This window comes from Bythopirellula superficialaquae (assembly GCF_059632245.1).
Map to the genome: position 1 here is coordinate 2651802 of NZ_CP197426.1, position 57671 is coordinate 2709472.

The 57671-nt window shown below is 55.2% G+C and carries 45 protein-coding genes and 1 tRNA gene (2 of these 46 cut by a window edge); 28 read left to right on the plus strand and 18 right to left on the minus strand.

Annotated features, from left to right (window positions below):
• A protein-coding gene (locus SH678x_RS10860) for a hypothetical protein (RefSeq protein ID WP_496922932.1) crosses the window boundary here: on the plus strand, positions 1-2370 show its 3' portion. The gene continues 1398 nt to the left of window position 1, outside the view; only the last 2370 of its 3768 coding nucleotides appear in the window; its start codon lies beyond the left edge, outside the window; the stop codon is at positions 2368-2370.
• 110 nt (positions 2371-2480) lie between these two features.
• Here SH678x_RS10860 and SH678x_RS10865 read toward each other — a convergent pair whose 3' ends face one another.
• Entirely contained in the window at positions 2481-3560 is a 1080-nt protein-coding gene (locus tag SH678x_RS10865) for a tRNA dihydrouridine synthase (protein ID WP_496922933.1), read from the minus strand.
• A 61-nt stretch (positions 3561-3621) separates the two neighbouring features.
• Positions 3622-4662: a tRNA epoxyqueuosine(34) reductase QueG gene (gene queG / locus SH678x_RS10870; protein ID WP_496922934.1), complete on the minus strand. Its 1041-nt coding sequence runs from the start codon at positions 4660-4662 to the stop codon at positions 3622-3624.
• 119 nt (positions 4663-4781) lie between these two features.
• Here queG and SH678x_RS10875 point away from each other — a divergent pair, with 119 nt between their 5' ends.
• Together SH678x_RS10875 and SH678x_RS10880 are read left to right on the plus strand one after the other, a co-directional pair.
• On the plus strand, positions 4782-6809 hold the full coding sequence (locus SH678x_RS10875) for a M13 family metallopeptidase (RefSeq protein WP_496922935.1): 2028 nt from the start codon (positions 4782-4784) through the stop codon (positions 6807-6809).
• 130 nt (positions 6810-6939) lie between these two features.
• A complete protein-coding gene (locus SH678x_RS10880) occupies positions 6940-7380 on the plus strand; it encodes a hypothetical protein (protein ID WP_496922936.1) in 441 nt (146 codons plus the stop codon).
• A 27-nt stretch (positions 7381-7407) separates the two neighbouring features.
• On the opposite strand, the gene SH678x_RS10885 is transcribed toward SH678x_RS10880, so the two are convergent.
• Entirely contained in the window at positions 7408-8787 is a 1380-nt protein-coding gene (locus SH678x_RS10885; RefSeq protein WP_496922937.1) for an APC family permease, read from the minus strand.
• 250 nt (positions 8788-9037) lie between these two features.
• Between SH678x_RS10885 and SH678x_RS10890 the strand changes: the two genes are divergently transcribed.
• Together SH678x_RS10890 and SH678x_RS10895 are read left to right on the plus strand one after the other, a co-directional pair.
• Complete coding sequence (locus tag SH678x_RS10890) at positions 9038-10000, plus strand: hypothetical protein (RefSeq protein WP_496922938.1); 963 nt, start codon at positions 9038-9040, stop codon at positions 9998-10000.
• Positions 10001-10093: 93 nt separating this feature from the next.
• Positions 10094-12037 carry a preprotein translocase subunit SecA gene (locus SH678x_RS10895; protein WP_496922939.1) on the plus strand — a complete coding sequence of 648 codons (1944 nt, stop codon included), beginning with the start codon at positions 10094-10096 and terminating at the stop codon, positions 12035-12037.
• A 74-nt stretch (positions 12038-12111) separates the two neighbouring features.
• On the opposite strand, the gene SH678x_RS10900 is transcribed toward SH678x_RS10895, so the two are convergent.
• The 4 genes from SH678x_RS10900 to SH678x_RS10915 form a co-directional block, all read right to left on the minus strand.
• Complete coding sequence (locus SH678x_RS10900) at positions 12112-13425, minus strand: hypothetical protein (RefSeq protein ID WP_496922940.1); 1314 nt, start codon at positions 13423-13425, stop codon at positions 12112-12114.
• A 46-nt stretch (positions 13426-13471) separates the two neighbouring features.
• Positions 13472-14074 carry a hypothetical protein gene (locus SH678x_RS10905; RefSeq protein ID WP_496922941.1) on the minus strand — a complete coding sequence of 201 codons (603 nt, stop codon included), beginning with the start codon at positions 14072-14074 and terminating at the stop codon, positions 13472-13474.
• 154 nt (positions 14075-14228) lie between these two features.
• The gene (locus SH678x_RS10910) at positions 14229-15914 is read right to left on the minus strand and encodes a M2 family metallopeptidase (RefSeq protein ID WP_496922942.1); all 1686 of its coding nucleotides are present in this window, start codon (positions 15912-15914) and stop codon (positions 14229-14231) included.
• A gap of 27 nt (positions 15915-15941) precedes the next feature.
• The gene (locus SH678x_RS10915; protein WP_496922943.1) at positions 15942-18185 is read right to left on the minus strand and encodes an FdhF/YdeP family oxidoreductase; all 2244 of its coding nucleotides are present in this window, start codon (positions 18183-18185) and stop codon (positions 15942-15944) included.
• A 164-nt stretch (positions 18186-18349) separates the two neighbouring features.
• Between SH678x_RS10915 and aroA the strand changes: the two genes are divergently transcribed.
• Positions 18350-19639 carry a 3-phosphoshikimate 1-carboxyvinyltransferase gene (gene aroA / locus SH678x_RS10920; RefSeq protein WP_496922944.1) on the plus strand — a complete coding sequence of 430 codons (1290 nt, stop codon included), beginning with the start codon at positions 18350-18352 and terminating at the stop codon, positions 19637-19639.
• A gap of 26 nt (positions 19640-19665) precedes the next feature.
• On the opposite strand, the gene SH678x_RS10925 is transcribed toward aroA, so the two are convergent.
• Entirely contained in the window at positions 19666-19911 is a 246-nt protein-coding gene (locus SH678x_RS10925) for a response regulator (RefSeq protein ID WP_496922945.1), read from the minus strand.
• A 573-nt stretch (positions 19912-20484) separates the two neighbouring features.
• Between SH678x_RS10925 and SH678x_RS10930 the strand changes: the two genes are divergently transcribed.
• From SH678x_RS10930 to SH678x_RS10970, 9 genes are all read left to right on the plus strand, one after another.
• Positions 20485-21474: a hypothetical protein gene (locus SH678x_RS10930; RefSeq protein WP_496922946.1), complete on the plus strand. Its 990-nt coding sequence runs from the start codon at positions 20485-20487 to the stop codon at positions 21472-21474.
• A 53-nt stretch (positions 21475-21527) separates the two neighbouring features.
• Complete coding sequence (locus SH678x_RS10935; RefSeq protein WP_496922947.1) at positions 21528-22250, plus strand: ABC transporter ATP-binding protein; 723 nt, start codon at positions 21528-21530, stop codon at positions 22248-22250.
• An 8-nt stretch (positions 22251-22258) separates the two neighbouring features.
• Positions 22259-24073, plus strand: a complete 1815-nt coding sequence (locus SH678x_RS10940; protein ID WP_496922948.1) for a putative ABC transporter permease subunit — start codon at positions 22259-22261, stop codon at positions 24071-24073.
• 61 nt (positions 24074-24134) lie between these two features.
• Complete coding sequence (locus tag SH678x_RS10945; RefSeq protein ID WP_496922949.1) at positions 24135-24521, plus strand: rhodanese-like domain-containing protein; 387 nt, start codon at positions 24135-24137, stop codon at positions 24519-24521.
• 169 nt (positions 24522-24690) lie between these two features.
• Positions 24691-25500: a menaquinone biosynthetic enzyme MqnA/MqnD family protein gene (locus SH678x_RS10950; protein WP_496922950.1), complete on the plus strand. Its 810-nt coding sequence runs from the start codon at positions 24691-24693 to the stop codon at positions 25498-25500.
• Positions 25497-26636 carry a cyclic dehypoxanthinyl futalosine synthase gene (mqnC, locus tag SH678x_RS10955; RefSeq protein WP_496922951.1) on the plus strand — a complete coding sequence of 380 codons (1140 nt, stop codon included), beginning with the start codon at positions 25497-25499 and terminating at the stop codon, positions 26634-26636. Before SH678x_RS10950 ends, mqnC begins: the two co-directional genes overlap by 4 nt.
• Before the next feature lie 143 nt (positions 26637-26779).
• On the plus strand, positions 26780-27556 hold the full coding sequence (locus SH678x_RS10960) for an ABC transporter ATP-binding protein (protein WP_496922952.1): 777 nt from the start codon (positions 26780-26782) through the stop codon (positions 27554-27556).
• Positions 27557-27562: 6 nt separating this feature from the next.
• Positions 27563-29842, plus strand: coding sequence for an ABC transporter permease subunit/CPBP intramembrane protease (locus SH678x_RS10965; RefSeq protein WP_496922953.1), 2280 nt, complete (start codon positions 27563-27565; stop codon positions 29840-29842).
• Positions 29843-29904: 62 nt separating this feature from the next.
• Positions 29905-31116 carry an amidohydrolase family protein gene (locus SH678x_RS10970; RefSeq protein ID WP_496922954.1) on the plus strand — a complete coding sequence of 404 codons (1212 nt, stop codon included), beginning with the start codon at positions 29905-29907 and terminating at the stop codon, positions 31114-31116.
• On the opposite strand, the gene SH678x_RS10975 is transcribed toward SH678x_RS10970, so the two are convergent.
• From SH678x_RS10975 to tkt, 3 genes are all read right to left on the minus strand, one after another.
• Positions 31110-32843, minus strand: a complete 1734-nt coding sequence (locus tag SH678x_RS10975; protein WP_496922955.1) for a hypothetical protein — start codon at positions 32841-32843, stop codon at positions 31110-31112. The genes SH678x_RS10970 and SH678x_RS10975 overlap by 7 nt on opposite strands.
• Positions 32844-32962: 119 nt before the next feature.
• Positions 32963-33670 carry a PAQR family membrane homeostasis protein TrhA gene (trhA, locus tag SH678x_RS10980; protein WP_496922956.1) on the minus strand — a complete coding sequence of 236 codons (708 nt, stop codon included), beginning with the start codon at positions 33668-33670 and terminating at the stop codon, positions 32963-32965.
• Between the two features lie 31 nt (positions 33671-33701).
• Positions 33702-35759: a transketolase gene (tkt, locus tag SH678x_RS10985; protein WP_496922957.1), complete on the minus strand. Its 2058-nt coding sequence runs from the start codon at positions 35757-35759 to the stop codon at positions 33702-33704.
• Between the two features lie 239 nt (positions 35760-35998).
• Between tkt and SH678x_RS10990 the strand changes: the two genes are divergently transcribed.
• Positions 35999-37024 carry an ankyrin repeat domain-containing protein gene (locus SH678x_RS10990; RefSeq protein ID WP_496922958.1) on the plus strand — a complete coding sequence of 342 codons (1026 nt, stop codon included), beginning with the start codon at positions 35999-36001 and terminating at the stop codon, positions 37022-37024.
• A 14-nt stretch (positions 37025-37038) separates the two neighbouring features.
• On the opposite strand, the gene SH678x_RS10995 is transcribed toward SH678x_RS10990, so the two are convergent.
• Both SH678x_RS10995 and SH678x_RS11000 read right to left on the minus strand, forming a co-directional pair.
• Positions 37039-38028, minus strand: a complete 990-nt coding sequence (locus tag SH678x_RS10995; protein WP_496922959.1) for a Gfo/Idh/MocA family protein — start codon at positions 38026-38028, stop codon at positions 37039-37041.
• 76 nt (positions 38029-38104) lie between these two features.
• Positions 38105-38749 (minus strand): Maf family protein, encoded by a 645-nt coding sequence (locus SH678x_RS11000; protein WP_496922960.1) that lies wholly within the window; start codon positions 38747-38749, stop codon positions 38105-38107.
• 25 nt (positions 38750-38774) lie between these two features.
• Between SH678x_RS11000 and SH678x_RS11005 the strand changes: the two genes are divergently transcribed.
• The 11 genes from SH678x_RS11005 to SH678x_RS11055 all read left to right on the plus strand — a co-directional run bounded on the left by SH678x_RS11005 (position 38775) and on the right by SH678x_RS11055 (position 49079).
• Positions 38775-39473, plus strand: coding sequence for an RluA family pseudouridine synthase (locus tag SH678x_RS11005; protein ID WP_496922961.1), 699 nt, complete (start codon positions 38775-38777; stop codon positions 39471-39473).
• 103 nt (positions 39474-39576) lie between these two features.
• Positions 39577-40953: a serine/threonine-protein kinase gene (locus tag SH678x_RS11010; protein WP_496922962.1), complete on the plus strand. Its 1377-nt coding sequence runs from the start codon at positions 39577-39579 to the stop codon at positions 40951-40953.
• A gap of 114 nt (positions 40954-41067) precedes the next feature.
• Positions 41068-42552 (plus strand): MFS transporter, encoded by a 1485-nt coding sequence (locus tag SH678x_RS11015; protein ID WP_496922963.1) that lies wholly within the window; start codon positions 41068-41070, stop codon positions 42550-42552.
• 145 nt (positions 42553-42697) lie between these two features.
• Positions 42698-42770, plus strand: a tRNA-Phe gene (locus SH678x_RS11020).
• A gap of 1433 nt (positions 42771-44203) precedes the next feature.
• Positions 44204-44641, plus strand: coding sequence for a tetratricopeptide repeat protein (locus SH678x_RS11025; protein WP_496922964.1), 438 nt, complete (start codon positions 44204-44206; stop codon positions 44639-44641).
• 274 nt (positions 44642-44915) lie between these two features.
• On the plus strand, positions 44916-46031 hold the full coding sequence (locus SH678x_RS11030) for a hypothetical protein (RefSeq protein ID WP_496922965.1): 1116 nt from the start codon (positions 44916-44918) through the stop codon (positions 46029-46031).
• 181 nt (positions 46032-46212) lie between these two features.
• Positions 46213-46554 (plus strand): antibiotic biosynthesis monooxygenase family protein, encoded by a 342-nt coding sequence (locus tag SH678x_RS11035; protein WP_496922966.1) that lies wholly within the window; start codon positions 46213-46215, stop codon positions 46552-46554.
• A gap of 145 nt (positions 46555-46699) precedes the next feature.
• Positions 46700-46933: a hypothetical protein gene (locus SH678x_RS11040; protein ID WP_496922967.1), complete on the plus strand. Its 234-nt coding sequence runs from the start codon at positions 46700-46702 to the stop codon at positions 46931-46933.
• Between the two features lie 36 nt (positions 46934-46969).
• Positions 46970-47209, plus strand: a complete 240-nt coding sequence (locus SH678x_RS11045) for a hypothetical protein (protein WP_496922968.1) — start codon at positions 46970-46972, stop codon at positions 47207-47209.
• Positions 47210-47349: 140 nt separating this feature from the next.
• A complete protein-coding gene (locus tag SH678x_RS11050; RefSeq protein WP_496922969.1) occupies positions 47350-47796 on the plus strand; it encodes a hypothetical protein in 447 nt (148 codons plus the stop codon).
• A 77-nt stretch (positions 47797-47873) separates the two neighbouring features.
• A complete protein-coding gene (locus SH678x_RS11055; RefSeq protein WP_496922970.1) occupies positions 47874-49079 on the plus strand; it encodes an NTP/NDP exchange transporter in 1206 nt (401 codons plus the stop codon).
• A 47-nt stretch (positions 49080-49126) separates the two neighbouring features.
• On the opposite strand, the gene SH678x_RS11060 is transcribed toward SH678x_RS11055, so the two are convergent.
• The 5 genes from SH678x_RS11060 to SH678x_RS11080 all read right to left on the minus strand — a co-directional run bounded on the left by SH678x_RS11060 (position 49127) and on the right by SH678x_RS11080 (position 53857).
• Entirely contained in the window at positions 49127-49963 is an 837-nt protein-coding gene (locus SH678x_RS11060; protein ID WP_496922971.1) for an SMP-30/gluconolactonase/LRE family protein, read from the minus strand.
• 230 nt (positions 49964-50193) lie between these two features.
• Positions 50194-50847 (minus strand): heme-binding protein, encoded by a 654-nt coding sequence (locus tag SH678x_RS11065; protein WP_496922972.1) that lies wholly within the window; start codon positions 50845-50847, stop codon positions 50194-50196.
• Positions 50848-50978: 131 nt separating this feature from the next.
• Positions 50979-52442 carry an SDR family oxidoreductase gene (locus SH678x_RS11070; RefSeq protein WP_496922973.1) on the minus strand — a complete coding sequence of 488 codons (1464 nt, stop codon included), beginning with the start codon at positions 52440-52442 and terminating at the stop codon, positions 50979-50981.
• Positions 52443-52513: 71 nt separating this feature from the next.
• Complete coding sequence (locus SH678x_RS11075; RefSeq protein ID WP_496922974.1) at positions 52514-53257, minus strand: SDR family NAD(P)-dependent oxidoreductase; 744 nt, start codon at positions 53255-53257, stop codon at positions 52514-52516.
• 273 nt (positions 53258-53530) lie between these two features.
• A complete protein-coding gene (locus SH678x_RS11080) occupies positions 53531-53857 on the minus strand; it encodes an HU family DNA-binding protein (protein ID WP_496922975.1) in 327 nt (108 codons plus the stop codon).
• 544 nt (positions 53858-54401) lie between these two features.
• On the opposite strand from SH678x_RS11080, the gene SH678x_RS11085 reads away from it, so the two are divergent.
• Positions 54402-57671: the 5' portion of an outer membrane protein assembly factor BamB family protein gene (locus tag SH678x_RS11085; protein WP_496922976.1), read on the plus strand. 1329 nt of this gene lie beyond the right edge of the window; 3270 of the gene's 4599 nt are visible here — the first part of the coding sequence; the start codon lies at positions 54402-54404; the stop codon falls past the right edge of the window.

Here is a 57671-nt window from a genome sequence, read left to right on the forward strand (position 1 = left end):
CCTTCAACCTCCGATGGCCGCATAGTGGCGGGGTATATCGCCAAACCGCTATTTGCACAAAACATGGGTGCAGCGGAAGTTATCGATCCGGCAAGCGGCATTAGCGTGCAAAGTTGGTCGACATTTCTTGACGGTGCCCGGCGTCTCACACAGCATTTGAAATTATCGGGCTACAACAGCCTGATGCTCTCGGTGGCTGCCGACGGCAGCGCGATCTACCCTAGTAGCATGTTGCAGCCCTCTCCGCGTTACGATACGGGCTTGTTGGCGGCGTGTGGGCAAGACCCCGTACGCAAAGACGTATTGGAAATGCTGCTGCGGGTCTGCGATCGCGAAGAAGTACGAGTGCTCCCCACGATTCAGTTGACCGCCCCCTTACCGCGATTGACTACCTCGAACGATGCTGGCGGCAAAGCCAGTTACAATCTGCTCGATGTGCGCGTGCAGCACGAATTGGAAGCCGTGGTGATGGAAGTCACCCGCCGCTACAGCCGGCACGCATCCTTCACAGGAATTGCGTTGCAGCTTGATAGCCGAGGTTACGGCATGCTTGGCCCGCTGGATGTGGCGATGAACGACAAAGTCTTAGCTGCGTTCAGTGCCGACACCGGCATTGAGCTTCCGCAGGAAACGGTTGCTGCCGCACTTGCAGGAGGACACCGACAAGCGTGGATTGAATGGAGAGTTGAGCAAGTCACGCAGTTTTATGCTAAGCTCGTGAAGCAACTCCGTGCTCAACGGCCTGATATGAAACTCGTGCTGACAACCGAGAATCTGTTTGCAGATCAGGCGCTTGCCCAAGTGGCGCGGCGGTATGTGACGAATCCTAGCCGCAACTCAGAAGCCCTTGCCGAACGGGGCATCGATCTGGCCAAACTGGCAGGGATTGAAGGGCTCGAGATTACCAATACAAGCCGCCTCAGCTCGCGAAATCACGTTCAGGAGCAAGTCGCCGACCTCGTGTTGCACGATGTGACTGCCGGCGGAAACTCTTTATCGCATGAGATGGTGTTTCATCCGTCGCGGCAGACTCGACTGGCATCGTTTGACGAGCGGAGTCCTTATACCAAGGATCGCACGTTTTTGATCCTGGCTGAACAATCCATGCCGACAAGCTCGCTGAATCAAAAGCCGATCCTGCGTTCGCTGGTCAACGGCGAGCTAGGTACGGTTGTCGAAGGGGGCGAATACTTGCCGATGGTGATCGATTCCGAGCACCGCGACTATTTGCAGTCGCTCGCTGAACTTCCGTCTCAAGGAACGGAGTCGCGCACTTTGCGCAAGCAGCCGCTTGTGATGCAGCTTCGTCGTACGGAGAACGAAACATTCTTGTTGTGTATGAATGAATCCCCCTGGCCCGTGTCGGGGACGCTCGAATTGGATGCTCCTGCGGAAACGACTTGGCAAGAACTAGGCCGCCGCGATGAAGCAACGACGGAGTTTGCTAAGTTCTCAGGTAAACTGACGACCGGTCGATCAAACTGGCCCTTGGCGTTGGCGCCTTACGGCTTGCACGTGTGGCGGTTTGATAACGCCAGTGTTCGTTCCGGTGAAGCCAAAGTTAGCTCAGATGCCCTGGCACGAGCCTATTTGCAGCGTCGGATTCAAGATATCGAAAACCGCACGGGCAATCTCAACATCGCTCGCGATTATCCGCAGCTGCAGAATCCTGGTTTTGAATTGGACGACACGGCGAGCCGCATTTTCGGCTGGCAACCGCGCAAGGGTGAAAAAGGTTCCGTCGAATTGGAAACAACCGCGATGCGGAGTGGTGCTCGTTCCGTACGACTCAAGAGCGAGGACTCCGTGGGCGTGGCGGTGCAAAGTCATTTATTCCCGCTGCCCGAAACCGGCATGATAGTCGTAAACGCTCAAGTGCGTGCCGAGGAAATTTCCGGAGATGCTCGGCTGGCTATTGCCATCGAGACGGAAGACAACGGCCAAACCTATCGCCGCGTGCAGACCTTTGATGCCCCCGCGCTGGAGAACCAATGGAAACCGCTGGAAATGCTGGTAAGCGATCTACCGGTGGGGGATGCGAATCAAATCCGGGTCCAGTTCCACATCGTGGGACAGGCGAACGTACTGATCGATGACGTAGCATTGTGCGATTTGCGTTTTGACGATTCCCGTCGCAGCGAGCTCGTCAAACGGGTGTTCGCGGCAAAGACGGCTCTCGAAGACGATCAGGTGGTCGATTGCCTGAGGCTGCTGAACGAGTATTGGTCGCGCTATCTTGTCGAATATGTGCCACCCCTGGAACGCGTGCCGTCGGCAATTGCCAAACAGCCGGAAGCACAGGAAACCGACGAATCAAAGACAAAGCCCGGTGGCCGGTTGCGTGGCTGGGTGCCAAAGATTTGGCGGTAAACTTAAACGCAGAGTTCGCCAAGACGCTAAGGTTCGCAAAGATATTTTACTTTGTGGTCCTCTGCCACTCAGCGATCTTTGCGTTTCAACCTCTTTATCTAGCGAGTGATTCAACTTGGTACTGTAGCGCAACTAATCGAGCGCGGATTCGGTTCTTCCACCACAGGATGCAGGCCTGGGCCATCGGTGCTATACCATTTTTCTAATACCGACCGCCAACTTCCTGGTTGTTTCACCTTGCAGAAATCGGCGCGGACGAGCTCGCCCTGCGGATGCAGCCGCGAATACTTGATGCCGAACTTTCGCATGTTTGGCAGACAACGCTCAGGGCCATATAGTTCTTCGGCCAGCCGGTAATGCTCGGCAATCACGTCGCGTTGCTCGAACAGCGTCGGCGGAGCGGGAAGTGGCAAACCCGCCGCAAGAGCCCGAGTTTGTTGAAAGACCCACGGATTGCCAATCGCGCCACGGGCCACGGTCACGCCGTCGACTCCCGTGTAGCGGAGCATATCGATGCAGGCCTGAGCATCAAAGAGATCGCCGCTTCCCAGGATGACGCGGTTGCCGGCGTACTCTTTCAACTCGCGCAAGAATTCCCACCGCGAAGGACCCTCGTACCGCTGCTGGACCGTCCGGCCATGCACTGTTATCGCGGCCACGCCGAGTTCGTAAGCCTTATCGAAGATCGTGTAAAAGTCATCGCGGCTTTCGGCGGTGTCGTCGATGCCGCGACGCATTTTCAGAGTCACGGGAACGTGGGCAGGAACGGCCGCACGAACACGCTCGATGATTTCGATGGCCACAGCGGGTTGGCTCAAATGAAAACCACCTCGGCAACGTCCCAGGACTTTTTTCACCGGACAACCGAAGTTAATGTCGATCACGTCGAAGCCCTGCTCGACGAGACGCTGAGCCGCAGGTCCGAACTGGCTGGGATCAGCCCCCATGAGTTGCCCGGCGACGGGATGCTCTTCGTCGTCGACGTGCATGATGTGGTGGGTCCGTGAGCGCTTGCGAACTTGCAAGATGAATTGATCGAGCAGCACCTCGCACAGCGTGTAAGGCGCGCCCAAACGGCGAGCGATCAACCGCATCGCCGTGTCGCTGTAACCACTGAGCGCCGCTTGCACGACGGGGAAGTCGAGCGTGATCGGGCCAATTGGCAGCGTTTGGGGGATGGGGTGGAGCATGTTGTTTATTGTCGATGAGGAGTAGGAATCGTCAACAGCCCCGGGCCGCATGGCGGTCCGGCTAGCAACAAGCATTAATTCGCGCAATCGCCCACGCAGCAGCTTCGCGAACCACAGGCTCGCGATCATTCATAGCCTTTTCAAGTGCGGGCAGCGCTTGCGGATCGCCGTGATTGCCAATCGCGATGGCGGCGCTGCGCAACAATCCTCGCCGATGGGCACGCCATAGCGGCGTATGACGAAAGCGTGCGCGAAAGCCGGCTTCATCCAGATCGAATAGTTCCACAAGATTGACTGGATTGAGATCAGCTTGCGGCTGGAACGATGGTTCCGTCGATTTCGGCGCGCCGCGATTCCAAGGGCATACTTCCTGACATACATCACATCCGAAAACCCAATCTTGCATGCCTTCGCGAAGTTCTAGTGGCACTGCATCATGCATTTCAATCGTGAGATAACTGATGCACCGCGAAGCATCGAGCACGTACGGTTGCGGAAACGCTTGCGTGGGGCAGGCATCGAGACAAGCCGTGCACGTGCCGCAATGATCGGCAACGAACGGGGTGTCGTACTCCAGTTCCACGTCGGTGAGCAAAGCGGCGAGAAAAAAATAACTGCCGGCATGTTTGGAAAGGAGCAAAGTGTTCTTGCCGACCCAACCGAGACCGGCCAGCTGAGCGAATTCGCGTTCCAAGAAAGGAGCCGTATCCACCACGCCGCGCGTGTTGGCAGCGGGCACGAGCTCGCGTAAAAAATCGGCCAGAGTGTGTAATCGATCACGAATGAGATCGTGATAGTCAGCATTCCCCCAGGCGTAGCGGGCAACACGACCCGAGGTCGAATCCGTGGGTGTGGGGTCACTCGTGGCGTACAGCATTCCCAACATGACAATGCTCCGTACGCCCGGCAAAACGTGCTGCGGATCGTTGTAAGCCTCGCGGCGGTCGGCGATGTACTGCATCTGTCCCGCGTATCCGGCGGCGAGCCATTCATCGAGCCGCGCTGCACCCACGGGCGAGCGGCTCGGGCAAATGCCGCAGAGCGCGAATCCCAAATCCTGGGCCCGTTGTCTCAATAAGGTGGTCACGTCGAGTTGCGGCATGGCACAATTCTAGCAGCCTCCGCCGCCACTCACGAGCCGACCGGTCTCGCCCGTCTGGGTTCAATTGTCTAGACTTACTCATTCCCTTAATTCGCTTGCTGTCCCGGAGAAATTGACCGATGCGGTTTGTTCTGCTTTTGATGTGCGTCCTGCTGTTCCCCTGCCAATTGCTTGCCGCGGAATTACGTTCCGGCATTGATAAGAAATACGTCGATCCGAGCATCCGGGTGCAGGACAATTTGTTTTTGCACGTGAACGGCAATTGGCTCAAGCACACTCCGATTCCTGCGGATAAATCGAATTTCGGCTCGTTTAGCGTTTTGGAGGACGAGGCACAAATCGCGATTCGCGAAATTTGCGACCGCCTGACCGAGGGCGATTATCCCGAGGGGAGCATCGAGCAGCAGATCGGCGATTTCTATTTGAGCTATATGGACGAAGAAGAAATCGAGAATCAGGGAATCTCAGCCCTCAAGGTGCAACTCGATGCGATCGATCAGCTCAAGAGCCACGACGATCTGATCAAGCACTTTGGCTATTTGGCAACAATTGGCGTTGATTCGCCAATTGGGATTTATGTCGATCAGGACGACAAAGATTCGTCGCAATATCTGCTGGCAATCATTCAATCGGGGACCTCGCTTCCCGACCGCGATTACTATCTGGAAGACACAGAAGACTACAAGGCCGCTCGGGAGGCACTCGTCAAATATGTCAACAAAGTCTTCGAGCTGAGCGAACTTCCTCACGACGACAAAATCGGCCAAACGATTTTGGATTTGGAATCGAAGTTGGCCAAGTTGCAATGGACGCGGACCGAGCTTCGCGATGCGCACAAGCGTTACAACAAGCAGTCGATGGAAGACCTGAAGAAACTCTCGCCGAGCATCCCCTGGGATAAATATTTCGATGGGGCCGAGGTCGTTGATCTCGAAGAGTTGAACGTGGTGACCCCCAGTTTCTTTGAAGAACTTGATGGGCTCGTGACGGACACGCCGCTGGAGACTTGGAAGCAATATTTGCGCTATCAATTGATCGACAGTTTCGCCAGCGGCATGCCGGCTGAGTACGTCGATGCCCAATTTGACCTGTATGGCAAGCAGCTCGCGGGCGTGCCCGAACTCCAACCCCGTTGGAAGCGGGCCGTCGAAGCACTGGCCGGTAAGCGGGGCTTTGGTGCGCTGGGTGATGCCGTGGGTCAAATTTATGTCAAAGAACACTTTCCGCACGAAGCCAAGGCGCGGATGGACGAGCTCGTCGGCAATTTAATGCAAGCCTACAAAGAAAGCATCATGGGGCTTGAGTGGATGACCGATGCCACCAAACAGCGGGCCGAGGAAAAGCTTTCGAAGATCACAACCAAGATTGGCTACACCGACAAGTGGCGCGATTATTCGACTTTGGTGGTTGATCCCAATGATCTATTGGGCAATCTGATGCGCTCCGCGCAGGTCGAGTACAAGCGGATGGTCGATAAACTTGGTAAGCCCGTGGATCGTTCTGAGTGGTACATGACGCCACACACGGTGAATGCTTACTACAACCCAGGGCAGAACGAGATCGTCTTTCCCGCGGGGATTTTGCAGCCGCCGTTTTTCGACGTCACTGCGGATGATGCCGTCAACTACGGCAGCATCGGGGCGATCATCGGCCACGAAATCAGCCATGCTTTCGACGATCAGGGAAGCAAGTACGATGGCGATGGGAATCTCAACGATTGGTGGACCGACGAAGACCGTGCGGCGTTTCACAAGCAGACAGCCAAGCTGGTGGATCAATTCAGCAAGTATTCACCGCTGCCTGATAAGACAGTAAACGGCGAGCTCACCCTGGGCGAGAACATCGCGGACTTGTCGGGGATGTCGATTGCCCATAAGGCTTACAACATCGCGCTCGACGGCAAAGAAGCGCCCGTGATCGATGGCTGGACCGGCGATCAGCGATTCTTTCTGGGATGGGGTCAGAGTTGGCAGCGCAAATATCGCGATGCCGAGATGGTCAATCGCTTGCTGACCGATCCCCATTCGCCGTCCATGTATCGTTCGAATGGTCCCGTCTCGAACTTCGACGCGTTCTACGATGCGTTTGACGTGAAGCCTGGGGACGAGCTCTACCGGGCCCCTGCCGAGCGGATCAAGATTTGGTAATTCGCTTGCGGACCTGTTTTGTGCTGAAAATGGCCTGAATTTGCAATACTTTGGCGAGCAATTATTCTGGAGATAGCGGTTGTGATGGCTATTTTCTAGCGTGATTGATTCACCTCTGAGGTTTGCGGCGATGATCAAGAGAAGCGGTTTGTTGACGATGGCCCTGTTGTGCGGCTTGGTGGCCGGTGAAGCAAATGCCCAATGTGGCGGTGCCTGTGGCGGCATGGGTGGTTTTGGTATGGGTGGTTACTGGGACATCGGTCGGTTGTATTCCGTGCTGGCTCAGAAGGTGCCCTATTACGCAGCCTTCCCGCCGGTGTATTACAGTGCTCCGGTTCCACGTAGTTACGGTTACAGCCCGTTTGCTTATCCGCCCGGTACGATGACTCCCGAAGTCGTGGAAACAGTTTCGGCTCAGGAAATCGTGAATCCCTACGTCGAGCAAACGTCCGTCGAAATGCCGGCGGCTGAAGAAGACAAAGTCACGAAGGCCTCAAACGCCCCGGCACCGTTGGTGGTGATGAATCCGTTCGTGGATACGGATGTGATGCACACGGCGTCGTCGAAATAACATGTGCATAAAACGAGAAGCTCGCTCTTATTGTTGGGGGCGAGCTTTTTTTATGCGCCTGGCAAATGCAACACCGAGGGCCATTGTGGCCAAACTTAAGAGCGCGGGCACGCGACGGTCGGGCTGCATCAGAGTGTTGGCGATGGTCCAAGTGACGAGAACTAAATAGAGGATAGGCGGCAGCGGGTAAAGCGGCATCCGGTAAGGTCGATCCAATTCACGGCGCCGAATGGGAAAGATGCTGGCGATCATCAACCCCGACACGGCCGAGAGCCCCACGGCGACATAATCCAAAAGTTGCAAAAAGCTGCCCGACCACACGAGCACGCAGGCCAGCACGCCTTGCAGGAAGATCGCTGCAATGGGCGTTTGCCGCGTCGGGTGCAAATAGCCAGCGAACGGAAGGAAGGCACCGTCATTCGCCATGGCTAGTGCAACACGTGGCCCGATCATCATGTAAGCACTGACCGAAGCGATCAGTCCCAATCCCAACAGCATGGCCCCGACAGTCGCGGCGGTCGTTCCATACAGCTGCTGCATCGCCATTTCGGCAACATTCTCGACCTTATCCACGGGCAACTGCTGCATAGCATGTGGGTCTAAGGCGATGACGTACGTCAGATTCAATGCCAGATAGATGACGATCACCGTCACCGTGCCGCCGATTAAAGAGCGTGGCAACAACTTGGTGGGATTCTTGATTTCACCCGCCAGATAGCCGGCCCCGTTCCAGCCGGAATAGGCATAACAGACGTAGATCAAATCGGTGGCGAGCAGTGACCATTGATCGCTCGGTGGCCAACTACTTTGCTGCAAGTATTCCCATTGAGCGTGGCTGGAAAACAAGCCGGCGAGACACAAAAGTGCGAGTACCAGCAGTTTGCTGATGGTTGATACTGTTTGAAATGTTGCGCTTTGGCGATGACCCAACACGTGGGCGATCGAGCTACTGAGGATGATCAATGCAGCAACGGATTGCGGGCCGTAACCTGCAATGAAGTCGAGCCCCTGCTCTCTGAGGAACGTTTCATACGGGTCAATAAGATACGAGCCAGCTAACCGGGCGATGACTGCCGTGGGCGCGACGAATCCCAAAAAGAAAGTGGCCCAACCGGCGACGAAGCCTGTTGCGGGACCAAAACCTTCGCGGACGAACACATAGTCGCCACCCACGCGCGGAAAAGTTGTGGCCAATTCGGCGACCGTCACAGCGCCGGCCAAGGCCATTGCGCCGCCGACAATCCAAAGTGCCAGAAGGGCCGCGGGATTGCCCGTATCGCGCAAAATATATCCCGACGCGGAGAGAATCCCCGCGCCGATCATGCTGGCCACGACGACAAAATGGGCCGTCCAATAGCCGTAGAGCCGAGGACTTTCAGTTGGTGTGTTACTTTCGCTAACTGCCACACACTCTCCAGTGATGCATCGTAGAGCGGGTTCGTACTCTGCCTATTCTACTTATTTGCCTCAAGGCCTGCGTAGCCCGCAGGTTTCTCGAGGCTCGCGCTGATGATCGTAACAAATTGGGCAAGTTCTTAGCAGGTGCCTCGCGTAGCTGGCAAATCTGTCTGGACACAATCGGCAAGTTGGTTAACATTCGCACTGTAGCCAGACGTGGCTTTGTTTTTCGCTCCAGGCGGTGGAAAGGAATCTACCGATGCGGTGGGTCATCGCAATCATAATGCTTTGCGTGATAGGCGGATGTCGCTCTCAGTCGACGCCGCTCACGAACCCTTTCGCGTCTGCTGATCGCGTTCCACCACCGGCCACGCGCACTCTCGCGCCGGGGACGGCTCAACCTTATTATCCTGGTGATCCCGGTATGGCAACCGCGCCGGCCGCAGTTCCTGGTGCCGCACCAGCGACAACGTTTGCTCCGGCCAGCACCGCGATTCCTTCGGTGACCGCTCCGCCACAAACACAGCCTTTGCAAAGCGCGCCTGTCACGCCGCCCGGCGGTTGGAATCAACCCGCTGCCAATCCGTATGGCGCACCGCCAGCCACGAGTTACACCCCTGCCCCCACGGGTACGGAAAACTCCGTCGTGCGAATCAATCCTGACGATCAGAGCACGCGATTCGCATCAGTGCCCAACAGCAATCCGAATGACATTCTGCAGGTCGCGGCGAATCAGCAGATGGGCACGAGTACGCCGTTTGTTTACTCGCCCCCTGCGATTGAAACTCAAGGCTTCCCAAACTCGGTTCAACCGGCACAATACACGGCTACGCCAACCCCAGCGGCGGCGAGTGATGGTTTCCGTCCGCAAGGGAGTTCTCAACAAGCAGCCGCAACAAGCACGGTCGAACCAATCCCCGCGCAAGCTCCTGGCACACCTCAGGAAGATCCGGCCCGTTTTGGCTTTGACGGTTCCTACGCCACGCTCCGCGGGCAATTGCAATACTATCCACAAACCGGCTACTGGGGCGTCCGCTATATTCCACTGCAAGGGGCACCCGATCACTACGGCGGCGTCGCGGTGATTAGCAATCCGGAAATTCTCGGCGGATTGCAGCCCGGTGAGTTCTTGCTGATCCAAGGATTCATGGAACCTCACGACAACGGCGACGGCACGTTCGTGCCCTCCTACACCGTGCAAGGGATTCAACGTCAACGGTAAGTCATTCTCCAACCGCGCGTGTCCCGGTATGATTGAATCATTCAGAGGGACTTATTCTCTTTCTCTGGTCCAGACATCTCGCGGTAGTCAAGCGTGTCGAAAATTCCCAGTGGTTTGAGTTGCACCATCCGAGCCAAGCTTGGAGATCATCTTGCCCGCTGCGCGAGTTATGTCCCGCTGGTCAACGCCCTTGAACCGCAGATGCAGCAGCTCAGCGACTACGACCTGCGCAAAACGAGCTTGGGATTGCGATATCGTGTCCGGAGCGGCGAATCGCTCGATAAGCTGCTCGTCGAGGCGTTTGCCCTCGTGCGTGAAGCAGGTCGCCGCAAAATGAATATGCGGCATTTCGACGTGCAAATTCTGGGCGGAGCGGCCGTGCATCATCGTTCGATTATCGAAATGCAAACCGGCGAAGGCAAAACGCTTACCGCGACATTGCCGATGTATCTGGCGGCACTCGAAGGTAAAGGCTCGCATCTGGCAACGGTGAATGATTACCTAGCCCGCCGCGACGCTGAATCGATGAAACCACTCTATTCCGCGTTGGGTATGACCGTGGGAGTGATTCAAGGCCAGCAACCGCAGCCTGAACGCCGCAAGGCCTACACCTGCGACGTGACCTACGGCACGGCCAACGAAATGGGCTTCGATTTTCTCCGCGATCGCTTGCTCATGCGATCCCAAGGTGAAGGCAATCAGGATTTGTTCGGCAAGATGCTGGGCACGGTGGGCGATGCCGCTGGCGATCAACCCGTACAGCGCGGTTTGCATTTCATGCTGGTGGACGAAGCCGACAGCATTCTCATCGACGAAGCTCGCACACCGCTCATTATAAGTGCGCTCCCCGGCGAAGACGAAAAAATCGCGACCGAAGCCTATCGCTGGGCTGCCGAGAGGCAGACCGATTTTATTGAAGACGAACACTACGTTTATGATCATGATGACAAAACCGTCGAGCTTTCACTCGCCGGGCGGCAACTTGTGCGGATGCTGCCCAAGCCGAGCGCGATGGATCGTTTGCCGTTGTCATCGATTTACGAATATATCCAGCGCGCAGTTAAAGTGGACCGCGAGATGTTTCTCAATCGGCAGTACGTAGTGCGAGACGGCGAAATCGTAATCGTCGACGAGTTCACAGGCCGCATGGCCGAGGGGCGCAAATGGCGGGCTGGGATTCATCAAGCGGTCGAAGCCAAGGAAGGGGTCGAAATCACGTTCGCCACGAATCAGGCGGCGCGGATCACGATCCAAGATTTATTTTTGCGCTATGAACGCCTGGGAGGGATGACTGGCACGGCCTCAACGAGCCGTGGCGAACTGAAAAAAATCTACCGCGTGAAGGTGGAATCGATTCCGACGAATCGCCCCCCGATTCGCAAGCAATTGCCAACGCAGGTCTACGGCACGATCGATCAAAAATGGTTGGGAGTCGTTGAGGATGCTATCGCCGAACACCAAAAAGGCCGGCCAGTTTTGATTGGCACACGCTCGATTGATAAGAGCGAGCACCTAGCCAATATGCTCGCTGAACGAGGTATCGAACCGGTTGTACTCAATGCAAAACACGTCGCACGTGAAGCCGAAATCGTCGCGGCTGCGGGGCAAGAAGGCAAAGTCACCGTGGCCACGAACATGGCGGGGCGTGGTACGGATATTCGATTAGGGCCAGGGGTGCATGAGCTTGGCGGCATTCACGTCATTTGCACGGAACTCCACGAAGCCAAGCGAATCGACCGCCAGTTGATTGGCCGCTGCGGCCGCCAAGGTGATCCTGGTTCGTACCGCCAGTTTCTCGCGCTCGATGACGAGATTTTGCTCTTGGGTTACGGTCCTAAGAAAGCAACGCGACTACGTGAGTTGGGCCTTCGCTCACAGGGAGCGCTCAAGTCGATGGAGCAGATTTTTCACAAAGCCCAGCGCCGTGTGGAACGACGGCACTTCCGCGATCGAAAAATTATGCTCTATCACGAAAAAGAACGGCAAAAAATTCAGCGCGCCATGGGCCAAGACCCGTATCTCGACACGCCAGGCTAAGAAGTTTTAACCGCTAATTCACGCTAATGATCGCTAATAAAAATTAGCGAATATCAGCGTCGATGAGTGGTTTACTATTTCTTGTTTTGGGCGAAGTTATAATCGAATGCGATTTGAGGAACTTCGATTTCGCCAATTTTGATGGCAGGGAACGAAATTCGGAAACCCTTGCGGTCGCTGCTCGCTTGATACTGAGCGGCTTTGCCGTCGATGGGATTTACGGGTAGTTTCCCGCCAAAGGTTGTGGCGACTTTTGTGAGATTGGGCGGGAAGAGTTCTCCCTCTCGCTGAGCACAAACGGCAAGCGTCACATCCAAAAGCCGGAAAGCGGCTTCGTGGGTCGCATAGAATGCAGCGATCTGGCCAGGGCTGAGCGTTTCAGCATTTCCTATTCGCAATAACTGATCGGCGAATTCCGTATGGACTTTTTGTCCTGTGAGAATGGCTTGTTGTGGTGGCAAAGCCAACGCCGCGAGCGTTCGTGCATAATATTGCCTGTTGACTTCTCGCATGTGATCAGCGAATTTGTCGAACTCTTCGGCGCTCGTGAAAACCGAGTCCGGCACGCCGTGTTTGATGGCCTGCGATTTGGCGAACTCTTGCCAATCGGCAACGTCTTCGGCTTCTGGCTCATCGGTAATCGTCGCCAGCAAAATTTCTGGCCAATTGCCGTTCGGATAAGCTGCTTGGAGTTGAGTGATCCGCAAATCCACGATCGCGGCTTCGGTATTGATCGCGTTGAGCGGCGATACCGATCCGGAGTTGGCTGCCAACAGCGACAGCCGCGCTGACGCAGTCAGTTTATGATCCGGGCAATGAGTGGCCCAGGTGACGAGGCTGTAATAACCTGTTTCGAGAATGCGAATTCCTTTGGCGGATTCCCCCAGTGTAGGCTGCTCGGTGAGATGCTGTCCCATCCGCACGACACTAAGATACGTTTCCGCAGCATCGGCCCATTGTTCATTTCCCTGCTGCTGCATACCGTACAGCGAAATCAGCTTGGCCAATTGCCCCAGCGATTCCACATGCGGCAAAAGAATTGCCGATCCGTAGGCGCGCAAATCGGTGCCAAAATCAGCCGCGCTCTGTTGCGTGCCGATCATCCCAGCACGCAAAGCATGGCGACCCTGAAAAAGAAGCTGCGAGATTTTGTTTTGTTGATCGCTCGTCATGTCAGGCGTAACGAGTTTCCACAGCGGTTCGTCGAGCAATTTTCTTAACTCAGGATCGACATTGTCGAGAAACAGAATCGCCCGTTGGTAGTGCAAGGCCGCATTGCTCGAGCCATTGGGAAGCGGCTGGCGAATTTCTTGGGCGTGTGCTGAGCCTAACAGCATTAAGGCGCTGAGCATCAGGCCAAGAAAACGAGATAAGCAATGAGAGTTCATATTTGAAACGTCTGCTATGTTTAGTGGGTCAAATCGTAGCGCAATTTTAATAGACGAACCACGGGCTAAAACTGCGCAGAATTTCCGCGCGGGCCACATCTCGACTTGAAACGAGGGGTTTCAGCGCTCGGGCATACTGCGGGTCGGAAAACGGCTTTTGGACGGGCTGCTGAGGTTGCCGCATCGGAGTATTCGTCACGGGCCGCCCCGACGAGACATTGCTGCGAGTTGCCACGGGATTGCGAAAGCCGCCGACATTTTGCCCGGGCAAATTTCCTCGCGAAGTATCACGCCGTAGATTTGACCAGCGGGCTTCTTCCTGCTGCACCTGGGCGCGTTGAGCTTGATGTTGAAGCAGCCAAGTTTGCATTTGCTCGGGAGACATCGCTTTAAGGTCGGCCATATACTGAGCGGCTTGCTCGTCAGTAATCTGGGCGGACCTTTGGAACGTCAACTCCATGTGAGCCCGCGCTTCGAGCATCTCGGGGCTGTTCCAAATCTGTTCTCGCGCGGCATCCATTTCCCCAGTAGTGGTCGACGGATGAGGACTGTCACCGACGGGTTGCTGTGCCACGGAAATCAAGGGCCGGATGCAGAGACATCCTGCCAACAACGAGCCAGCGATGAATAGGCTCACAAATCGTTTCATGGCCATGCCTTGGGGAAGCGTAATTCAAAGAGGATGAGTGTACAGAATTTTACATTCCGCAGCGAACTAAACTCTTAGCGTAAGTTGAGCGTTGCCAGCAAGCAAGTCTTTGCCAGCAAGATTCATCCTAAACGGGAACTGCTTAACGAATTGCTTACTCACCGAATTCCGCCGCAAAGGCTTTGGCATTGAGTTCCTCGCCGGTGGCATGCTTGGTGAGCTCGTTCCAGGGAAGCATCACGCCGGGATCGAAGACTTTTGCCTGCATGAACTCGCCGACACGTGGGTCGCGTGTGTAGATGGCTTGGGCCGGATCGCCGGGAAGTTTCAATTCTTTGGCAATCGCTTCGTGGACTTGGCAGGCAAACAGTTCGCCCATCATGTAGTTGTGGTAATATGCGGGGGCCGTGACGATGTGAATCTTGCTTGCAAAATCGGGTGCATTGCGATCCTTGGGTCGCTTCACGAGTTGATACCGCTCGACCAGATCCCACCATAGTTTGTTCAAGTCTTGATCGGGATTTTCATACATGGCCATTTCAAAGCGGTACATCACCTGACACCAACGCGAGAAGATCAACAACTTGTCGCGTCGCATGCGATGGCTCGCGGCGGTGTAGGCCGCGGGGTCGTCGACTTTCACACCATAGGCTTTGAGCCAGTCGGCACTCGTGGCGAAACGCTCGAACATCATGGCCACCCCTTCGGTGGTGAGAATGTGCGAATTCACCCGCAGCAAGTAAGGGAGCGAGCTGGGGATGTACTTACTCGTGTAAACCGAATGGCCCAACTCATGCAGCATCGTTCCCATCCAATATTCGTTGGGAACGATATTGGCCAGTACGCGCACGTCTCCTTCGCGGTCGATGTCGGTGCAAAAGGCGTGCGGGCTCTTGCCCGGTTTTTCGTAGAGATCGCTCCGCTCGATTACATCGTCGATCGGCAAGCCAATGCCTTGATAAAACTCACGGCAGATTTGGAGAATATCGGCCTGTGCAAACGGCCCACTGAGGTCGACCTCATAGACGGCGGGAGGCTCTTGAAAGAATGGGTCGTGATAATGCCAGGGCTGCAATTCATCCACGGGGATATTGCTATACACAGCCAGCGAGGCATCAATTTCCTGCTTCGCATTGGCATAAGGTTCGCGCGTGAGCTCATCGAGTTCGTCAAAAAGCGCCAACACTTGAGCGGGATCTTGCTCGTTGATCGCCAGCTGCATCACATGATAATTCTTGAACCCTAGTTGCTGCGCCGCCTGATTGCGCATCTTGACGAGCTCGCGCAAATCCTCGGCAACTTTTTCACCGACCAGCTTGTAGCCTTCCCACACGGCCTGCCGCTCGGCGGAATCCTGACTTTTGAGCAGCACTTCGCGAACCTGGCTGTCAGTGAGCGACTTGTCGCCAACCGGCGCGCGGAAAGTGTTGAACGTTTTTTCAATTTCGTTGGCTTTCGACGACATGCGGTTGAGCAGTTTGATATCGACTTGCTTGCCCAGGTACAACAGATAAAGCAACTCGATTTGGCGGGCCACTTGAGGATCATCGATCTGTGCTGCCTTAATGAGTTTGAGCTTTGCGAAATCTTCCTTAGAAGCCAAAAGCTCGTTCAGTTGCTTATCGAGAGCTTCCTTTGACGCAAACGCTTCATCACTGCCGGTGGTGTTGGCATCCCACCACGCGCGGCTGAGAGCGATTTCGATGGGGACGACGGTCTCTTCGTAATGCTTGATGAAATCCCGCGCCGCGACGGTGTTGTCTTGGGCGGAACTGGTTGTGCTATTCGTTACTATTATCATCGTGACTAAGGCGACTAACGCAGAAAAATGATGAAGCATAAAACCTTTCCTTGGATTGATTGATCGCTAAGCCACAAGTGATGGTTCAGGAGTTAAGGTTACGACCACGCACTTGAATGCAGGAGTTTTGCTATCGGGGTCGAGATGACGACTGACCAGGACATTGCATTCGGGATAGTACATGGCCGCGTTGCCTGGTTTGATTTGGGGGAAGCCATGAATACGCACACCGTTCATCGAGCCTGCCGGCCCGTGGACAGACACCGTTGCAGATTCTTCCAATCCGAAGACCGCAACATCATCGGGGTGAAGCAAAATAACTCGACGATCGGGCACGCCGCGATAGAGATCGTAATCCTCATACACGACGGTATTGAACTGCCCTTCACTACGAATTGTCATGAGGCGCAGTTCGCCAGGGATAGCCCCATAAAGTTCGGGTAATTCGTGGGTGTGCAACACAGCCTTGCCATCGGGAGTCGGAAAACTGGGCTCGTGGATCGTGCGGCCGGCGATTTGGAATTCTTCCTTCGTACGGTCGATGTCTTTGATTTTGTCGAAACCGGGCACAATGGCTGAGATTGCTTCTCGGATGCGGCCTGTGTTGCGCATGGATTTCCAATCGATGGATTTCAAACCAGCTTTTACGCAGCCCGCTGCACCGCCCGCTGAAGCGGGCTCGCCTGTGGCGATATTGTGCGCGATTGTGGCGATGACTTCGACTTCGCTTTTGGGGCCCGCGTGGCGGCGTGGGCCTCCGTCACTCAATCGCACGAGATTGAACATCGACTCTTGTGTGGTTGCTTGTGGTTCTTCATCGCGCGCGAGCACGGGCAGAATAATCGTTTCGCGTGCCAAACCATAAGCATGGCCCGTGTTGAGAGTTGTGCTCAAATAGACGAGCATATCGAGCTTCTCGAGAGATTTTTGCGCGAATGTGGCGTCGGGATTGGAACCGTACAGATTTCCACCCAAGCACAAACCGAACTTCAGTTTGCCCGCCGCGGCCTGTTCCATGCAGCTCATCGTGTCGAGCCCCGGCGTCGTGGGGAGTGTCACACCAAAATGAGATTGCAACCTGTCAAAAATCGCATCTTTCAGTTTCGGAGTGACGCCAACTGAACCGATCCCCTGCACATTGGAATGCCCGCGAATCGGTAATAATCCTGCACCGGGACGACCTACCATCCCCCGCATTAGTGCCAAGTTAGCAATGGCCTGTACGTTTTGCACGCCGTGAGCGTGGTGCGTGATGCCCATCGTCCAACTAAACACGGCATTCTGAGATTTTGTATACCGCTGCGCGATCCCATCGATCTCTTCAAACGTAACGCCTGACTTTGAGATGATCTCGCCCCAAGAGGTCTCGGCGAGGTTTTCTTTCAACGCCGGCCAGTTGTTGCAGTATTGTTCCAAGAAGCTCGGTAGATGGGCATTCAGCTCGACGATCCTTTTGGCAATGCCCGTAAGCATCGCGAGATCCCCACCAATGTGTGGCTGCACATAAAGGCTGGCGATCTTGGTTCCAAAAAATAGCGAACGCAAATCACTCGGCACGCGAAAATTCATGAGGCCCGTTTCCGCAATGGGATTGATGACGATCACTTCCCCACCACGACGACGGACTTCCATTAAGGTGCGCATCAGCCGCGGGTGATTGCTGGCCGGGTTGCCGCCGATTACAAAGACCAAATCCGCTGCGTCGAGATCCTCGAGCGCAATCGTGGCCGTGCCGCTGCCGGTGCTGCTTGTGAGCCCCACGCCGCTGGCTTGATGGCAATAAAAGCTGCAATTGTTGACGTTGTTCGTGCCGTAGAGCCGCGCGAACATCTGCAGCAGGAATCCAGCTTCGTTGCTGCTGCGGCCACTGAAATACCAAAAGGTCTCATCGGCAGAGAGTTCTCGTAATTTACTGGCGATTCGTTGATAGGCACTTTCCCAAGAAATTGGTTGATAACAACGTAACTCTGGTGAGTAGAGCAAAGGATGCGTCAGTCGACCGCAGTTTTCCAACTCGCGCGGTGTGAATTGTTTGAGCTCATCGGGGGTGTACTTTTGCCAGAAGTCGGTGTTGATCGCCCCCTGCATGTCGGCGACCATGGCTTGCAGAGATTTCTTACAGACCTCGGGGAAGTGGCCTTGCTCGTTGACCATGCCGCCGCGTTGCCCACCCATGCCTAGGGCGCAGGTCTTGCAAGCGTTTTTGGAACGCATCGCCTTCCATAGTTTCCAAAGCCCGCCTGCTTCGCGGCCTTTCCGTAGCGTGTACCAAATGGCTGGCCAGCCGCCGCCGGAAGAAACTTTTTTCATGGGAAGCGCGAGGGTGTGTGGTGGAGTGCGTCGACGGAATTGGCTTGCGGGTGGCAGAAGAGTGTTAGTCGCGATATTCTAGTCCTAAGCATACACGCCGAGCGTCAAACGACCAATCGCGCGTGGGCGGCGATTTTCACTAAGATTTCTTAATTCACCGATTTATGTCCGCTGAGATCGAGATACAACCTGTCGCGGGGCTGATTCGTGGCCAAGTGCGTCCCCCGGGGTCTAAGAGCATCACCAATCGCGCGCTAGTTTGCGCCGCGCTTGCGCAGGGTGAGTCGTTGCTCACCGGGGCACTCGACAGCGAAGATACCCATGTGATGATCGCCGGGCTCAAGCAGTTGGGGATCGATGTTGAAGTGAACGATGCTGGCGAGACACTTCGCGTGCAGGGCTGCGGAGGAAAAATTCCCGCCAAGGAAGCTGATATTTTCGTCGGCAATAGCGGTACGACGATTCGCTTTCTCACGGCGCTGGTGACCTTGGGACAAGGCAAGTATCGGTTGGATGGAATCGAGCGTATGCGTGAGCGCCCGATTGTCGATTTGGTCGACGCACTCAATCAGCTGGGGGCAAAGGTCGTTTGTGATGGGGCCCAAGGTTGTCCCCCTGTTGTTGTGCACGCGGATGGCCTCGATGGGGGCTCGGCAGAGGTGCGCGGTGATATTTCGAGTCAATTCCTAAGTGGGCTTCTAATGGCCGCTCCGTGTGCCAAGAATTCTGTGACCTTGAATGTCGTCGGCACGCTCGTTTCGATTCCTTACGTGGCGATGACGCTCAAAGTCATGCAATCGTTCGGTATTGAGACCATTCCTGCTAGCGATTATTCCAAGATCGAGATTCCAAGCGTCGGCAACTACACCGCTACCAATTATGACATTGAGCCTGATGCCTCGGCGGCGAGTTATTTTTGGGCTGCTGCTGCGGTGACTGGAGGTGAAGTCACGGTCAAAGGCTTGAGCCGTGAAAGCATGCAAGGCGACGTTGCTTTCGTGGAATGCCTGGCCCAGATGGGCTGCAAAGTTCATCACGAAAACGATTCGATCATGGTGATCGGCATGCCGCTGCAGGGAATTGACATCGATATGAACGGCATCAGTGATACCGTGCAAACGCTGGCGGTGGTGGCGCTGTTTGCCGAAGGGACTACGCGGATTCGCAACGTTGGCCACATCCGCCATAAAGAGACGGATCGCATCGCTGCCGTGGCGACGGAATTAAGAAAACTCGGTGCCGACGTTATCGAACACGCCGAAGGCTTAGATATTACGCCCGGACCACTGCGTGCAGCTGCGATCGACACCTATAACGACCACCGGATGGCAATGAGTTTTGCGATTGCGGGGTTAGTACAGCCCGGCGTGGTCATCCTAAATCCGGGCTGCACTGCCAAAACGTACCCACGGTTTTTCGACGATCTAGCGAGATTGGTCGCAAAGGCGAATTGATTAAAATTGCCTAATCCGTGAAGAGCCTAATCGAGTGCGTAACAGCTCTCTTCAGATTTGTTAACCTTCACCGCTTGCAAAAGCTCTTCAGCACGCGCTAGCAAATTGAGCGACGATTCGCTGGCACCGTCAGAGAAATAAGGGGGATCGCTCGTATCGAACTGAGCCGAGCAATGTTTGCAGGATACCATCTTCCCGAGGTATTCGACCCGCACTTCGAGGGACCTGCCGCAAGTAGGGCAACTACGAATGAAATAAGCACCACTTGGCATAGATTACCTCCTGTTAAAGCTTGTTCGTCCAGAAACAATCCATGGCCGCGCTGGTTAATAACGTAACTGATCCAATATCGAAATGCAATTCCTGACAGCACGACTTTGTGTCATTAAAACTTGGTTAATTTTCATACAAAGTGCAGTCGCTGCATCCAGGTTATAACCCAGACACCCTAACAGTTGTGGGATGCTAGTTAGGATTCAAAATCCTTATTACGGGTCATAAAGCACAAGATACTGGAAGAGTTGACAGCGCGAACCGTCTGTCGGTTCAGCCAACTATGCAAGAAATGGGCCAACAAAGCCGCATCCAAGTAAATATCACAATGATCGATCCTATACGGAGAAAATTCACAGTTGTTCACTGTGTTTTTGTAAATTTGCGATATTCTGTCGCAATTACGCGAGAAGTCGGATAGAATGCAAGCCGGATCAGGAATAGAAGTGGCGCTGCCCCGCTCGACCCGGGCCATCGTGAACCAATTTCCAAGCCAACCAGACCTAGAGTTGTGTAGGTCGTGTTGAGTTTGGAACTAACTACTGGGCTTTCCTTACCCTGGAGCCGCGCCCATGGCCAATAAGATTTTTGTGTTAGCTGTGGTTGTGCTGTGGTTATGCAGCATGACTTGGCTATTCACGGATCGCATTCTACCCACCTTTCAAGATGGGCAACCTCCTGCTATCGAAACCTACGAAAACGGCCAAGCCGTGGCGTGGAATGTCGAATGGGAAGGCAAGAATGTCGGCAAAGCGGCCAGCGTTCGCGTACCGGGGGCCGGTGGTAGCGTCGAACTTCACAACCGCATTTCTCTCAAAGAAATGCCGATAATCGATCTCGCTCCTGCTTGGATGCGCATGGCCGTGCCCAGTCTGGGTGAAATGTCGTTCGATGTGATCTCGCGGGTTGAATTCGATTCGCTCGGGAACTTTGCTTCTTTTGACAGCAAGGTGATGCTCAACGAAATGCCTTCGGTGCTGCGGCTCTCTGGACGGGTGAAAGATTCATATTTGCGGCTCAACGTGATTTCGGGCCAGCTTCCGTACGAAGTGCCGATCTACATGCCCGATAGCAAGTCGCTTAACGAAATGCTGTTTCCCGATGCCCGGCTCCCTTATATGTATGTCGGCCGCCATTGGCAGGAAGAAGTCTACAGCCCGTTCCGCGCACCCGGTGAACCGACCGAATTGATCCATGCCGAAGTGGTTGGCGAAGAGCAGATTGAATTTGGAAAGGAGTCGCGTCGTGTGCTGAAGGTGGAATACCACGGCATTATCGGCTCGGGCATTTCCGACAAGGCGCGGTTACAGGCAGTTTCTTGGGTCGAGCCCGAAGGAACCGTGCTGCGTCGCGACGTGTTCTTGGGAACTGCCCGCCTCCGTTTCAATCGCCTTTCTGACAAGCAATCCGCGGCGATTGGTCAAGAACTATTTGACCAAATCGTTGATCTGGAACCGGTTGTGTTCTCGAAGCATCAAAAAGTGGAGCGTTTGTCTCCCACTCCCTTGGTCGACATGCTCAACGGGGGATCGCCCTTTTCCCCGGCCACGACGAATCCTTGAGCAGAACTGCTCGGGCGATAATAATCGTAAGTGTGTCAGAACCGCTTCCTCCCATGATCAGCTTCGAAGACGTCACCCGCGCCTATGGCAATCGGGTTGCCGTTGATCGCTTGAACCTGACGCTGGGCAAAGGGGAATTGCTCGCCCTGTTGGGCCACAACGGCGCGGGAAAGACGACATCGATTAAAATGCTGGTGGGATTACTGAAGCCGAGCGAGGGGCAGGTTCGCGTCGGGCCGTATGTCGTTAGCGAAAATCCTCGCGAAGCCAGCCGGCTCATCGGCTATGTCCCCGATCAGCCTTATTTGTACGAAAAACTTTCCGGGCGGGAATTCCTGGAATTCGTCGCGGAACTCTATGGCCTCTCCGCCACGGAAGTTCGTAATGCGGTCGATCGCGAAGCCGAACGCTTTCAACTCGGGCCATTTCTCAATCGGCTCACCGAAAGTTATTCCCACGGTATGAGGCAACGCACGGTGTTTGCTGCGGCGTTGATTCATCAGCCCGAAGTGCTGGTGGTCGACGAACCGATGGTGGGGCTCGATCCGCAGAGCATTCGGTTGGTGAAAGATCTACTGCGCGCTTATGCCGACAGCGGCCGCACGGTGTTGATGTCGACTCATACATTGCAGATCGCCGAGGAAATTTGCGACCGCGTAGCTGTAATGAAGGCCAGCCAGCTGGTGTTCAGTGGACCGATGGCGGAATTGCGACAGCGTATCCCCGAAACCGACGGCCATCTGGAATCGCTCTATTTGGCGCTGACAAAGGATTAAGCACTGCGATGGCTACGGCGGACGTTCCTTTTCAGCCCGATTATCTGGCCGACGTCGAGCGGCTGCCGACGCATGAACGCGAAGGACGGCTGTTTTGGAAACTGCGCTTGCGCGAGTCGCGTAGCCAGCTCAAGCATCTGTTCACCCATTCGCGGATGCGGACCAGCTTGGTAATCTCGCTGAGCATCTTTTTCTGGGCCGGCTTGTTCGCACTCTTTTACATGGGCTTTTCGTTTGTGGTGTCCAACGTCGGCCCACCTGGGGCGACCTATCACGCACAAACCGTGCAGTTTGTTTTCACGCTGTTCTTCATGTCGCTGCAAGTGATGCTGATATTTTCCGCTGGCATCATTCTGTACGGTGGGCTTTATGCGTCGAATGAAACATCCCTGTTGATGACGCTTCCCGTACGCGATTCGCGGCTTGTTTACTATCGCTTTCAAGAAGCACTGTTCTTCAGCAGTTGGGGCTTCTTTCTGCTGGCCAGCCCTATGATGGTCGCCTACGGCTTGGTCGTGAAAGCCCCCTGGTATTACTACGCGTATCTGCCGGCGCTGATGATTTCGTTCGCATACATTCCTTGCTCAATCGGAGCTATTGCCTGTCTGATTCTCATCAGCCGCGTGCCGCATCTGCGACGGATAATCGTCGGCGCGATCGCGCTCGTGGTCGTGGCTATCGCCTACAGTTCCATTTGGCACACGCTGGATATTGATAACGCCGATCTCTTGGGCACGGCGTGGTTCAAGCAAACTTTCCAGCGGTTTGAATTCACGCGCGGGGAATGGCTGCCCAGCACGTGGCTGAGTAACGGACTGCTGGATGCCGCTCGTCGGCAGAGCGATGATTACAACGATCTCCCTTGGTTGGATAGCGGTAAGTATCTCGTCGTACTCGTGTCGAACGCGCTTTTCTTTCATTTGGTGTTATTGTGGATCGGTGGGCTTGTCTTTCGCGATAGCTATTACGGCCTGAATTCTCGTCAGGCTCGTGAAGCCCACGCCGGCATGATTTGGATCGATCGTTTTTTTGAAAAGCTGATGTTCTTTCTGCCGCGTGAAACGCAACTGTTGATCATCAAAGACATCCGCCTGTTTCGCCGCGACCCCGTGCAATGGTCGCAATTCATTATCTTCTTTGGCCTGTTGATGCTCTACTTTGCCAACATCGATCGCTTTCGTCAGCATCGGGCCGATCTGAGCATCATGACGTGGGTCAATATCGTCAGTTTTTTGAATCTGGCCGTCGTGGGGCTGATTCTTTCGACGTTCACCACACGATTTATCTACCCGCTGATCAGTCTTGAAGGACGACGGTTTTGGATTTTGGGACGCTTGCCGATCAAACGTGACACGATTCTGTGGGGCAAGTTTGTCTTCGCGGCGTGCGGATCGTGGTTCCCCTGCGCGGCCCTGGTGCTGGCCAGCGATATATTGCTCGACGTGTCGCTGCTGGTGACACTGGTGCATCAATTTATCAGCGTGCTGTTGTGCATCGGACTGTCAGGTATGGCCGTGGGATTGGGGGCGATCATGCCCGATTTCCACGAGCAATCGCCCTCGAAAATCGCGGCAGGCTTTGGCGGGACGCTCAATTTGGTGCTAAGCGCGATTTATATTTTGCTGGTCGTGTTGATGACCGCCCTTCCGTGCCATTTTTATCTGCTCACCAGCGATGCCGATCTGCAATCACAAATCGGTCATCCCGGCAATTTGCAACTATGGGTCGGTCTAGGACTCGCAGGAGTGATTATCCTCGCAGCGATCGTCACGATCATTCCCTTACGCAGTGGTTTGAAGGCGTTTCGGGAATTGGAGGTGTAAATCTTGCCGTTGCCATCCGGGCCAGTCGCCATACAATTGCGAAACAACTTAGGAGGAGGCCATGATCAGTATTCTGTTAGCGATTGCCGTTGGCCTAGCCACGACCGCGATTGAGTTCACCGATGATTCGCTGGCGCGAGTCAAAGAAAATATCACAAAGAAGAAGGCCGTGCTCGTCGACGTGCGTTCCAAGGATGAGTGGGACAAAGGCCACGTCGCAGGCGCGATTTTTCTACCGATCGACACCTTGGAAGAATTGCCCGCCGAGAAAGTCGCGAAGATTCTTCCCAAGGATCGAATCTTGTATACGCATTGCGTTATCGGCATGCGAGCCGAAGCTGCGGGCGAAATCCTCGAAGAGCAAGGCTACAAGGTCCGCGTGCTTAAGCCGGGATATAAAGAATTAATCGAGGCGGGTTTTAAGAAGCACGATGAAAGTCCGCGATAGTGGCATGCCCGAACCTAGTTTCGACATTTTGCGCTGAGTTAATTGCGACACTCTATCTGCGGGTAACCTCGTGGGAAGCGACCACAAAAGCCGCCGATGCAGTCCGCCTAGTCGGCCCTCCACAGGCCCTCTATAATCGCTGCATCGGCCCGCTTTCCACGAATATCCCATGAATACCTCGCACGACAATTCTGAACTTCGCATCGGTGCGGTCACCTATCTCAACACCAAGCCGCTGGTTTATGGCCTCGCGGAAATGCTTCCTGATGCCGAGCTTGTATTCGACTATCCAAGCCGCTTAGCCGATGCGCTTGCCGCGGCAGAACTCGACATCGCGCTAGTCCCCTCGGCGGAAATGCTCGCCCATCCCGATTGGACGATTGTTTCCGATGCCTGCATCGCATGCCGCGGACCCGTGCTGAGCGTAAAACTTTTGTTTCGCGTGCCTCCCGAACAGGTTCGCACTTTGGCGCTCGACGAAGGTTCACGCACAAGTGCCGTGCTGTCGCAAATTTTGTTACGCGAACTTGCCGGCGTGAAACCAAGGCTTACCAGCTTGCCGTTGGGGCAGGAAGCCACGCAAATCGATGCCGATGCGGTTCTCGTGATCGGTGACCGGGCGATTCGCTCGCCCGACGACGAGTTTATTGAAGTTTGGGATCTCGGCGACCGTTGGTGCCGCTGGGCGGAACTTCCGTTCGTGTTTGCCATGTGGGTCGCGCGACCGGGCATCGATTCGGTTGCCGCGGAAAAAGCGTTCACTGCCGCACGAGATCGTGGCTGCGAGAATCTGGCGGAGATCGCCCGCGAGCAGGCGATTGCGATGCAGCTTCCTTATGATTTAGTATTTGAATATCTGTCGCGGAATTTGCATTTTGAACTTGGTGGCCGAGAACGCCGCGGGTTGCAATTGTTCCGCGAAAAGGCGTTGTCTCACGGATTAATTTCTCACAATTGCGAAGGAGTTGTGCGGCGATGATTGCTCAACCTTCGATCCCTTACATTCTCGACAAAGCCGTGGCCGGTGAACGGATCACAGCCGACGAAGCACTGCGCTTGTTGGAATCCCACGATCTGGCCTCACTCGGCCGCGCGGCGGATGAAGTCACGCGCCGGCTGCATCCCGAGAACTATCGCACCTACAACATCGACCGCAACATCAACTACACAAACGTCTGCACGGCAGTTTGTGATTTTTGTGCCTTCTATCGTACGCCCAAATCGAACGAAGGTTACACGCTCGACCGCGGCCAGCTGTTGCAGAAGATCCAAGAAACGGTCGAAATCGGCGGCGATCAAATTCTGCTGCAAGGGGGCCTTCACCCGGAATACAAACTGGAATGGTATGAGGAAATGCTCCGCGACATCAAACGCGAGTTTCCTCAAGTGAACATCCACGGTTTTAGCCCGCCTGAGATTTATCACTTCACCAAAGTTTGCAAACTGCCCACTCGTGAAGTGCTGGAGCGACTTAAGGCTGCAGGGTTGGGTAGCCTCCCCGGCGGTGGCGCGGAAATATTGGTCGATCGCGTGCGGCATGCTATCACTCGCGGCAAAGTGCTGACCGACGATTGGCTCAACGTGAATCGTGTTTGGCATGAATTGGGTGGCCGCAGCACGGCGACCATGATGTTCGGCCACGTCGAAACGCTGGCCGAGCGCGTCGAGCACTTGGATCGCTTGCGCGAACTGCAAGACGAAACTGGCGGTTTCACGGCATTTATTTGTTGGACCTTTCAGCCCGATCACACCGAGATGTCGAACGTCCCCCCGGCGGGTTCGTTTGAATATTTGAAAACCAATGCGGTCGCGCGGTTGTATCTCGATAACTTCGCCAACATTCAGTCCAGCTGGGTCACTCAAGGGCTCAAGATTGGCCAGATGGCGTTGCTTTATGGTGCGAACGACATGGGCAGCCTCATGATCGAGGAAAACGTTGTCGCCGAGGCGGGGACCGTTTATCACCTGACGCTCGATGAAATTCGCGGTGCCATCGCGGAACTCGGTTACGAGCCCCGGCAGCGGAATGTCTTTTACGAGTTGATCGACCGTCCGGTCGAATCGATTGTGCGGCCTGGTAGTGCGAACCTTCGCAGCCTGCCCATCGTAAACTGAATCGGGCCAAGAACTTGCTTCGCAAATCGGGCGGTTTCTGTTATCCTTCAAACAGGAACAGATTCTTTCGCACTCGTCGGCGGACGCCATAATTGGCCAGTTTGAGGCGGTGGCGTTTTCTTTGCAGCACTCGTTAGGACATCATGTCGTTGTCAGACACCGTTGTCGAAGCTCGTTCGTTGACAAAGTCTTATACCGACTTGCGACGTGGCGATTTCATCGCACTCGATGGTTTGAGCTTTTCAGCCAGTGCTGGTGAAGTGTTCGGCCTGCTCGGACCCAACGGTGCGGGCAAAACGACGGCTCTGCGAATCTTAAGCACGGTGCTGCAACCCACGAGTGGCACAGCCAGCATCAACGGCTTTGATTGCGTCACGCAGCCCTCGCTCGTGCGGCACCATATCGGCTTTATGTCGGCCAACACCGCGGTGTATGACCGCATGACCGCCTGGGAAATGGTCGAATACTATGGCCGACTGTACGGCATGGCTGAACAACAGCTCCACGAGCGGATGGAGGATTTGTTCGAGCGCCTGCAAATGCAAAATATCCGCGACCTGTTGGGCGCGAAAATGTCGACCGGCATGAAGCAGAAAGTTTCGATTGCCCGAGCGATTGTCCATGACCCCCCTGTGTTGATCTTCGACGAAGCCACGAGCGGGCTTGACGTATTAGTGGCAAGAGCGCTACTGGACATCGTTGCCGAGCTGCGTGACGAAGGAAAGTGTATTGTCTTTTCCACGCACATCATGCGCGAAGCCGAACGGCTTTGCGACCGCGTGGCCGTGATGCATCGCGGAAAGATTCTCGCCGAGGACACGGTCGACAACATGCGCAACCAGCATGGCGGTGGTGACTTGGAAGATGCGTTTTTCGAACTCATTCGCGCCGAAGAGGCCGCGCTGGTCGAGACCAACTAATTCCGCATGAATCTACGCAACGTCAAATTGGTGTATGCCCGCGAGATGCGGGACCAACTCCGCGACCGGCGGACGTTGTTCTTGATTGCCGTGCTGCCATTGTTGCTTTACCCGCTGTTGGGGATGAGCTTCTTTCAGCTTTCGCAGTTTTTGCGAAACAATGCCTCAAAGGTGCTGGTGCTGGGGGAAGAGCAGCTTGCGGAGAGCCATTGGCTACCCGATCTGTTGCACGAAGATCGCTTTGTGAGCAGTTGGTTCGTGAGTGTCGACGATAGCAAGAGTTTGCAGGTCATTCGTCCTGACGAATTGTGGAAAGACGAGGAAATTCCACAGGGCAAACGCTTGCTAGAAGCTTCTCGGCAGGCGATTGAGCAGGGTGACGTTCAAGTTGTGCTTTATTTTCCACCGGGGTTTGGTGAACGGCTTGAAGAAGTACGGTCGGCGCTGATGAATCGCAGTGCCAACGACGAGGTCGCCGACGAGGCCAAGGTGCCTGAACCGGAGATCTTCTACAATTCAGCGAATGAAAAATCACGGATTGCCCAATTGCGGGTCGATGCCGTGATGCGGGATTGGCGCGTGGCGGTGACTCAAACGAATCTCCGTGACAGCCATGTGCCACTCGACGCCACGAATCCTTTCCAAGTGCGACAGCAAGATGTGGCTCGTGAGCAGCAACGCTCGGCGGCGATCTGGTCGAAAATCCTGCCATTTATCTTATTCATTTGGGCACTGACCGGCGCGTTTTATCCGGCTATTGACCTGTGCGCCGGTGAAAAAGAACGCGGCACGCTAGAAACTTTGCTTGTGAGTCCTGCCGAACGTCGCGAAATCGTGTGGGGCAAGCTGCTCACAATCATGACGTTCAGTATTGTGACCGCCCTATTGAACCTGAGCAGCATGGGGCTGACGGCGAAATTTATTCTGGGACAATTCCAAGAAATTGCGAGCCTGCCAGGAGCCAAAAGTCTGGCCCTGCCGCCGCTCGTTTCCGTGATTTGGTTAGTGATCGCGCTACTGCCGATTGCGGCGTTCTTTAGCGCGATGTGCCTCGCCTGTGCGGCGTTTGCTCGCAGCACCAAGGAAGGTCAGTACTATTTGATGCCCCTGTTGCTGGTGATCATGCCGCTGATGATGTTGCCGCTCTCACCCGGCGTGGAACTCAATCTCGGCAACAGCTTAATCCCTGTCACCGGTGTCGTGCTTGTGCTGCGGGCCGTGATCGAAGGGCAATACTGGGAAGTCGTACGTTATTTGGTTCCTGTCGTGGGAGTCACGCTCGGCTGCTGTTTGCTAGCCATTCGCTGGGCCGAAGATCAATTCAATCGCGAATCCGTACTGTTCCGCGAAAGCGAACGGCTCGACTTGGGGCGTTGGATCACTCATGTGTTCCGCGACCGTGCCGACACGCCGACACTTGCGCAAGGTTTACTCTGTATCGCCGTCGTGCTGATCGTGCAGTTCTTCGTGAATCTGTCGCTCTCGGCCAAAGCGGGGATGGGAAGCGATTTTCTTTCGCTTGCCCAAATGTTGTTCATCAGTCAGGTGGTCTGCATCGCGCTGCCCGTTGGATTGATGACGCTGCTATTCACTCGCCGCCCAGCGCGAACGCTGCTGCTCGACAAGTTGCCGCGGTTTTCGCATGTCGTTGCAGCGGCACTATTAGCCTTACTTGTCTTTCCATTGGGGCATCAGGTGAGCCAATGGGTGCAGCAACTTTATCCGTTTTCAACGGAAGTTCAGCAGCAAATCATGGCCCTCGAGCAAACACTGGGCGACGCGCCGAATTGGTGGTTGCCGTTTGTGTTGATCGGACTTTTGCCGGCCGTCTGTGAAGAGATCGCCTTCCGTGGTTTTGTGCTTTCCGGCCTGCGACATCTGGGCCACAAGTGGTGGGCGATCAGCATTTCGGCCATCGCGTTTGGCATGGCTCACTTTATCTTACAGCAAAAGATTTCCGCGGCAGCGGTGGGACTCGTGATCGGCTTCATCGCGGTGCAAACCAGTAGCCTTATCCCCTGCATGCTATTTCATGCGATCTTCAACAGCCTGACGCTGGTGTTAGCGAAGATTGCCCCGCAGTTTGAGAAAATCGTCGACGACTACCCCTTGCTAGAGTATGTCGTGCGCACCGACGGCGAAGGGATCTTTCAACCTGGCTTTATGATCGCATGCTTGTTTGCCGCGGCATTGGTCCTGTGGTGGCTGCATCGCCTGCCGTATCGCCGCACGCAGGAAGAAAAGTTGCAAGAAGCGCTCGATCACCAGCAATTCGCGGGCGCTTGAGCAATGCTCTCCGCAAGGCCAGAATAAGTGCTACACATTTTGAGCACATGCTTTAGGCCGTCATGACACAAATTTCTCTCCGCGCTCGTTGGGTTGTTCCCGTTGCTTCTCCGCCGATTGCTAACGGCGTTGTCACAATTGAGGGAGAGCGAATCGTCGCGGTCGGTCCAGCTTTCCATGGCCAGGAGATCGATCTGGGCGACGTGGTCCTCATGCCTGGACTGGTGAATGCCCACACACATTTGGAGTTCAGCGATTGCCAGAAACCACTTGGGCGAGCAGGTATGGCACTGCCTGAATGGATCCGCCAGGTCATCGGCACACGGCATCGGGCTGATCGCGATCCCGCCGCAGCCATCTCACTAGGATTGAATGAATCCCTTCGCGCGGGAGTAACGACACTCGGAGAGATTTCAACGACGTCGGCATCCGCTTACGGCGGATTTTCTGGCTCACAGCTGTTGGCCTTTCAAGAGGTGATTGGCTTCTCCGCCGCCCGCTGTGACTCCGTGCACGGAGATTTGGAAGATCGGCTAGATGCGTCGCTGGAAAAGCATCTCAACGTCGGTATTAGTCCGCATGCTCCTTACACGGTGCATCCCGAATTGTTGCAACGATTGATCGACAGCGCTGCTAGTCGAAACTTGCCGGTAGCGATGCATTTGGCTGAATCTCTCGAAGAGCTTGAACTCCTGAGGGATAACACCGGCCCGTTTCAACAATTGCTCGCCGACCGCAGCATGTGGGACCCCGAGGCGATCCCGCTTGGCAGCAAGCCGCTCGATGACTTGCGTGTGTTGTCACAAGCGCCACGGTCGCTCGTGATTCACGGCAACTATCTTTCGTCCGAGGAAATTGCTTTCCTTGGTGAGAATCGCGAAACGATGTCCGTTGTCTATTGCCCGCGAACGCATGCCTTCTTTAAGCATAGTAAATATCCGCTTGCTGAAATGCTTGAAGCAGGCGTTCGAGTCGCTTTGGGAACAGACAGCTGCGCATCAAATCCCGATTTGAATTTGCTCAGCGAAATGCGTTTTGTAGCGAAGCAATTCCCGAATCTTACCCCCGAAACAATCCTGCAAATGGGAACGCTGTGGGGCGCTGAATCCTTAGGTCTGAGTCACGAAGTTGGAACACTAGAGCCTGGCAAATTGGCCGATCTTGTGGCGATTCCCTGCCCCGGCAGCGATGATCCGCTTAGCAGGATATTGCACGGCTCGGACCAGCCCACGCATGTGTTTGTGCGTGGTGAGCAAGTTATTGCAGCTCAGTGAGCAAACATCTTTTCCACTTCTTTGGTGAACTTCGACATCGCTTTCGAGGCTTCCACGGGCAATACGATCTCGCCTGACCAGGCCACATCGCCGCCGTTCATCGTGAGGGCCAATGGTGGTGCGCTCGGGTATTCCGGCAACTCGGGAAACGAGCCCAAGAGCATCATCGACTTCAAAGCATTCTTCACGAGCGTCATAAGGCCTTCTGGATTCAATAGCCCCACCCAGTCGGCCTCGACGTCGGTTAGCTTGAGCGTCGTTTGCACTTGGGGATCTTTGCTGAGGCCGAAGTCTTGCTTCCTAAAGTCGGCGATAAAACTCTCCAATTTTTCGCTCGACTCCATCCCAAAGAAAATGTGCAAATCATCGGTAGTCACAAAATAAAGCGACAATTTATGATCGATCCCCAACAGCGAGGTCAACATGGTTTGCCAGATAATGTTGTCTCCGTCGCCGGCTGCTTCATCCAAATCGCAAGTGACTTCAATCCCTTTCGCGCCGGCAATTTCGGTGTCTGCAATTTCATAGACCAGCTTGATATCGCTTTTCGAGCGTTGAATCAACTTGTTAGACAGATCGAACAACTCCTTAAGTGACTGCATATACTTGGCGGAATCCGCAACCGTCAGTTGAGCGAACACAACCGACAACAAGGGTTCCCCTTCCTTCCCGGTGGTGATCAAGTAAGAAACTTTCTGCAAATCAGCGACGGCCAATTCATACGAATGTTGCACTTCCTGCCAATCTGCTTCGGTGAAATCATCGCGGCCATCCTGGGTGGCCATCTCTCGAGATATGTTTGTGAATAATTCCGGCAGCCATGTCCCCGTGCCGAGCGGAACCGGCCCCCCTCCCGCAACGACATACGGCTTTGCGGCAAAACCCGTGAGTGACTTTTCCGCGTCGACCTCCGTGAGTTTGGCCTCGGCGATGGGCTGTTGAAACTGAACCTGCCAGCGAACGCGGGCATTGATTTCTTCGTCGATCGCCATGCCGAGAGCTGCCGACTGAATGTTCTCACGGAAGAATTCGGCGAACGGCAGGTCGTCGCCTAAAGTGAGCATGTCATTGGGAATCGCCGAAGGCTGGGCGGGAACATCCGTGGCATCGGTGGCTTCCAGCTGGCGTTTATTTTGTTCCGCGATGTAAGCGATCCCCGCTGGCGAAACCACGATCGCGATATCATTGACCGCGAGCCACTCGGTCAACTCGGCGACCGCCGCGGGAGTTTTCTCGGGTTGAGCCAGGACCTTTTGCATCAACTCGCGATGTTCAAGATTCATGACCACCGCGAAGTCGGCCCGCTTGGCCACCAACACGTCTTGATTGGCGATCGAGATGCGGCAGATTTCGCCCGTCGCATCGGCTTTCATCGCCTCGGCGAAAGAGTTGTAATCACTCACGGGCAGCAGAAACATCGGTGCGGGAACGCCCTGCTCGCTCGATGGCAGCAAACCAAACAACAAATCGCCTTCGAGATTGAGTCCTGCAGAGAGCCCAGTCATCGCTTGCACCATTTCCAGAGGGGCAGGCAAGCCATCATGAAACACACCCACGAATTTCACAATCTTATCGTTGGCCGCCTGGACGTTGCGCACCATGGCGAAGCTCAGCACGTCCTCTGGCAAATAGGAAAGCCCGTCGACGGCGCGGACTGTGTTCGCTCCTATCAGCCACAGAGCTAGAAAAACAACTAAGCGAGAGTTCCGGGAAAGAATGGATTTCATCGGTTGCGGACTTTTCTAAAGGGTTAAAAAATCGAACTCGTCACATTATCCCCAGAGAGTTTTGTCTCACAAGCGGAGACTAAATTAATTCGTGCTATTCGTAAGATTCGTGGTAAAAATCAAACGGCATCTTCGATTGGCAAATAGGGCCGATTGGCGATTGAATAGACAAACGCCCAGTGGCAGCCCAGGCCGATCAGCACCGCCACGTGGAAGATTTCATGCGACTGGATCACCCCCGTCACGATCACTGGCCACTGCATGCTGTTGAGAATCGCGCCGAAGGTGTAAGCCAGCCCGCCCCACATCACCGGCCGGGCAAACTCAAATCCATAGCGCCGCACCAAATCGCGCCACGAAATCAGTCCGATCCAGCCCATACCGATGTACATGGCCGTGCCGGCAACCGGCGGGATGGAATCAAAGTAGATCGACTTGAACGTGATGCCAAGCACGGCAACGGTCCACACAATCGCCAGCACCAGCCAGCGTTCGCGGCCGCGAAACAGGATCACGTGCATGGGAGTGAACGAGCATGCGATCAGTAAAAAGATCGCCGCGTGATCGAGCCGCCGCAGAAATTCGTGACTAGCTCCTGGCGCCGTAAGATGCGTTAGACCGCTCACCACGAGCAAGAAAACCGTACCGCAGCAAAAGATCACAAGGCTGGCCACGCGCAGTGGATTACCCCAACCGCGCCGCAGCAAGAACACCGAAAACACCGCAAAGATCGCCGCACCCAACAAGTGCGACAAACTGCTGAACGGATCAGCAAAGCCTGGGATTGAAATCACCTGCGCCACGATACATCCGATGTTAGCCGGCATCGTCACGATGCCGTGGACCTTGGCGACACGGTTATTTCCCGAGTTGTTTCTTCGCGGCTTCGACCATTTTCTCGGGAGTGATCCCCACGGCTTTGTAGATCTGCTCGAACGGAGCCGACATACCAAAACCGTGCATTCCGATGAACGCACCACGACCCGCCAGATAGCGATCCCAACCCTGTCGCACGCCGGCTTCGACTGCCACGCGAGCGGTCACCGTCGGTGGCAAGACTTCGTCTTGATAGCTTTGTGGCTGCTCATCGAACAGTTCGAAGCACGGCAAGCTCACAACCCGGGCTTTGATGCCGGACTTGGCCAGTTCCTCTTGCGCCGCGACCGCGATCGATAGCTCGCTACCAGTTCCCATAAGAATCACATCAGGCTTACCGCCGGGAGCATCCGAAAGAATGTAACCACCCTTCATCACCCCATCCGCCGCGGCATATTTTTCGCGATCCAGCGTCGGCATGTTTTGCCGTGTCAAAATGATGGCCGAAGGGCGGTGGTTGTTGGCGAGCGCTGCCTTCCAGGCGTATACCGATTCGTTAGCATCGCCGGGGCGAATTAACAGCAAATTTGGAATGGCACGCAAAGCTGCCAGCTGTTCCACGGGCTGATGCGTAGGACCATCTTCGCCGACGCCGATCGAATCGTGAGTGAACACAAAAACCGACGGCAAATTCATAATTGCCGCCAATCGCAGTGACGGACGGCAGTAATCGCTGAATACAAAGAACGTCGCGCCATAGGCACGCAATCCGCTGAGGACCATACCATTCACAGCCGCTGCCATCGCATGTTCGCGAATGCCAAAATGGAAATTCCGCCCTGCGAAATCTTCCGCGGAGAAACTGCCGGTGCCGTCGAATTCCAATAGTGTTTTCGTCGAAGGAGCCAGGTCCGCCGATCCACCCACGAGCCAAGGAATGTTCTTGGCGAAAGCATTAAGCGCTTTACCGCCCGAGTTTCGTGTGGCATTCCCCTTGGCATCCGCTGGGAATGTGACGATTTCTTTATCCCAACCCTCAGGTAGCTCATTCTGTTGCATCTGGTTGATCTGCTCGGCCAGTTCCGGATGGGCGGCTGTATATTTCTGGAAAAGCTCCTCCCAAGCTTCGCGAGCGTCGCGGCCTCGTTCGCCCAGTGTGTTTTGGAAATGCTCGGGCACTTCGGGGGGAACCAGGAACGATTCATTCTCAGGCCAGCCGTAAGCGGCTTTCGTGAGTTTGATTTCATCAGCCCCCAAGGCTTCGCCGTGAGCCTTCGAGGTGTTGGCCTTGTTGGGCGAACCGTAGCCAATGATCGTTTTCACAATGATCAACGTGGGGGCGTCGGTCGTTTTGAGAAATGCCTCGTAAGCCTTGGCCAGCGATTTGAGATCATTACCATCGGTGACGCGAATCACATTCCAACCAAGACCCTTGAAACGTGTGGCCACGTCTTCGCTAAAGGCCAGATTCGTGTGGCCTTCGATCGTGATCGTGTTGTCGTCGTAAATCCAACAGAGATTATCGAGCTTCAAGTGGCCCGCGAGCGACGCGGCTTCGCAGGCAACCCCTTCCATTAGGTCGCCGTCACTGCATTGGTTGTAGACATTGAAGTTGAACAGTTCGTAGCCGGGTTTGTTGTAACGTGCGCCGAGCCATTTGCTGGCGATCGCCATGCCAACGCTATTGCCGCAACCTTGCCCCAGCGGACCGGTCGTGGTTTCAACACCCGTGGTGTGGCCATGCTCAGGATGTCCGGGGGTCGCGCTAGCAAACTGCCGGAAGTTCTTGAGATCGTCGAGCGAAACCGAAGGCTCGTCAGTGAGCTTGCCATCTTTAATCGTTTTCACGCCTGCCAAGTGCAGCATCGAATAGATCAACATCGATGCATGGCCACAGGAAAGGACATAGCGGTCACGGTTCGGCCAAGCCGGAGACGAAGGATCATAATTGAGCACTTCGGTCCACAATTGATAGGTCACCGGTGCGAGCGCCATCGGTGTACCAGGATGCCCTGATTTCGCGGCTTCAACGCCGTCCATTGCAAGGGTGCGGATCGTGTTGATGGCCAATTGCGAAAGGTCGTTAGCAGTTTTCGGCATGTGTCTTATAGCATGAAAAGGTCGTGGCAAAGTACTCAACCCGAAGCACTAATATAGGGGCATTTCGTGCGAAGTGTCAATTGACCGAAAGTGTTGCCGGGCAACGATCTAGGTTCGATTAAGAAGACATAAAAAACGAACTTCAGCGGCGGATTTGCGAAAGGAACTCTGGCGGGTCGGAATGCTGACCCGGTTCCGACAACTTGTCTTTGTAAATAGCGCTGACATATCTTGTTGGCATGACTCATCAAGAACCAATTGATATGCGCGTCGCGGCCTTCTTAGCTGCCAAAGATGAAACGGCAATAATTTCTCTGCTCCAGCAGAACGAGATCGAACCGGATCAAATTTTTGTTGTGGGAGGCGTCAAGCAGCGGCTCCTGGCGATTGCTGCGAGCCAAAATTTCACCGATCTCACACTTTATCTCATCACAAATGGTGCTGATGCCGATCGGCGTACCTTTGGCCGCACGCCGCTTCTGGACGCTTGCGATTGGAAGAATCACCAACTCATAAAGGCTTTATTGGCCGTGCATGTGAATGTCGATGCACGGCAAGCGGCCGGCTCAGGTGAGTCTGACGACACTCCCCTGATGATTTCCGCTGAACGTTGCGACCTCGCAGCGATTCAACTTTTACTCGCTGCTGGTGCCGACGCATCGGCAAAGAATCGACATTCGCAAACAGCGGTCCACGCCGTCCTACGATCTTATGCTCCGCAAGCTCACAAGCATCCTGATGCCCCTGAGATTGTGCAGCGATTGATCGAAGCGGGGGCACCATTGCTGGGAACCGAATTGCATTTCCCCATCTATCGCCGCGATTTGCAGATGGTTTCGCTATTGATTGCACCAGGCTGTCCCGTCGACTTACCGCTATCCAAAAACGAGGAATACGGTCCCAAGAAAGGTGATACTCCATTGGCAACGCTTTTGCGTTTTAACAACTTTGATTTAGCAGGCGGTTCGTTTGACTACGAAGTGACTGATCCGGCTCGGCTCGAATTATGTAGTCTGCTTCTGAGGCATGGCGCGAACCCCAATCAACCTGTTGCGAAGGGAATCACGCCGCTACGGCTCATTTTGCCGAAAACTCATGACCCATTCAATTTGCAATTGGCGAAACTTCTCGTCGAAGCGGGTGCCAACCCGCATAGCGTTCCGCCTGGTAGCAAAGATCCATCGGTAGCTGATTTAGCAGTTGAGCGCGGTTTGACAGAGTTTGTTGAACTGTTCGCAAGCGTGGCCGATGGTGGCAATCGCTAATACGAGTTCATTTTTTAACAAAATATCCGCTGCCCTGTCTTGCAGCTTGCCTTCGCCTGATTCGTGATGATAATTGCCTTGTGAGCGTCGTCGAGGCTTGCTGTTTTGAGAACCAAGCTGGACACCGCGCGGTGAAAAGTCATCAGCAATTGCTCGCCGACATTGCGTTCGTGGTCGAGCTTTTCCATGTGTTGGCCTGCTTTGTCGAACCACGCCACGGTGTTCGGCAGATCGACAAACGCGATGCCGTTGTCGCACACCACTTTGAGATCTGCGGGCCGACGATACGCGAGTGATTCTTCGAGCGACTCGGGGACATAGTTGCCGCAACCAATGATCGCCACGGGCCCGAGACCAAACTCAGCATTCGGCGAGAAATCCAAACTCACGGCAAAGTAATCGTTGAACGGTGTTTCCGCCGAGCGGTGGGCTGTGGCAATGAGCGAAGTTGGATCTCCCTCGACCACGTAGCGGCACCAGTCCACAAGCTCCACCAGATCGCGGGCACAACGGTCGCCATTTTCGCATTTGATCGGCGAGCTACGGCGGCGATTACAAAACAACAGCCGAGGCTTGCCCAGCTTCGTGGCGAGTAGTTCCTTAAGCCGCAAGGTGGCTGGCGACAAACGGCAGGCGAATTCCGCCATGAAGGCAATGCCCGACTCCTGCACGCGCTCGCGGAGGGTGGTGGCTTGATCGTCTTCCAATTCCAGTGCGGCGGCGCAATAGACGGCTTTGCCATACTCACAGGCAGCAAAAATCGGCGTCGGTCCGTAAAAATGGGCCGAGAGCAACATGACGCCGTCGATGTCGTCGCGATCCATTAACGAGCGGAAGCCATCGTAGACCGTCGCGTTGAACTGTTTGGCAACCTGAACCGCGCGGTGCTGCACCGGATCGCAAACCGCGACAACCTCCAGTCGATCCGACAAGGCTTTCAAAGCGGGGTAATGCCGCGACTCCCAAGCGGATCCAATTCCAACAACACCGACCCGCAGTTTCATAACCGTTCCGAGGGATGCTCAAGATGTGCTGTCGCGACAATCATCATGCCACGATCAGCTTGAATTATAGGGGCATTCACGGGTTTGGCTCAATCGAGATTTGTTCGATCATCTCGGCCAGCAATTCCATGGGGAGGCCAATCACATTGGATTCGCTCCCCTGAACGATGCTTAGCCAACCGGGGCGATCCTGATAGCCAAACGCACCGGCCTTTCCCCGCCACAGGCCACTTTCTAGATATTCGTCGATATCTTCGTCAGTCAGGTTGTCCATCTTGAGTTCGGTGATCGCAATTCGCGTGCGGGGAGCCGTCTTTCGCTGGGGCGAACAAGATTGTAGCCGCTGCGTGGCGTCGAGCATCCACAGACAGAGCCCACTGTACACACGATGCCGCTTGCCACGCAAATGCTCGAGGATTGATCGGGCATGGTCTTCATCACGTGGCTTGCCCAAGATCATCCCTTCGCATTCGGCCACGGTGTCGCAGGCCAGAACGATGGTGGGTTCCTGCGGGCGACCCACCGCGCGTAGTTGACTCACCACGTCGGCGGCTTTGCGGGCCGACAGATCGAGCACCAACTCCGCGGGTCCGCATTGGCTGCAAATTCCCCCTTCGGCGGCTTCATCGGGTGGAAGAATCTCGAATTCATAACCTGCCTCGGCAAGCAGGCTCTTTCGTTGGGGCGAGCTACTGGCGAGAATCAAAGGAAGCTTTAACATGGGCCCGATTGTCTGATTTGTGAATATGCCGGAACGCTTCAATCATAACCTGGATGTGCTGTTCGAGGATAATCATTTGCTGGTCGTCAACAAGCCCGCGATGTTGCCGACGATGGGCGTGGCGGAAACCGATACGAGCCTGTTAAAGCTCGCCAAGGAATACATCCGCGAGAAATATCAAAAGCCGGGGAATGTCTATCTCGGCATCGTGAGCCGGCTGGATACTCCCGTCACGGGGGTGACAGTTATAGCCCGCACTTCCAAAGCCGCTGCGCGGCTCTCCGAAGCGTTTCGCGAACGGAGCGTCAAGAAAGTTTATTGGGCCGTCGTGGCAGGTGAGCTACCCGAACCATCTGGCACGCTGGAAAATTATCTGCGCAAAGACGAACGCCATCGCAAAGTGCACGTCACCCATGCGACCGCGCCCGATGCTCAATTAGCGCGGTTGCGGTATCGCTTGCTCAAAACTGTCAGCGGCTTATCGCTGCTGGAGATTGAACTCGAAACAGGCCGCAAGCATCAAATTCGCGTGCAACTGGCCAAGTTGGGGTGTTCAATCGTCGGCGATCGCAAGTATGGCAGTCAGCGCGAGTTTTCGCGGGGGATCGCCCTGCATGCTCGGGAGTTGGTAATCGCGCATCCTGTACGTGGCGAACAGCTGGCATTCGTTGCACCTCTCCCCAAGGCTTGGCGAGCGGATCATCATTTTGCCGGATTATTCTAAACAGTGTGTGTACATGCTTGGCGCTCTTGGAAACGAGAAACTAGACTTAAATAACCGCGATCCACCAACTTCTTGAATTCTCCCAACGGCCCGGGCCAACTGCGTGCGAACAGAACGATCTATTCTTGAACAAGCCGGTTTGGCCAGTGGCCTGTTGACCGAGGAACAGATCGACCGCGCTTGGCAGGTGCTCATCGAATCGTTGCCGGCGGCGGACGTCACGCTCGAAAAAATCACCGACGAGCAACTCGCCGCGCAGATGATTGCCCTGGGTTACTTGAATCGCTGGCAAGCGGAGCAACTTCGTCAGGGCCGCACCAAGTTTAACTTGGGTGCTTATCGCATTCTCGATGCCATCGGTCACGGTGGCATGGGTTGGGTCTTCAAATGCGAACACGGTCTCTTAGGTCGTGTCGAAGCAATCAAGGTCCTCCCCAAAAATCAAACCAACCCGAATTCCATCGCCAGTTTCTTGCGCGAGATTCGTGCTCAAGCACAGCTCAACCATCCGAATCTGGTCCATCTGACGTATGCTGACACCGACGGCGACACCTATTTCCTCGTGACGGAATATGTCCCCGGCACGGACTTGCGAAAAATGGTGCGGCATCACGGTCCGCTGATGATGAACGAGGCGGCGGTGATTATTTCGCAAGCCGCCGAAGCTTTGTCCCATGCCCACGGCCGTGGACTCATTCACCGCGACGTAAAGCCTGGGAACATATTGATCACGACCGATGGCCGTAGCAAATTGGCGGATCTGGGCTTGGCCTATTTTTATTCCGACGATCAGCAGTCGGGCCAGAAAAAGCCCCGGCACATCGTCGGCACGGCTGACTACATAGCCCCCGAAATTATTGTGTCGCCCGATGTCTTGCGCACCGTGAGCGACATCTATTCCTTGGGTTGCACGCTCTATTACGCCGTGACCGGCAAGGTGCCATTCCCCGGCGGTGACACTGCCGACAAGCTTCGTCGCCAATTGGATGAAGCCCCGATCGCGCCTCAGCGGTTGAATCCCGCGGTGACGGAAGAGTTTTCCCAAGTGATTGCCGCGATGATGGAAAAACGCCCCGCCGACCGCGTTGCGACGGCTGAGGGAGTGACTGAACTTCTCAGACCTTGGGTCAATAATTCAAGTAGTGCCGCGCAGCAGCACGTTGGCAACCTCACGAAACTGCCCCCCAAGGTGAAGCACGAATCTCCTTTGGCTGATACGATTGCTGTGGAATACGAAGCTGGTGAAACCATGGGACGCCAAGAGGAAAGCACCGATTCCAGTTCATTAGGCGGAGCGACGCTGCCGCAAATCGTGGCTGAAGAACGCGCGCGGGCCGAAGCTGAGCGGCTCAAGGAATTGGAAAAAGAACGCGCCAAAGCCGAGCGTGTTTTGCCGCTCGATCGCATCATCACCGTGATGGTGACGCTCGCCGTAGTGATCGCCGGTGCGGCGGTTTATCTCATGGTTACCGGGAAATAGCGCGGGCTGCTCGCTTAAGCGAGCAGTCCAGACATTCAATCCCTACACGCACACCCCCAAAGCTGCTACGATCCAGCCATCTCTTTTCTGCTGCCGGATGGGTTTGAGGACGTGATGGCAACTTCTCAATCAGAAGAATCTCGCTGGGACGATCGCTTCATACGGTGGCTGTGGTGGGGACGACCCGCGGCAACGACCGTTGAAGAACGAACCCGCCGCCGTGTCTGGCTCCATCTGCTCCCGATTCTTTTTGGCCTGTACATTCTCGCCTACATCGACCGCTCGAATATCGCGGTGGCGAAATTCGGCATGAACCGGCCCGTCGAAGAACAAGGGCTCGGCTTCAATAACGAGATCATCGGCTTCGGCAGCGGCGTTTTCTTTTGGGGATATTGGATTCTCGAAATCCCCAGCACGCTCAGCGTCGAACGCCGCGGTGCCCGCCGTGTTTTCTTTCGGATTCTCGTGATGTGGGGACTCGTGGCCGTGCTGATGGGCTTTATGGGAATGCCCATCATGGAAACCTTGTTCGGCTGGTTACCCCAACTCCCCGCGCCGGCAAGTTGGCCTTGGCTGGCGAGCATCGCGCGGCATTGGAACGAACTCGGCACCAACCCCGAAAGCCAGTTTTACTTTCTGCGGTTCATGCTCGGTTTTTTTGAAGGGGGCTTCTTTCCCACGGTCGTCATGTACCTGTCGATCTGGTTCAAAGCCCAGCATCGTGGCAAGGCCATGGCGAGTTTCATGGCCGCGATGCCGTTGTCGATGGTGCTCGGAACACCTCTTTCGCAGTGGATCGGCGACAACATCAACTGGGGCGGGCTCGCCGGGTGGCGTTGGATTTATATTCTCGAAGGGATCGCGCCGGTGCTGGCGGGCGTCGGCGTGTGGTTCTGTTTGCCCGACCGTCCGCAGAAAGCTCAATGGCTCAAAGACGACGAACGCGAATGGCTGCTGAAAACCCTATCCGATGAACACGCCACTCGTGCAGCTCGCGAGCAAGGCGCGTGGCACAAACATGTGGGCATCGTCTTGCTGCTCACGCTTGTCTATTTTTGCCAGAATGCCGTGGCTTACAGCATCTCGACATTCATGCCAAGCATCGTGAAGGCCCAAGTCGGCACCAGCGAAAATGCTGCGGCCTGGATCACCGCGCTCATTTACTTCGTTGGCTTCCTCGGCATGCAGTTCAACGCCTGGCATTCCGACCTCAAACACGAGCGTATCTGGCACGTCGCGATCCCCATGCTTTTTGTCGGAACGGGACTGCTGCTGGTGAGCCAAAGTGCCGGCCAGCCGCTGCTGGGGCTGATGTTCCTGATCGCCTTTGTGGGGAGCAACATGTACACGCATGTGCCGCCGTTTTGGGCCATCCCCACGCTGTTTCTCGGATCGACCGCCGCCGCCTCGGCCATCGGCTTTATCAACATGGTGGGCAACTTCGGCGGCTCGGTGGGACCTGTCATCGTGGGCGAGGCCGCCGATCAGGGGGACTTCGCCACGGGCTTGATGCGGGTCGCCCCCTTCCCACTGATTGCCGCCACGATCGTGCTGGTGATCGGTTATGCACGCCGGGAACGAAAGCCCGAACCTCGCTGAGCCCGCATGGTCCGTACAATCGTTAGATCAGTTTTGCCGGCAAAAATAAGGTAGGCTTTGGCCTGAGAACGGCCCCCGCGAGCCGATTGACACTCCCGGGAGTCCTTTCTACGATGGCAAATTACCCGCGACTTGTTGCGGTGTTGGTTAGGTAGCTCAGTTGGTAGAGCACTGGACTGAAAATCCAGGTGTCGCCGGTTCGATCCCGGCCCTGACCACTTTTTCTTTTTTGGCTTTCGGCCATTCCACCTGCGGGGTGCTGGTTTTTTCCGCTCTTTTATCGCAGCGGACACGCTGCTTGTCTAAAATCCTCGACATTCTCTCGAAGCGGCCAAGGATAGACCACGTTTCTGGCCAAGCGGCCAACATTTCCCCCAAGTGGTCAAAGTTTTTAGGGGGGCAACTGCCACTTGGGATTCCGAGGACGGAATCTCAACGCAGAGGTAGCGCAGTTGATCGGACAGTCCGAAAGTCCGACCGTACCTAGGGCCAATCGACGTCATATCCGATGGTCGGTTTATCCAAGTTTTCAAAGAGCAAAGCCTGCACGCGACGGCAACCCGCTGTGTGACAATATACATCAGTACACTCTACCGCAGCGGGTGGCCAATTTCTATCACAAAGAAGACTCTCGCGGAAAAAAAACGAGTTTCTCAACTTCGACCCCAGAAACTTCCAGGAATCGGTTACGCGTTCCATGCGAAAACCCACAACCAAGTGTGGTCGCGGCTAAGGTCGGTTTGGTGTATTTCTTGTCGCGGCTGTATATTGGCGGTCGATCTCCCTCTATGTCAGGCAACTAAATTTATTCATTACGCGGATATGTGGCTCGGCCTCCAAATTTGTTGGCTTGCATTCGCTGTGATAGCGTTTGGCTACGGTTTCTACACCGAATGGACGCAATCGAGATCTGATGGACGAGTCGCAATTGTAGCGACACTTCCATTTGCTGTTGCTGCTGCACTTTTCCTTTCAATGGCGTTCGCAGCTCCACCGGGCGGTGTCCCCTGGTGGGGCGGGCTACTGGCATTTCCGATAGTCACTTTGGTGCTTGGGAAGTTAATCTCAATGGCGAACGGGAAACGCTTTATTTCCCTACCCCGATGTGCCAACTGCGAAGCTCCTGAATGTTCTCTGTGGGTGCACTTTGGGACACATCGTCAACCGCAACTTGTCACAATTCAGATTGGCAACTGGCTCTCGCTTCAGCGATGCGATGAGTGTGAGGCGCTGTGGTGTACGAGCCCGTATGAACCTTATGCCTCATTCGAATACTCGGTGCTCTGGCCGTATTCTGTAGCAAAATGGTTACACCTCCATTCTCTTGACGATGGACAAACGCTTCGCAAGTGGCATGCATTTGCGATTGGTCAACGATACCGTGCTCTCCCCTATGAACAGCGAAAACAAGTAGACCGACACCGGCAACGTAGCGGCGGCCATAATCCAATCGACAATCCTCAGGCATTCGAGGCAAGTCCCTTACCTGACAATTCCCAAAGCACCTAACAAGTTGCTACCGTTGCCCCGCGAACAAGTGTGGTCGCGGCTAGGGCCGGTTTGGTGTTTCTTGTCGCGGCGGTATACTGGCGGTCGATCCCGCTCGCTCGTGGGTGGGAGTAAGTCAGCCTTTTTGCTAGGATAACTTCAGATGTTCGACCCGGATGTGGCAGCAAGCGCTGACCCGATCGTGCATTATCAGTTTGCCCATCGCTGCCAATCGTTTGGTGATTTCGAGACTGCAATAAAGCACTTCAAATACGCAATCTCATTAGATCCAGATCATCTTGATCCCGAGGTGTATGCCTTTACTGCTTGGTTGCTCGCTATGTGTCCTCAAGAGGCAGTTCGCGAGAGTTTCTTGGCTGTCGAATACGCCACTATGGCCTGTGAACTTACTGGGTGGAAAGAGGGTTGGACCATGAGCATTCTTGCCGCAGCGCTAGCGGAAACCGGTGATCTTGCTCAGGCGATTGAACGTCAATCGCAAGCATGCGAGCATGCGTTTGATTTCGATTGTGAAATGCTGCAGGAGATTCTTAAATGCCTCAAGTCGGGCCGTGCCATTCCGTTCGAGTACTACCCTTAGCAGCGCCAGTTTGCTACCAAAGACCCGCGACCAAGTGCGGTTGCGGCTAGGGCCGGTTTGGTGTTTTTCTTAGCCTATACTGCCGCTGACCGGGCGATTTCTCTCGCCAATGGTAAACCTTAACGGCTATTCCGCGCACTCCTATTAATTCGGTGGAGTCATGCGTGGGGTAAATACCGCGCCAAACTGCTAGCTGTAGCCGATTCCTTCTTTGAAGTCTTGATGCAATGAGGCACTCGCGCTCATTGATCGTTCCAATCAACGGAGTGATTGTATGTCTGGCAAATGGTATCTTGTCGGCGCGGTAGTTCTTGGCTTTCTAGCAGGCCGCGAGGCTGAAGCCGCAACGTCACTAGAGGTCGCATTGGCCGACGTGGTGTGGGACGAACCAACACTAAGCCTTGACGACGATTCCAACTCCGCCGTTCCCTTGGCTGGAGAGACCTACGCGACGGACGCAAGTTCGCTCATCTCCTGCTGTAGCTGTGAAGAGAGTGTCTGCGACGATTGTTGTGGCGCAGTCGATTGTGGCTTGGGCGTAAATTACTGCTGCCCTAAGTGGTACGCCACCATCGGCGCCGTGATTTTGGATCGCGAAACGCCGTCTGCGGGAACGATTATTGCCGCCAACCCAGCTTTAACTCCGTTTTCATCAGCCCAAGATTTTGATTTCGATTGGGAGGGTGGCCCCGAGGTCGCACTCGCCCGGCGCTTCGATAATGGCTATATCGTGGAAGGTCGTTACTTCGGTGTCGATCATTCAGCGGACATCGCATTCATTACTCCAGGTAATTTCATCGGCGCGGGATTCACTGGTCCGGGCGGAGTTTCGTTCACGGGTCGTTATCTGACCAAACTCGACAACGCCGAGATCAATGTTCGTAAGCAAGTCGGTGATCGACTCACATTGTTGACGGGCTTTCGCTGGCTTGAGTTGCAAGACGAAGTGGACTACACGATTAACGCCGGCGTGGCTCGGGGCAATTACGCTTACGACAATCGCCTCTATGGTGGTCAGGTGGGCGGGAATTTCGCCATTATTGAACCGGGCCGCCGTCTGATGGCGAACATCGAAAGTAAGGCGGGCATTTTCGGCAACGACGTCGATGGTGGTATTAGGGAATTCCAAGGAGCTAACCCGATCGGTAGCTTTCTTGGCAGCGACACGACCACATCCTTCGTAGGTGAAATCAATCTCACCACCGGCTACCGGCTCACCAATCACATCGCCGTTCGAGGTGGTTATCAACTTCTGTGGATCGAAAACTTGGCGCTCGCCAGTGACGCTGCCAGCCGCAGCTTACAGAATCCGAGTCTATTAACCACAGTCTCTGACGATGCCGGCCTCTTCTACCACGGAGCGACCTGCGGCATCGATTTTGTGTGGTAGTCGTCGAGCCGATTTCAAAAACCGGGGCTAGCGACCTGCGGCTGACAAATCTGCCGCCATGCGCTAGCGTCCGGTTCTGCTTGTCATAATTGACAACCGCTATTCAAAGACACAGAATGCTCGCAGAATTATCCAGGAACAACTTTGTAAATCCTTGATAGGCGCTGCACACGTGTCGAACATGCCCACCCCCAACGAAATCGCCACGACACCCCAGCCGCCCTACTACGCGGTCATTTTCACTACCCTTCGCACTGAAGGCGACCGAGGCTACGGCCAGATGGCCGATCGCATGGTGGAGTTGGCGTCACAACAGCCTGGTTTTCTCGGCATGGAGAGCGCGCGCACAGCCGGGGGCTTGGGCATCACGGTCTCGTATTGGTCGAGTGAAGAGGCAATCGCGGCTTGGAAGGCCCACGCCGAACACGCTGTGGCCCAAGAGACGGGCGAGCGAGTCTGGTATTCTGATTACCATTTGCGAGTTGCTCGTGTTGAGAGAGCGTATGGGAAGCATGTGGCGTAACTAAAGCTGCCGAAGACCCGCCACCAAGTGTGGTCGCGGCTAGGGGCCGGTTTGGTGTTTTTTTTGTCGCGGCGGTATACTGGCGGTCGATCCCGCTCGCTCGAGGGTGGGAAAGCAATTTTTTGCGGGTGGGCGGAATCACGTGATGAATGAGCTTTCATCAGGTTACCAAACCATGCGTGGCAGCGATGTTCAGCGCAATGGGATGTACTTGGAATTAATTGAAGTAAGCACTGGCGACGAGGTCGCCGAAGTGTTTTTTTCAGATTCGACACACGAAATGGTGATTTCGATTTTCAAGCCGGAGTTGCCATTACCAGTTGTCGAACTACTTATTGACAGAGCGAAGAACAGTTTACCGCCGTCACATCTGGCCTAGTTGGTGCCTGTCGTGTGCTATCGAGGAGTCACGGTCATGAAAGAAAGCGCTCGTTACGTCAAGATCGTCGAATGGTCTGAGGAAGACGCATGTTATGTCGGAAGTTCACCAGGACTTTTATTCGGCGGCTGTCACGGCGACGATGAGCAGCAAGTGTTTGACGAACTCTGTCAGATCGTCGAAGAGACTATCGAACTCTATCATCAAGATGGCAAACCGTTGCCTCCTCCAACTTCAGGTCGCGATTTTGCGAACAGGATGCAGGATGTCGCCTAGAATCTTCCTTGAGCCCAAACGCGCTAGCGTGGGGTTCTTCGATGATTGAACACGGTCCGTGAATTTCAAGAACCCGCGGCTAGGAGTAAGTTCGTTAACGGTTCTCTTGAACGGCTTGCACTTTCGATAAGTTCTCAACCATGAACAAAGCCTTTGTCCGTGAGCAGGAAGATGACGGTCGGGCGTATTGTCCGCGTTGCCGGTCGCTGGGCATTGCGGTGGAAGCTGGGCCGCTCGATACGCACATTCGGCCTGAATTCCGCGCAAAATTGGGCGACTACGCCTGGTGCTGCAATTATCAGTACTGCGATGTCGCGTACTTCAACCAGTTCGAAGTGACTGTCGCCATCGGCGAGCTGAAATCTCCTATGTATCCGAAGGATCCCGATGCTCCGATCTGCGCCTGCTTCGGCTTCACCTACGACGAGGTAGCCGCCGACGCGCGAGAAGAGACGCCCTTGCGCATCCGCGACCTGCTGGCGAAGTCGAAATCACCGGCGGCGAATTGCCGAACACTTGCCGCCGACGGCCGCTGCTGTATGACTGCCGTGCAATCGCTCTATATGAAACTGCGATCGCCAGCTTAAATGCGAATCAGCAGCAGCTCTGGCGTTGGCCAAACGGCGTGGTGCGGTAGGCCAGTATTGCAGTATGATTGGGGCCTATGAGCTTCCGTCTCTTCGTTTCCTGTGCTTGGTTTTTTCTTGTCCTGTTTTCGTATTACGTCCTAAAGCCGGTTCGCGATGCCTTGGCGACCGAGACGCGGCTGTTTGGGCCATTATATTTGGCGACGTTTCTGGCCGTGTGTGTTGCACTGCCGTTGTATTGGCGGATCGTGGCGCATACCACGCGGCGGCAGCTGGTGTTTGGCGTCTATCAGTTTTTCGTGGCGTGCCTGGTTCTGTTTGCGCTTCTTGTAGAACGCGGTTACGGGGACACGGTGTGGCTGCGAAATGCGTTCTTCGTGTGGGTGAGCGTCTTCAACCTGTACGTCGTGGCCGTGTTCTGGAGCGTGATGGCGGATTTGTTCTCCGCCGAGGAGGGGAAGACCTGGTTCGGCGCCATGGCCGCGGCGGGGACGACGGGCTCGATTATTGCGTCGCTCGTCGGCAACGTCGCCGCGCAAACGTTGGGCGTGGCCGGGTTGATGGTCATCGCAATTCTAGCGCTCGAACTCGCGATCGCGCTGGCGTGGTTGGCTTTGCGATCCGAGCAACGCGGCAGCGGCGAGACTGCACCCACGAGCGGTTCGCTCCGCGAAGGGCTGCGCACCGTGTTGGCTTCGCGCTATCTGCTGATGATCTGCGCATTCACAGCCATCGGCAAGTTCGCCGCGACGTTTGTTTACAACAACTTTCAGCACGCCTTGCGCGCCCAGGAGCTGGCGGTCGCCGAGCGGACGGAACTGTTTTCGGCAATGAATTTTTATTCGCAAACCGGCACACTCGCGTTCCAAGCCGTGCTGGCCGCGGCGCTGATGCGGCTGGTCGGCGTGGGCGCGACGTTGGCGGCAGCGTGCGGGGTGATCGTCGGCCTGTTCGCGTGGCTCAGCTTCGACGCGACCCTCTGGCCGCTGATGGTCGCCAAGGTGGTGCAGGAAATCGTGGGCTACGGCCTGCTGGTCCCCGCGCAGCAAGTGCTGTTCACAGTGGTCAGCCGCGCGGAAAAATATGAATCGAAGGCGTTCATCGACACGGTGGTATTCCGCGGCAGCGACGTCGCCGCCTCGAACGTCTGCGACGCGCTGGGGCGTTTTTCGATCAGCGCCGCGGTGATAGCAATTTTGCCCCTCACCGTGGCATGGATGGCGCTAGGGGCGTGGTTGGGGCGGGAGCAAGCGGGGCGGGCGAAAGGTGGGGATGGGAATTGAGGGGCGTAAATTTTCGATTTGTTGCAACCCGTGCAGCACACGTACGATTATGATTGCTTCCTGCCTCGGGCGGTAGAAAATGAGCTAGTTGCTGCGAGTGTGACTGCGAGAATTGCGCTCATTGCGATTGAGTTCGGTTCTGGAACGGCAGCGAAGGCTAGTCCGGAGGGACGCCCTAATGAGGGTCCAACCGTCGTAAGTGAACCATCGGCAAGATCGATTTTATAGAGGTTATAATCGGGCCCGTAACCGATGCCGTACATTGCACCATCCTCCGGTCTGACCGCGATATCTTCCATGCGTGACAACGCCAAAGTGTCGATAACTGAGGTCGCCCCGTTGGATTTATCAATCGCGACCAGATTGTTACCATTGCCCACACCGTACAAATTGCCTTGTACGTCGAAACCAAGTCCTTTCTCTACCTGTACGGTTGTGTTGCCGACCAACGTGGCAACTCCGGTATTTGGGTTCAGACGATAGAGTGCGCTGGCCGTGGTTGCATAGAAGCCGCCATCGATTGGGTCAATCGCCAGAGTCTCGACTGTATTGACGAGATTTATATTGACCATTGAAACGAGTTGATGTTTGGCAGGATTTACTGAGAGCAACTCGTTGCCCCCACCGCCAAAACGCACGGCCCAAACGAGACCGCCCTGCGAGATGGGTTCGGCAGCGAGGTCGCGCACTGCCGTGCGGATCAATCCGTCACCACTTTTGCTAACTGCCCCAACACCGCCGGTCGATTGATCGACCGGATAAAGATCGACCGACCCACTATTTCCAGCTACGACCGACCACAATTGCGATGCTGATAAGGGAACTGATAGAAACAGCGAACCAAAGAAAAGGGATACAACCGCGGCATAGTTCGAGCTTTTCACGATTCAATTCCTGTGACATCGGTTTAGCGGCGAGAATGGAGATTAGCCTTAGATATCAGTTTATCCGTTGGGTGCTTTACGACTACCCGAGGTGTCGTCGACCCTGGGACGCCGTGGTTTAGCGGGGTTGCGAAACCGCTCGGCTTTGCTTCGCGACGCCTTACGGCTAACGCACTAAACAAGAAATCTAATCCGGGATTATTCTGAGTAAAAAATTCTTGGGCTGCACGTTATTTTTCCGCATTCTTCTCTTGAATCGGCAGTTGCAGTTCCCAAAAATTTTTGGAGCGTTCGAGCATCGGGCTGTTGTAGCCCAAAATGCGATAATCGCCGGCCCGTTCCACGTCTGGCAATTCCTTGAGTCGCGCTTCGATGGCGGCTTGGCCCTTCTTGACCAACTCCGGTTTCGAATCACCCTGATAGGCAATGCTCAGCACCCGCATGGCGGGCATGTCGGCCACTTCCACGGGCCCCGCCTCGTGTGGCTTGTCGAGGGAGTTCTTTTCGAGCAGGAAATGCATCCGGTCGAAGGGGACAGGGACACCATCGCCGGGGGCAGGCTGGCTCGTGTCGAGCTCGGGGCTGCATTCCATGACGACGGGGGCAGTCATCTTATGTTGATTCGTCGTGAGATAGACGAAGCATTTCATGAACGAATCCGCGCCGGTTGCCGAGTAGGAGCGCACCACCGGGTAGGTCTTTTCGACAACCTTGCCGGGTTCGCTCGGCGGCGGAAACCCTTCGGGAAGCGGGGCCTCCTCGACATAGCCGGCAGGAAGATCGGCTTTCTCTGGAGTTTCAGCCAGCGCGGCCTGGGTTCCGATCACGTTGGTGATGAGACAAACAACAAATGAGAACGGGGCGGCAAGGGAGTTAATATTCATGTGAGAGCTTAGTTTCGATAAATTGCGTGTGTCCAGGTTTAGCGGGCACCTATTGATTCGCTCAGACAACGTCGGTAGATGCAAACTAAGAAAAACGACTGTGAAGCAGCGTAGTTTCGGGCAATATTTCACTATTCATTTTTTGTGCCAACCTGCTCTGCTGCCCGTGCGAGGTTCCGCAACATGCCGGCAAACACGCGTTGGTGAAGGGGATAGATGCCGTACCAATAAATCAGTCCGAACAGCCCCAGGGGATCGAAGATCGCTGTTTGACGAATCGTGCTCCCCTTGGCAGTCGGTGTGACTTCAAACTCTAGCCACGCCCGACCGGGAAGCTTCATTTCGGCATTGAGTCGCAATCGATGGGGCACTTCGTAATGTTCCACGCGCCAAAAATCGACGGGATCGCCGACGCGCAGCTGCTCGGAATCGCGGCGGCCACGGCGCACGCCGACGCCACCCACAAGCAAGTCGAGGAAACCGCGCAGCGACCAGAGCCAGTTGCCGTAGTACCAACCGGTGCGGCCACCAATGCGGCGAATCGGCGTGAAGGCCTGCTCAGGGGGAACGTCGACCGTGACGGTTCTGGAATCGACGAGTCGCGAACCAAAACGCAAGCCACCCCAGCTACGCGGCACTCCCGCGGACGAGTAGGCGTCGGACCAGCAAGTTTCGGCGAATTCGCGATCTTCATTCACTAAGGCCCTGGCAATCGCCGCAGGGACCGAGCGTGGCCGGACTGAGAATGTGGTTTCGGCCAAGCGGTTTGAAACAAGCGTCGGATTGCGCAGGCTGTCGACAAGTTTCCGCCCCACGCGGGCATATAAAGGTGTGACGAGCCCCAGCCACAGGCTCGATAGATAGGGCGTTAAGAAGGGAATTGGAATCATCCAACGCGTAAGCCCGCGCTGGCGAGCGTATTCGTTCATGAGTTGCCCATAGGAGACCTGATCGGGCCCCCCGATCTCAAAGATTTGCGAAGCCGTTGTCGGGAGTGAGATCACTTCCAGAAGATAACTCAACAAGTCTTCGACCGCGATCGGCTGGGCCTTCACCTGCACCCAGCGAGGACAGATCATCACGGGGAGCCTTTCAACCAGTGCGCGAATCATCTCGAATGAAAGGCTACCCGACCCAATGACTATCGACGCCCGGAACTCGATGACTTGCGTATGATGCGTCCGCAAGATGTCGCCGGTTTCTTGGCGACTGCGGAGATGCTTGGAAAGTTCTCGGTTGGCGTCGCCAAGTCCTCCCAGATAGATAATGCGGCGAACTCCCGCGTCCGTGGCGGCCTGGGCGAAGTTCTCCGCGGCGGTCCGGTCGACTTCTTCAAAATCACGATCCGCGCCCATCGAGTGGACGAAATAAAAAGCGGTGTCAACATCCACCATGGCTTTTGCCAGTGAGTCTCGATCCAGCACGTCGCCCGCGACGACTTCCGTCGACTCGCCAACGCGACCCGCCAGGGCTTCGGGACGGCGTGTGAGACAGCGCAGCCGATAGCCATTTTTTTCTAAGAGTGGCAATAGTCTGCCGCCGATATAGCCCGTCGCACCGGTGAGCAGGATCAGGTTGGTTGGATGCTTCTCCATCGCGCCTCGAGTTCAAAGAGTCTGAGTTGGCAGTGCACATCGTCCAAACAATTCCAATGCCCTGCTAAGGTTCAACTGGAGAGTCTGCGCTTCGGCTGCACGCGTGACAACCCTCCGTCGACTCCAATGACTTGGCCCGTGATCCAGTCATTGTGTGGATCGAGTAACCAGGTTGCGAGTGACGCCACGTGTTCGGGCTCTCCAATCCTCCCCAAGGCGTGCATCTCAGCCGAGGCCGTGGCCGAAGTGGAATTCTCCCAGATTCTGCGCGTGAGTTCGGATCGAACCAATCCCGGGCTGATGACGTTGACCCGGATATTGTGGGGAGCATAGGTGGCTGCGGCCGAGCGGGCCAGACCGACAACGCCTGCTTTGGCAGCGGCAATGGCTTCGTGATTAGAAATGCCAATTTCAGCGACCGCCGAGGCGAACAGGACGATCGATCCCCCCTGTTTGCGGAGGAGTTTGCCTCCCACGCGGACGGTCGCGAAAGCCGTAAATAAATTGGTCTCGAATACCTGTCTGAATTCTTCGTCCGAGGTCGCATGGGCCGGCTTTAGCAATAATGACCCACAGCAGTTAACCAACCCCGCGTAACCCTCACAGAGTTCTGATTTCGAGTTCAGCTCTTTTTCCAGAGAATCTGACGAGGTGAAATCGACGACTACAAATGGCTGACCGAGTTCCTTTGCTTGGCGGGCGAGCTTTTCATGATCTCGGCCCACGAGAAGCAGTCGTCGACCAGCACTCGCCAACCGCTCGGCCAACGTGCTGCCAATTGTTCCTGTCGATCCAAGTATGGCGATGGTTGACATAAAATTCAGCGAGTCTGCTCGGCACAGTGTCCATCAGCGAGCTCTTGGTGAACATTCCGACAAATTGCTCCTGCTCAGCCTACGGAGTTGTACCGTAGCGCCGAACACTTTCTTAACTGAACGCCGCCAAAACAGTGATCCGCGTGTAGGCAGTATGTCAATGTTCAGGGCGCAACAAAAAAGCCCGAGGAGATTGCTCCTCGGGCTCTTGTATGTTCGCCTTCGACTGGTTGATCGGTCTCTGTTCCGAAGCTCACGCTTCGTCGCAAAAACTTAAACCATGTCCTTCAACTTCTTCAGCGGACGAATCTTGATGATGTTGCGGGCTGGCTTGGCCTTGAACATCGTCTTTTCGCCGGTGAAGGGGTTGATGCCTTCGCGAGCTGGCGTGGCGGGCTTCTTCTGAACGACGATCTTGCACAGGCCGGGGATCGTGAAGGTCTCGGGACCCTTCTTGCCCAACGCTTTGGTGATTTCATCGTTGAGTGCGTCGAAGACAGCGCTCACGTCCTTCTTAGCCAGACCGGTTGTCTCGGCAATGCTGGCGTAGATCTCGGTTTTGGTAGGTGGTTTTTTTACTGGTGCAGCGGCTTTAGCCATGTTTGGAAACCCTCCATAGTGCTCTGGGTGATTAGGGATGCTAGGAATACGCTCTGAACCCTAGCACCTACAAATTGTTCGACGAGCTGATTTAATGCCTGCTGGCACGAAAATACAAGGCATATTTGCCTGTTTTGGCTAGAAAAATAGGGTTTTTTGGCAAAAAAGGACCCAGAGGGGCCATTTTGTCGCGGTTTGAGACGGATTTGTGATGATTTGCCGCACGATTATCGGCTTTTTCGCTACTGCGAATCTTCTGACCCGACGAATTCAATTGCCCGATTGGCAGTGGTGATCTAAGATTATACAAGGTAAAGATTTACGTGCTTTGGCCTGCCCCGCCGCCTGGGAAATGCGGCAATTTGGAACGATTTTTCTCGAAATAACGTCCATATAAGGCAGCTATCGCACGACCCGCCGCTAGAATTCCTTCGCCACGCTATGTTTTGGCTCTTTGAATTTGTTTGATGAATTCTTTTGGCCGTGCGTGGCCGCTTGCTCGTAATGGATTGAGTCACAAAGCATCGTTCGTCAGGAAACGTCTATGAACGCTCGGCACACCAAGCAACTTATCCCCGCACCGGGCCGGTTGATTCTCCTGCCGATAGCACTGTTCTTTTTGACGGCAATCAATGCTTCGTGGGGACAACCGCGCGTGATCGTTGGTCCAGGTGGTCGAGCTGTGATCGATCAATCGATGTCGACGGTGGATCTGCCGACCGATCGCACGATGGCCCGCGGCATCGACCGCGCGAAAGATCGGATTGCCGAAGGGGAATTCTCTCAGGCGATTCGTTTCTTGGATGAAGTGCTCTCCGGCGAACAGGATTCGTTCATCGCCGTGGGCGAAGCAGGTGAACACGCTGGTTTGAAAGAAACCGCCAGCGACATGATTCGCGATCTCCCCCCCGCAGGCCGTGAGATGTACGAATCGCTATTTGGCCCCGTGGCGCGTAAGAAATTGAACGATGCCGTGGCGACGGGCAACGTCGTTGGTCTGCGGCAAGTGGCTCAGCAGTATTTTTACACCCCCGCCGGTTACGAAGCGGCGATGATGGTCGCCCAGCACGAAGCCGACGCGGGCCGTCATTTGTCGGCGAGTCTGTTGTACGATCAACTGCTCAACACGGCCGCAGCCGCCGAGCGTTTGAATCCGCAACTCGCGCTGCTGGCCGCGCGAAGCCGCTTGGCACTGGGTGAAACCAAAAAAGCGGGCGAGGTCGTGGCCTCGGCGAGCGAGTATGACGACACCGCGCAGATCGCCGGCCGTAAAGAACAACTCAAATCCGCCGCTGACAATCCTCTCAATTGGTTTGAAAAGATCGTGGGTCTGCCCCGTCGCACCGATACGGCTCTGATCGATCAATGGCTAATGCCCCGCGGCAATGCGGCCCGCAACGGTCAAAGTGAGGGGGGCCTGCCCCACATGCGGGTGCGCTGGGAAGCAAGGCTATTGAGCCATCCCCAGTACGAAACGGTCCATAATGAATTGTGGACGTCGCTCGAACAGCGCAGGCAAGCTCTCCCCACCGCGGGAACTCCGCTGGCGATTGGAGACACGATCATCGCGACCACGGCCCAGAATGTCGTGGCCGTTGATTTCCGCACGGGCAAGCGGATTTGGCAGACGCAGCCGCAACGGATCACCGAATTCGAGCAATTGCTCAATGCCGCAACCGATATGAACCAGTTCGATGCCACGTCGCCGCTTGTCCAGGCTTTTGCCCGGCGGTTGTGGGACGATTATCTCTACAACAGCGTGAGCAGCGACGGCCAGCGGGTGTTCGTGATCCGCGATTTGAAGCTGCCCGAGTTTATCGATCCCGATCCTTTTGGCGGCATGGGGTTCCGTGGTGGTGAGTATGGCGATCAAGTCGTCGCCAATCGTTTGTGTGCTTATGACCTGGTGAGCCAAGGCAAGCTCGTGTGGGAAATCGACGGCGCGGCGAGCGAAGGGGAACTTGCGGGGGCTTATTTTTTGGGTGCCCCCGTCATTGTTGATCAGAAGCTCTATTGTCTCGCTGAAATCAAAAGCGCGATTCATCTAGCGGCCATCGACCGACATACGGGCCAACTTGAATGGTTGCAACAGCTTGCCGGTTTGCAGAACGGCATCTATCTCGACCCGTTGCGGCGTTTGCAAGCAGCGATGCCTTCCTATGATTCGGGAATGCTCGTGTGTCCTACGGGTGCGGGCGTCGTGATTGGCATTAACTTAGAAAAGCTCGCGCTGGCGTGGGCCTATCAATACGACACGACAAACAACTCGATCAATCAATTTCGCCGCGAAGGGGGCCGGGTCGTCGAACAACATCCGACGCAGTGGATCGAAAGTTCCGCCATCCTTGCCGACGGCAAGGTGTTGCTCGCTCCTCCGGAATCGAACTGGCTACATTGCCTCGACTTGGTGACAGGAAAAGTGCTATGGAAACGCGGTCGCGGCGACGGCATTTTTGTCGCGGGTGTGGAAGGCGACTCTGTGCTGATTGTCGGGCAGCAAGGTTTGACCGCGCTGAACCTCAAAACGGGTAAACCGATTTGGAAAGAAGAAACACACGCCTTGCCGACGGGTTCGATGCCGAGTGGCCGTGGGTTCTTTAGCGAAGGCAAATATTTCTTGCCGCTCAATACGGCGGAAGTCGTGGCCCTGGATATGACCAGCGGCCAGATTGTCGAACGCACGCAATCACGTTTTGGCACCGTGCTCGGGAATTTGATTTCCCACGAAGGGGCCATTCTGTCGCAGAACGGCAAGTTCCTTGATTGCTTCGATCAAATCGACGTGCTCCGCGAAGACACTGAAATGCGACTTGCCAAGAATCCTGACGATTTCGAGGCTTTGCGAACGCTGGGCGAGTTGACCTACAACGAAGGCCGGCTGGCCAAATCGATCGAGTTGTTGGAAAAGGCCTACGAACTTTCCGCCGATGATCCCCGCACCCGCGAAGTGTTGGGCGATTGTCTGCTCGAAGCGATCGAACAAGACTTTGCCGCCTATCACAACCGCTTGCCGGAATTGCGTGAGATCCTCGCGGATCAGCCCTCCAAAAAGCTGACATTGTTACGGCTCGAAGCGCAAGGCATGTTGGAGCTCAACAAGCCGGTCGAGGCCTTTGAAGTCTGTTTGGAAATCGCTCGCACGGCTGGTGAAGATCAAGAGATTTTGGAGATTGCTCCCGATCATCAAGCCAGCGCCGCGAATTGGCTACGGGCGCAGATCGCCGAAATCTGGCGTGAAGCCGACAGCCAAACACGCGAAAAAATTCTGGAACAATTGGCAACTTTGAAAGAAGAAATGCCGACTCACGATCCGGGATTGACCTCGTTCTTAGCGGGCCTGCCGGGGATCGACGCAACAGTTGATGACGAATATGCCAAGATCGCATTGGAACTCGCCAAGCAGAACCAATTGCTCGGCGCGCAGCAATTGCTCCTCGACTACACATCAAACGAAGGACCGCACCAAGCTGAAGCGGTTGCCCTTTGTTCGCGGATGCTGCATGAGCGAGGATTTAGTCGCTCGGCCATGTCGTTTGACGAATTGCTTGCTGGTCAGTTTGCCAACGTTCCTTGCTTGGACGGCAAAACGGGCCAGCAATGTCTGGCTACGTGGCGGCCTCAGGCTGAGATTAACACACTCCAGTGGCCCTACGGCAAAGTCGAGGTCGACCAAGCACCACAAACCAATCCCACGGCACCGCGCCGCGCGCAAGTGCCACTGGCGGAGATACGTTTGGAACATGGGGACGAAGTTCTCGACGGTTCCAATCTCTTTTTCTGCATGCGAGTTGGCGAGCTCTTGATTCGCGATAGT

Excerpts from the sequence above, each read along its gene's own strand:
- SH678x_RS10865 (WP_496922933.1), bottom strand. The coding sequence starts at position 3,560 with ATGCTCCACCCCATCCCCCAAACGCTGCCAATTGGCCCGATCACGCTC.
- queG (WP_496922934.1), bottom strand. The coding sequence starts at position 4,662 with ATGCCGCAACTCGACGTGACCACCTTATTGAGACAACGGGCCCAGGAT.
- SH678x_RS10875 (WP_496922935.1), top strand. The coding sequence starts at position 4,782 with ATGCGGTTTGTTCTGCTTTTGATGTGCGTCCTGCTGTTCCCCTGCCAA.
- SH678x_RS10880 (WP_496922936.1), top strand. The coding sequence starts at position 6,940 with ATGATCAAGAGAAGCGGTTTGTTGACGATGGCCCTGTTGTGCGGCTTG.
- SH678x_RS10890 (WP_496922938.1), top strand. The coding sequence starts at position 9,038 with ATGCGGTGGGTCATCGCAATCATAATGCTTTGCGTGATAGGCGGATGT.
- SH678x_RS10900 (WP_496922940.1), bottom strand. The coding sequence starts at position 13,425 with ATGAACTCTCATTGCTTATCTCGTTTTCTTGGCCTGATGCTCAGCGCC.
- SH678x_RS10905 (WP_496922941.1), bottom strand. The coding sequence starts at position 14,074 with ATGAAACGATTTGTGAGCCTATTCATCGCTGGCTCGTTGTTGGCAGGA.
- SH678x_RS10910 (WP_496922942.1), bottom strand. The coding sequence starts at position 15,914 with ATGCTTCATCATTTTTCTGCGTTAGTCGCCTTAGTCACGATGATAATA.
- SH678x_RS10915 (WP_496922943.1), bottom strand. The coding sequence starts at position 18,185 with ATGAAAAAAGTTTCTTCCGGCGGCGGCTGGCCAGCCATTTGGTACACG.
- aroA (WP_496922944.1), top strand. The coding sequence starts at position 18,350 with ATGTCCGCTGAGATCGAGATACAACCTGTCGCGGGGCTGATTCGTGGC.
- SH678x_RS10925 (WP_496922945.1), bottom strand. The coding sequence starts at position 19,911 with ATGCCAAGTGGTGCTTATTTCATTCGTAGTTGCCCTACTTGCGGCAGG.
- SH678x_RS10930 (WP_496922946.1), top strand. The coding sequence starts at position 20,485 with ATGGCCAATAAGATTTTTGTGTTAGCTGTGGTTGTGCTGTGGTTATGC.
- SH678x_RS10935 (WP_496922947.1), top strand. The coding sequence starts at position 21,528 with ATGATCAGCTTCGAAGACGTCACCCGCGCCTATGGCAATCGGGTTGCC.
- SH678x_RS10940 (WP_496922948.1), top strand. The coding sequence starts at position 22,259 with ATGGCTACGGCGGACGTTCCTTTTCAGCCCGATTATCTGGCCGACGTC.
- SH678x_RS10945 (WP_496922949.1), top strand. The coding sequence starts at position 24,135 with ATGATCAGTATTCTGTTAGCGATTGCCGTTGGCCTAGCCACGACCGCG.
- SH678x_RS10950 (WP_496922950.1), top strand. The coding sequence starts at position 24,691 with ATGAATACCTCGCACGACAATTCTGAACTTCGCATCGGTGCGGTCACC.
- mqnC (WP_496922951.1), top strand. The coding sequence starts at position 25,497 with ATGATTGCTCAACCTTCGATCCCTTACATTCTCGACAAAGCCGTGGCC.
- SH678x_RS10960 (WP_496922952.1), top strand. The coding sequence starts at position 26,780 with ATGTCGTTGTCAGACACCGTTGTCGAAGCTCGTTCGTTGACAAAGTCT.
- SH678x_RS10965 (WP_496922953.1), top strand. The coding sequence starts at position 27,563 with ATGAATCTACGCAACGTCAAATTGGTGTATGCCCGCGAGATGCGGGAC.
- SH678x_RS10970 (WP_496922954.1), top strand. The coding sequence starts at position 29,905 with ATGACACAAATTTCTCTCCGCGCTCGTTGGGTTGTTCCCGTTGCTTCT.
- SH678x_RS10975 (WP_496922955.1), bottom strand. The coding sequence starts at position 32,843 with ATGAAATCCATTCTTTCCCGGAACTCTCGCTTAGTTGTTTTTCTAGCT.
- trhA (WP_496922956.1), bottom strand. The coding sequence starts at position 33,670 with ATGCCGGCTAACATCGGATGTATCGTGGCGCAGGTGATTTCAATCCCA.
- tkt (WP_496922957.1), bottom strand. The coding sequence starts at position 35,759 with ATGCCGAAAACTGCTAACGACCTTTCGCAATTGGCCATCAACACGATC.
- SH678x_RS10990 (WP_496922958.1), top strand. The coding sequence starts at position 35,999 with ATGACTCATCAAGAACCAATTGATATGCGCGTCGCGGCCTTCTTAGCT.
- SH678x_RS10995 (WP_496922959.1), bottom strand. The coding sequence starts at position 38,028 with ATGAAACTGCGGGTCGGTGTTGTTGGAATTGGATCCGCTTGGGAGTCG.
- SH678x_RS11000 (WP_496922960.1), bottom strand. The coding sequence starts at position 38,749 with ATGTTAAAGCTTCCTTTGATTCTCGCCAGTAGCTCGCCCCAACGAAAG.
- SH678x_RS11005 (WP_496922961.1), top strand. The coding sequence starts at position 38,775 with ATGCCGGAACGCTTCAATCATAACCTGGATGTGCTGTTCGAGGATAAT.
- SH678x_RS11015 (WP_496922963.1), top strand. The coding sequence starts at position 41,068 with ATGGCAACTTCTCAATCAGAAGAATCTCGCTGGGACGATCGCTTCATA.
- SH678x_RS11025 (WP_496922964.1), top strand. The coding sequence starts at position 44,204 with ATGTTCGACCCGGATGTGGCAGCAAGCGCTGACCCGATCGTGCATTAT.
- SH678x_RS11030 (WP_496922965.1), top strand. The coding sequence starts at position 44,916 with ATGTCTGGCAAATGGTATCTTGTCGGCGCGGTAGTTCTTGGCTTTCTA.
- SH678x_RS11035 (WP_496922966.1), top strand. The coding sequence starts at position 46,213 with ATGCCCACCCCCAACGAAATCGCCACGACACCCCAGCCGCCCTACTAC.
- SH678x_RS11040 (WP_496922967.1), top strand. The coding sequence starts at position 46,700 with ATGAATGAGCTTTCATCAGGTTACCAAACCATGCGTGGCAGCGATGTT.
- SH678x_RS11045 (WP_496922968.1), top strand. The coding sequence starts at position 46,970 with ATGAAAGAAAGCGCTCGTTACGTCAAGATCGTCGAATGGTCTGAGGAA.
- SH678x_RS11050 (WP_496922969.1), top strand. The coding sequence starts at position 47,350 with ATGAACAAAGCCTTTGTCCGTGAGCAGGAAGATGACGGTCGGGCGTAT.
- SH678x_RS11055 (WP_496922970.1), top strand. The coding sequence starts at position 47,874 with ATGAGCTTCCGTCTCTTCGTTTCCTGTGCTTGGTTTTTTCTTGTCCTG.
- SH678x_RS11065 (WP_496922972.1), bottom strand. The coding sequence starts at position 50,847 with ATGAATATTAACTCCCTTGCCGCCCCGTTCTCATTTGTTGTTTGTCTC.
- SH678x_RS11070 (WP_496922973.1), bottom strand. The coding sequence starts at position 52,442 with ATGGAGAAGCATCCAACCAACCTGATCCTGCTCACCGGTGCGACGGGC.
- SH678x_RS11075 (WP_496922974.1), bottom strand. The coding sequence starts at position 53,257 with ATGTCAACCATCGCCATACTTGGATCGACAGGAACAATTGGCAGCACG.
- SH678x_RS11080 (WP_496922975.1), bottom strand. The coding sequence starts at position 53,857 with ATGGCTAAAGCCGCTGCACCAGTAAAAAAACCACCTACCAAAACCGAG.